Below are 55996 nucleotides of genomic sequence, written 5' to 3'. Positions count from 1 at the left end.
CGCCGACCGACCGTTCCAGGGCCTTGATCTGGTGTGAGAGCGCGGGCTGGGAGACATGCAGGACCTCGGCCGCGCGCGTGAAGGACGCCTCGTCGACGACCGCCAGGAAGTACTCCATCTGGCGCAGACTCATGACCGGCCTCGTCTCATGAACGTCTTGCATCGGTTCTACAAGAATATTGCCTTGGACTTATGGCAAGGGGCGGACGGAGGCTGGGGGCATGGCCGACACACGGGACTTGAGCACTGCGGATGTCATCGTCATCGGCGGCGGTACCGGCGGGTACAGCACCGCCCTGCGCGCCGCCGCCCTCGGTCTCGATGTCGTACTCGTCGAGCGGGACAAGGTCGGCGGGACCTGTCTGCACCGCGGCTGCATCCCCAGCAAGGCGATGCTGCACGCCGCCGAGCTCGTCGACGGCATCGCCGAGGCGCGCGAGCGCTGGGGGGTGAAGGCGAGCCTGGACGCCGTCGACTGGACGGCGCTGGTCGCCACGCGTGACGACATCGTGGCCCGCAACCACCGGGGCGTGGAGGCGCATCTCGCGCAGGCCGGCGTACGGGTCGTGCGGGGCAGCGCCCGGCTTGCGGGGCCGCGCACGGTACAGGTGCAGGGCCCGGACGGTGAACTCGCGCTGGGTGTGGGGGACTTCGCCGCACGCCGGGGGATCGTCCTGGCCACCGGCTCTCGGCCGCGCACGCTCCCGGGGCTCGAGCCGGACGGCCGGCGCGTGGTGACGAGCGACGACGCGCTCTTCGCGCCGGGTCTGCCGGCGTCCGTCCTGGTGCTCGGCGGTGGCGCGATCGGCGTCGAGTACGCCTCGTTCCACCGCTCGATGGGAGCGGAGGTCACGCTCGTGGAGGCCGCCGACCGGCTCGTGCCGCTCGAGGACGTGGACGTGAGCCGTCACCTGACGCGTGGTCTGCAGAAGCGCGGCATCGACGTGCAGACGGGTGCCCGGCTGCTGGACGCGGAGCTGCTGGAGGACGGCGTACGCGCGCGTGTGCGCACGGCCCGCGGCGAGACCCGTGGCGTCGAGGTGGAGCGGCTCCTGGTGGCGGTCGGCCGGGCCCCGGTGACCGACGGTCTCGACCTGGCCGCCGCGGGCCTCACGACGGACGCGCGTGGCTTCGTCGAACCGGCCGACTGGGGCCGGCTGGAGACGCCGGTGGGCGGCGTTCACGTGGTCGGTGACCTGCTGCCGCCGCCGTCACTCGGCCTGGCGCACGCCTCGTTCGCGGAGGGCCTGCTGGTGGCCGAGACACTGGCCGGCGTGGCGTCCGTGCCGGTCGAGTACGCGGCCGTGCCCCGGGTGACCTACTCGTCGCCGCAGACCGCGGCCGTGGGCCTGAGCGAGGCGGAGGCACGCGCGCGTGGGTACGAGGTGGACGTCAACACCATGCCCCTGACGGCGGTCGCGAAGGGCATGGTGCACGGGCAGGGCGGGATGGTGAAGGTCGTCGCCGAGGCGGGCGGCGGGCAGGTGCTCGGTGTGCACCTGGTGGGCCCGCACGTGTCCGAGATGATCGCGGAGAGCCAGTTGGTCGTCGGCTGGGACGCGTACCCCTCGGACGTGGCCCGTCACATCCACCCGCACCCGACGCTGTCGGAGGCGGTCGGCGAGACCTTCCTGACCCTGGCCGGCCGCGGGCTGCACCAGCAGTGAGCGCCGGTGTCCGCGCCCCCCTTCGGCAGCAGCGCGCCGTGTCGTCGGCGGTGAATGCACCTGGGCGCCCCCTGGAGCCTCCCCCCAGGCGTTATTGACACTTCACCTTGAGCATGGGGTACTGCGGATTGCGAAGCCGGGCGGACGTGACGGGGGTGAGTCTCCTGCCGCAGCTGCGCTACCCCACCCTGACTCAACTCATCGCGTCCGCAGGCGCGTTGGTCGCTCACAGACCCGGCCTGTGCACCCTGAGGCAGGTCGGCGCATCCCGGGCGGGCAGACCCCTGCACCTGCTGTCCGTGGGCCATGCCCGGCGTGCCGTGCTCGTCGTCGCGGGGGCCCACGCCAACGAGCCGACCGGCGGCTCCACCCTGCTCGCGCTCGCCGAACGGGTGGTGTCCGAGCGGCAGTTGCGTGCGGACACCTCCTGGCACTTCCTGCTGTGCGCCGACCCCGACGGGGCGAGCCTGCACCGCACCCCGGCGCCGCGCAGCCTCTTCGACTACCACCTGGGGTTCTTCCGGCCGGCGGCCGAGGAGCAGCCGGAGTGGTCGCCGTCGGTGCTGCCGCCGCACCGGCTGCCGCCCGAGACCCGCGCCCTGACCCGGGTCATCGACGAGCTGCGCCCCTACCTCCAGGCGACCCTGCACGGGACCGACCTGGGCGGCAGCTGGGTCCAGCTGACCAAGGACATCCCGGGTCTCGCCGAGCCCTTCGCCAAGTCCGCGGCCGAGCTGCACATCCCGGTGGAGACGGGCGCCTCGGACGCCGCGGGCTGGGCCGCGTCCGGCCCCGGGGTGCATGTGATGCCCTCCCCCGGTGCGGGCGCCGCGTATCCGAGCATGCCGGACGACGCACGCCACAGCACCTGGTACGCCACCCACCGCCACGGCGGTCTGACGGCGGTGGTCGAGGTGCCGATGTGGGCCAGCGACCTGGTGGACGACCCGGCTCCGCATCCCGCTCCGGCCGCGGCGATGCGCCGGCTGGCGCGCCGGCTGCTGCGGGACGCGCTGGAGGTGGAGCGGGTGCTCGCCGAGGCGCTGCCGCGTCTTGAGGGCCTCGACGGTCCGCTGCTGCGGGCCGCCAAGTGGGCGCTGGAGCTGGTCCCTGGCCTGGCCGCGGACTGGGCGCACACACCGCCCGCCGACAACACGATGGCGTACGTCGGCAGTGTGGACGCGTTCGGCCGCCGCCTGCCGCTGCGGGCGGCGGCCATGCTGCTGCGCGTGCTGCAGGAGGCGGACGACCGGGCGGCACCGGGCCTGGAACGGCTGGTGGCGACCTGGAGCGACTCCTTCGCGGAGCGCTTCCGCGCCCGCTGGGTGCCTTTGGAGCACCAGGTCGAGCACCAGTCCCGGACGGTCCTCCTGGCGGCGCTGCACGCGCGCGACCGGGCGGCCTGACGGGGACCGGCACGCGCGCGGCAGGCCCGCGGCGGTGCCGCCGTCAGGCGTCCAGCGCGAACACCGATCCGGTGCGGCCGGCCATGACGCAGGCGCTGGAGAAGGTCTGGGTGTACTCGACCCGCCGGCCGCTCCACTCCCCGCGCGCGTGGACGGTCACCGGCGCGTAGATCATCGGGCAGAAGATGTTCTTCTTCGACGGGATGCGGGCGATGTCGCCGTCCGCCGCCGCCAGCTCCGAACACGCGTCGGCCGCTCGCGCGTGCCCCTGGGGCGGGTCGCACAGCAGCAGGGTGTCGCGTGTGTGCGGGGACCGGGCGTCGCCCTTGGTGACCGTGAGGTAGAGCCAGTCGGTCGGCGGGAAACCCGGGGACGCCGCCTGGGCCGGGGCCGCGCCGCCGGCGAGGAGGGCGGCCGCCAGCAGCGAGCCCCGTACCGCTTTCACTGTGGTGCTGATCGTCATTCCCGATGCATCGGCACGGCGGCCTGGGAACCCCACCCCGACTCACCCGAACGGGAGCACGCGGGCGCCTCCCGCAGGGCGAGCTCGAACGCCGCGAGCACCACGCGCGACTGGTACTCCACCTGGCGCGCGACCGGGATCCAGCGTGCCCCCATGCCCTCGCGGTAGTCGGCGCACCAGTCGTCGATGAGACGGTCCAGGTCCGGCAGCACACCGGCCGGGTCGCGGCCGGCGCGGGTCACGAGCTGGTGCAGCAGCCCCGCCGTGCGCAGCGCCAGCCTTCGTCCGGCGATGCGCAGGGCGACGAGGTGGGCGGTGCTGAGCGGCGGGAGGGGGCGGGCCCCGTCGGCGACGTCGGGGTCCCATGCGTCGGCGAGCCCGGGGCAGACCAGTAAATAGTCGTCCACCGGGGCGAGCAGGCGGGCCGCGTCCGGCATACCTGCGAGATGGGGCCGCAGCCGCGCGAGGAGCACCTCCAGGAGCCGGGTGTCGTGGCGCAGGGTGTGGCTGACGGTGCGCAGCACGGCGGCCGCGTCGGCGGGCGGAGCGCCGTCCTCGACGGCCGCCACGCCCCACATGGGCGCCTCGACGACGGCGGTGACCGTGCCGTGCCGGTAGGGGTGGAACCAGGTGGACTCGACGGCCGCCTCGGTGATGGCCGCGGCCAGGTCCCCGATGCGGGGAGGTGGGATGCGGTAGACGGCGGGCCCGAGGTTCGGCCAGTACAGGGTGTCGTAGGGACCGAGCTCGCGCGGGATGCCGAGGCGTGCGGCGGTGCGCGCGACGCGTCCCGCGAGGCCCGGCAGGTCGTGGGTGAGCTCCACGAAGCCGCCGCCCACGTCGACGCCGTGCAGCGAGCACTGCAGGAAGGGCCGCAGTTCGTCCTGGAGGTCGAGCAGGGTGCGGGTCTCCGGCAGGGCGGCGCCCGCCGCGCCGTCGGGCAGCCATTCGGGCTGTTCCAGGAAGCCGGGCCGGAAGAAGTTACGGAAGTACCGGCCCAGGGTGTACGGGCCCGCCAGCCAGCCCTCGTTGCGGCGCAGGCCGTCGGGGTCGAGGCTCAGCAGCAGGTTCCAGGTGGCGTCGGCGCCCTCCGTGAATCTGGGGTCGGCGAGCGCCCGTTCGGCCAGGCGCAGCACGGTGGCACCGCCGACGGGTTCGTTGGCGTGGGGTCCTGCCACGACGAGGGCCTGACGACTGCCGTGACCGACGGAAAGCAGCCACACGGGGGTGCCCGCGCGCGAGGTGCCGACGCGGCGCAGACGGGCGTCGCCCGGACGGCGGGATACGAGTGCTGCCGCCCGCGCGCCGAGCTCGTCGACGGTCGGGTAGCGGAGGAGGGGCGGCAGGGCACACCTCCACAATGTGGCGCCGTCGGTTCACCTGATGTGCATGGCGTACGCACAGTCAGTCACGACTTGAGGGTTACGTCAACACCATGGAGGGGAAAGCGATTTGCGCCATCACCCCACGTCAACGGGGTGTCATGCTCAGGCCAAAGCTAAGGCGTGACTCAGTCGCGCCTCAGTCGACGGCGAGCCGGAACGCCATCCGCCCGAAGCCCACCTGATCGCCCTCGCGGACGACGGCGGCCCCGATGACCCGCCGGCCGTTCACCGTCGTGCCGTTGGTCGAGCCGAGGTCGCGCAGCACCCACATGCCGCCCTGGCGGCTGAGTTCCGCGTGCACCCGGGACACGGTTTCATGCGTGAGGCGCAGTCCGTTGGCCGGATCCCGGCCGATGCGCAGCGGGTGGCCGCCCGCCGGGTGGGGCAGCAGCAGCTTGGGGAGGCGCTCGGCCTGCCAGGCCCTGCGCAGCCGTACGGTGAAGCCGGAGACCGCCTCCACCGTGCCGAACACCAGGCGCGCGACGCGGCTTTCCTGGGGGAGGTCGGCTGTGAGTGCGGCGAGTTCCTCCGAGCGGCGGGCGGTGAGGGCCAGCTCCATGCGGCGGATGAACGTGTCGTGCGAGAGCCGACCCATGGCGACGCCGTCACGCAGCACCTTCAGCGCCTTGTCGCGCTCCGCGTCGGACAGCCGCGCGGGGTACGTGTTGAACTCGAAAGACGACGTCACGTTGGTGATTGTCGGTCAGTGAACCCCGGGTGTCCAGAAAACCAGAAAACGGCCGCCACGCGCGCGCGTACCTGACGACACCCACCGTAAAAGGGGTGATTCAAAAGCGGATTGATCTCGTTTGAAGCACCATGGACGGGCTACATCACGGTGAGCAGACGAAGGGGAACCGTCCGTGCAGTTCGAGGTGTGGGCACCGCAGGCCGGCCGAGTGAGACTCCAGTGCGACGGCGCCACGCGCGCGTTGGAGCGTGATCCGGACCGGGAGGGCTGGTGGCGGACGGAGGCGGAGGCGCGGGACGGCTCGCGGTACGGGTTCGCGGTGGACGACGGCCCCGTGCTGCCCGACCCGCGTTCGCGCCGGCAGCCGGACGGCCCGGACGGGCTGAGCGCGGTCGTCGAGCACGACCGGTACGACTGGCGCACCGAGTGGGCCGGGCGCCCGCTGCCGGGCGCGGTCCTGTACGAGCTCCATGTGGGCACGTACACCCGTGAAGGCACCCTGGACGCGGCCGCAGAGCGGCTCGGGCATCTGGTCGAACTGGGCGTCACCCACGTCGAGTTGATGCCGCTGTGCCCCTTCCCGGGCCGGCACGGCTGGGGTTACGAGGGCGTCTCGCTGTGGGCCGTGCACGAGCCGTACGGCGGCCCCGAGGCGCTGAAACGGTTCGTCGACCGGGCTCACGCACTCGGCCTGGGCGTCGTCCTGGACGTCGTACACAATCATCTGGGCCCGTCGGGCAACTACCTGCCCGCGTTCGGGCCGTACTTCACGGACACGCACCACACGCCCTGGGGTTCCGCGGTCAACCTGGACGCCCCCGGCTCGGACGAGGTGCGGGCGTTCCTGCTGGGCAGCGCGCTGGCGTGGCTGCGCGACTACCGGATCGACGGACTGCGCCTGGACGCGGTGCACGCGCTGGCGGACACGCGCGCGTGCCACTTCCTCGAGGAGCTGTCGACGGCCGTGGACACCCTCGCGGCCGACCTGGGCCGGCCGCTGTTCCTGATCGCCGAGTCCGACCTCAACGACCCGCGGCTCATCACGCCCCGGACACAGGGCGGGCTCGGGCTGCAGGCGCAGTGGAACGACGACTTCCATCACGCCCTCCACACCGCGCTGACCGGCGAGTCCCAGGGCTACTACGCGGATTTCGCCCGCGCTCCGCTCGCCGCGGTGGCCCGGACCCTGACCCGCGGCTACTTCCACGACGGCACGTACTCCAGCTTCCGCGGCCGGCACCACGGGCGCCCCCTCGACAGCACGCGGGTGGCCGGGCACCGGCTGCTGGGCTACAGCCAGACCCACGACCAGGTGGGCAACCGCGCCCAGGGCGACCGTCTTTCGGCGCTCCTCTCCCCCGGTCTGCTCGCCTGCGCGGCCGCCCTCACGCTCACCGCGCCCTTCACCCCGATGCTGTTCATGGGCGAGGAGTGGGCGGCCGGTACGCCGTGGCAGTTCTTCACCGACCACACCGATCCGGAGCTCGCGGAGGCCGTACGGCGGGGCAGGCGGCGGGAGTTCGCGGCGCACGGCTGGGCCGAGGAGGACGTCCCGGATCCGCAGGACCCGGCGACCCGCGACCGCTCCTGTCTCGACTGGGCGGAGCTCGCGGACGAGTCCCACGCGCGCGTGCTGGACTGGTACCGCAGGCTCATCGCCCTGCGGCACGAGCAGGCCGATCTGACCGATCCCGACCTCGCGGACACCAAGGTGGCGTACGACGAGCAGGAGCGCTGGCTGGCCTTCCGCCGCGGGGACGTCCGCGTCGCCGTGAACCTCGCCAAGGAGCCGGCGGCGATCCCCCTGGGCCCCCGCCACGCGGAGGTACTCGCCGCATGGGAGCCCGTCGAGCCGCCGGGTGCGGACGGGGTGCTGCATGTCCCCGGGGAGTCGGCCGTGGTGCTGCTGCAGGCGTGACGGGCTGCCGGGCGCTCCGCGGGCTGTGCCGCGCTCGGCCGTCTGTCGTCCGCGGGTCCGTCGTGGCCACCGCACCGGACTTCGCCGGGGTCGCCTAGACCTCCTCGTCCGCGTCCTCGTCCCGGAACTCCGTCACCCTCTCCAGGAGGATCGCCTCCCAGGCGCGTCGGAGCTGGAGCCTGAGGAGGGGCAGGGGGCCGGTGTCCTGGCCCTGGAGGTGTCCGGCGAGGCGTACGACGGTGTCGCAGCGGGCCAGCCAGAGGCCGCGGAGGCAGGGGCGGGCGGCGTAGCCGGCGAGTGTGGCGGCGCGGACGGCGGCGGGTGAGCCGACCGCGATCGCGAGGCCGGCGATGTCCTCGGCGGGGTCGCCGACGGCCGCGTCGGTCCAGTCGAGGATGCCGCGCACCCGGCCGTCGGCGCTGACCACGAGGTGCTCGCCCTTGAGGTCGTGGTGGACGAGAACGGCGGTGCCGGGCTGCGCGGCGAGCTGGACGGCGGCCTGCGGGGTGAGCTGGTTCAGGCGGGCGGGATCGAACTCGTCGGCCGCGGCGAGGCGTTCGGCGGCGCGCCCGGCGGCCCGGCGCAGCGCCTCCAGGGAGCGCGGGGCGGTGCGCGGGACGCCGAGCGTCTCGGCCTGCCGTGCGGGCACCTCGCGCAGCCCGGTGAGCAGCCCCGCGAGATCGGCCTCACCGACGGCGGACACGTCGTGCTGCTCCGCCGTCCCGCCGGGCACCTTGGTGTCGAGCGTGTACGTCAGCCCGGGCGCCCACTCGCCGTGCGCCACGCTGGTCGGGACGGCGACCGGCAGGTGCGGGCGTACGAGGTCGCGCAGGCGCAGTTCGCGGCGCTGGCGCAGGGCGGCCTCGCGGTCCGGGGCGAGCCGCAGCACATGGCGGGTGCCGACCCACCAGGTGGAGTGCTCGCCGCCCTCGGCGACGGGCCGCACCTCGGGTCCGCCGGCCCCCCTTGTCGTGCCGTCCTTGATCAGTGAACTGACCAGCCGGCGGACGGTGTCCGCGGTGGGTGTCGGTGCCTGGGTCATGGTCGCGCCGTTGTCACTCGAAGGTGTGCTGGGGCTCCTGGGGTCGTTCAGTCCACTATGACCATCTCGCGGTCGGTGTTGTTGAGGCGACGGCCGCCGTCCTCGGTGACCGTGACGATGTCCTCGATGCGCACGCCGAAGCGGCCGGGCAGATAGATCCCGGGCTCGACGGAGAAGCACATGCCGGGCACGAGCGGCTGCCATTCGCCCTCGATCATGTACGGCGGCTCGTGCGTGGTGACGCCGATGCCGTGCCCGGTGCGGTGGATGAAGTACTCGCCGTACCCGGCCTCCGCGATGACCTCGCGGGCGGCGCGGTCGACCTCCTGGCAGGCCACGCCGGGCCTGACCGCCCGGAAGCCCGCCTCCTGGGCCTCGCGCACCAGGTCGTGCACCCGGCGCTCCTCCTCGGTGGGCTCGCCGACGTGGACGGTGCGGGAGGTGTCGGAGCCGTAGCCGTTCTTGAGTCCGCCGAAGTCGAGGACGACCATGTCGCCGCGTTCGATGACGCGCTCGCCGACCTCGTGGTGCGGGTTGGCGCCGTTCGGGCCGGAGGCGACGATGGTGAAGTCGACCTGCGAGTGGCCGAACCGCCGCAGCAGGTCGGCGAGGTCCGCTCCGACGTCGGACTCCCTGCGGCCGGCGAAGGGAACCTTGCGGATCTCCTCGAACGCCGCGTCCGCGGCCGCTCCCGCGGCCGCCATCAGTTCCAGTTCCGCCGGGTCCTTGACGGCGCGGAGCATCGGAAGGGCGTCGGTGAGGGACGCGTAGTCGGTGCCGGGCAGCGCGCGCTGCAGTCCGAGGAGGTGCATCGCCCAGGCGTTGTCACTGATGCCGAAGCGGCCGGTGCCGGCCAGCAGGGCGGCGGTCGCGGCGTAGGGGTCCTTGCCGTCGGTCCAGTCGCGCAGGGCCAGGGCGGGGGCGCCGGCGGCCTGTGCGGCGTCCGGGGCCTCCAGGGTGGGGACGACCAGGACGGGGGTGCGTCCCTGGACGAGGACCAGCAGGGTGAGCCGTTCGGTGACCGCGGTGGGCGCATAGCCGGTCAGCCACACCAGGTCGGGCCCGGGTGCCACCAGCAGCCCGGCGAGACCAGCGTCGGCGGCGGCCCGCGCGGCGCGGTCCATCCGGTCCCGGTAGTCGTCGGCGGTGAAGGGCGCGCGCGTACTGCCGGTCATCCGGGCCTCCCTGGGCGGGTGAAGGGACCACAAGGGACTACGGGCAGCATCCTGCCCGTACCGCGGGGGCGGCGCGACCGGTCTGCGGGTCTTTCGGAGGCCGCGTCGGCCATGGCGTCGGCTCTCCAGGGCGAGGCGGACGCCGAGGAGCAGCAGCACGCCCCCGGAGACCTGCTCCAGGCGGCGGCGCACCCCGGCGCGGGACAGGACGGCCCGCACCCGGGCGAGGACCCACACGTACAGGCCGTAGCAGCCGGCCTCGCAGACCGCCCGGAGTGCGGCGAGTCCCGCCTCCCCCACCGCCTCAAGGTTCGCGAGGTTGAGCAGCAGCCCGCCGCGGCAGGCGGCCCAGCCGCTCTTCTCGGCGCCCTCCCGGCCGTCCGGGACCCGGTCGGTGCGCCGCGCCTGCCGCAGCGCCTGGATGCCGAGACCACCGGTCTCGTTGCCGAGCACGGTCAGGACGCCGGAGCGGCGGCTGCGCAGCGACTGCTCGGTGCTGGGGCCGGGTGAGGCGGCGATCAGGGTGCGAATGTCCTCCCACCATGGGTGGACGATCCGGGGCGGCGTACGGCCGGCTCGCCGCACTGCTGGAGCGGCGGCCGGAGATCGCGGGGCTGATCACCGGTCATGCGCACACACCTGCCGCGAGCGTGTCCGCCGGACGGTCGGTGATGGTGGGTCTTGGCGTGACGTGGACGCTGTGGCTGCCCCGGGAGGGCGACGGACGGCTCACCGCTCGCTTCCGGGGCGTCACGTGACGACGCCGGGCACCGCCGTCAACTGCTGGTAGCCGCCGCTGCGGTGACGGACCGTCAGCGTGATGCCGACGCCCGGGCGGGCCCGGGCGACGGCTCGTGCGAGGTCGGCGGCCGAGTCGATGCGGGTCCTGCCGAACGCGAGGAGTACGTCGCCCCGGACGAGGCCCGCCGCATAGCCCGGGCCGGGCACGTGGACGCCGACGACCAGGGCGCCCGCCCTGTACGCGTCCACGGCCTCCAGGCCGAGGGTCGCGGCGGCGGGCGCCGGGGACGCAGACGCCGGCGGGGACGACGGGCCGGGGTGCGCCCCGGCCGACGGGGTGCCCTGCGCCTGGCGTTGCAGGTCGGCGATTTTGCTCATGCCGATCACCGTGGCGCCGACCGTCCCGAGACCGACCCCGGACAGCACCAGGACCGTTCCGACGAGCAGGCCGAACAGTGCGGCCCTGAGCCTGCGGCCGCGCCGGCGCGCGGCGTGCGGGCGCCGGGCGGGGCGGGGCTCGGTGCCGCCGCCGGACTCCCCACCGGGCATCGGCTTGGGACGCAACGCAGTCTGTTCCATGGATCGCCTCCGGCTGGACCTCTACCCGGAGCCCCGGCGCCCGACGAGCCACGAACGAGTGAGACTGCGACGGCCCGCGGCACTCAGCCCGTGCGGCCCTCGCCGTGACCGCCGTGCGCGCCGCCGTGGTCGAACTTCATCGCCTCCTCGGGCATCACGACGAAGGGCCGCATCATGCCCATGTCCTCGTGCTCCAGAAGGTGGCAGTGGTACATGAACCGGCCGTACGCCCCGTCGAACCTGCCCATGACACGCAGTATCTGACCGCCCGGCACCCGGAAGACGTCCTTGTAGCCGCGTTCGTTGGGCGCCAGCGGAATCCGCGTGCCCGCGTCGAACGCGATCGGGGCCCGCGTGCCGCCCACCGACGGGTCGAAGCCCGAGACGTCGTACGCGTCCCGGCCCAGCAGCTGGAAGTCGGCCAGGTGGATGTGCATCGGGTGGACGATCGGCGCGAGGTTCAGGAAGCTCCACTGCTCGTAGGAGCCCTCGGCGATGGTGAATCCGAGGCCGTCGTTGAACGTCCGCGATGTGCGCCGGTACGTCTTCGTCGTGCCGTCCGGGCCCTTGAGCTGGATGATGCCGTCGGTGGGGACCTGGATGTCGCCGGGGTCGGTGACCTCGGCCATCTCCCAGATCTCCGGGTGTCCGCCGGCGCCCTTGGTGGCGGGCGGGGTGAGCACGATCAGACGGTGGCCGTGCGGGGTGTCGTGGGTGAGCCGGCGGAAGGAGCCGGAGAGCACCTCGGGCAGTTCGAAGGTGTCCGTGCAGCCGCCCTCGCCCACCCGGAACTCCAGGACCGCCGGGTAGCGCACGTCGTTCACCGGGTCGGGCACGCCCGGTGCCTGTCCGCGGCCCTTGTTGACCAGGCGCAGCTTCTTGCCCGCGAGGCCGCGGAAGTCGACGAGCAGGTCGAAGCGCTCGGCCGGTGCGGCGGTCAGCGTGGGCAGCGCGTCGTCGAAGTCGACCGGGACAGGGCGGGGCAGCAGTCCGCCGTCGCTGCCGATCTGGTGGACGACGCCCGGCACCGGGTTGTCGTCCTCGTCGACGAGGACGAGGCTGTAGATGCGCGCGTTGGACGCGTTGACGAGCCGGAAGCGGTACCAGGCGTCGTCGACCTCGGCGTACGGCCAGATGCGGCCGTTGACCGTCGTGTACGGGCCGGTGAACGGGATGGAGACCGGTTTGCCCGTCTCCGGGTTCTGCTGCTGGACGATCACCGTCTTGTGCAGCAGCCGCCCGTTGAGCCGGCCGTCCTCGTCCGTGTCGAGGTTCCGGTCGGCGAGCAGCAGCGGGATCTCCCTGTCCCCGGAGGGCAGCCCGAGCGCGTCCTCCTCGTCGTCACGGACGAGGTAGGTGCCGTACAGGCCCGTGTGCACGTTCCACCGGGTGATGTTCATGGCGTGGTCGTGGTACCACCACTGCACCGCCTGGTGCTCGTTCGGATACTCCGAGAGCTGGGCGTCGCCGTACCCGACAGCGTTGTCCGCCCAGCCGTCGTTGCCGCCGCCCGTCTGGGCTCCGTGCAGGTGTGTCACCGACCAGGCGGGCAGGGCGGCGACGTCCTTGTTCGGCTCGACGCCCTCCCGGCCGGGCTCGGTGGTGGGCGGCGGGGTGCCGGGGGCGCGGACCGGCACCTCCACCGAGGTGACCGGGTATTCGCTGCCCTTGGGAATGCGGTTGGTCCAGGCGATGCGGACACGCTGTCCGCGGCGCACCTCGACGGTCGGGCCCGGCACCTGCCCGTCGTACCCCCACATCAGGGTCGGCGGAAGCTGCGGGTGCAACCGGACCCAGGTCGGGCGCAGGGCGATCTCCGTCTCCCGCAGGACGTCACCGGATCCGGGACGCACGACGGGCGGGACGGGTAACGGCGTGACGTACGGCGCCAGTTCGTCCGGAGCCGGCGCCGTCTCCCCCGTGCCGCCCTCGGTGATCCTCTCGATGATGTCGGTCAAGGCTCGAACACCCCCGTGTTCTGTGGTCTGTTCCCCTTGCCTCAGAAGACTCCCGACGCCTCGCCCAAGTTCCCTGAATGTCACGTTCCGCACGAAAAAGTTTATTGTGCGGTCATGACGGCAGGCCGGTCCGGAAGGAAGCCGTGGGTGCGGCGCGCCAGATGCTCCGGCTTGTAACGGTCCACGTTGCGGTGCCAGTTGAGGATGCCCGCCATCCAGTTCTGGAGGTCCTTCACATAGCCGTCCATCGCCGCGCGCCCCTCGTCGGAGAGGCCGAAGTCGTCGTAGACGACGGGTAGTTCGTGTGCGGCGACGTGTTCGAACTGCCGCATGCGCTGGGTCATCAGGTCGTGGACGACGGAGAGCGCGGTGGGGTAGTCGATGCCGAAGAAGTTCTGCACGACGAGGATCGCGTTGTGGATCTCGCCCTCGTACTCGATCTCCTTCTGGTACGAGAAGACGTCGTTGATGAGGCACCCGTAGTCGATGGCGGCGTTCTCCAGGGCGCGGACGGGGCCGCTGCGGTGGACCTCGGGCGGGACCGCGGGGCCGTGGCCCATCCGGCACATGCTCAGGGTGAGGTCGGAGCCGAAGGTGGCGCGGCGCATCTCCAGGTAGTCGACCGGGTCCGGGATGCGGTTCTGCAACTGGTTGGACAGCTCCCACACCCAGCTCTCGGTCATGACGTTCACCGAGTCCTTGAGGGTGCGCCGCTGCTCGGGGGTCATCTGCGCCGTGGTGCGCGCCCAGAGGTCGATGAGGCCGCGCTCCATGCCGTTGAGCGGGGCGGGGACCTCCTCGCCGTCGACGGGCATGCAGTCCGACAGGCGCCGGGTGGTCAGCCGGGCGGCGGCCAGGTCACGGCGGTGGCCGTGGACGAGCGGGTAGTAGTCGTCGCCGTACGTGCCCCAGGCGAGCCACTGCGAGCTGAGGTCGAGGGCCTCGGGTGTCGCATCGGGGTCGAGGCCCGCGGAGCACAGCGGGAGGTCGGCGGCGGCCAGTCTGTCCTCGTCCCAGACGCCCTCCTGGAGCATGCCCATGGCGTGCATCCAGCCGGTGAGGCGCTGCCGGGCTCCGTCCAGGTGGGGGCTGAGTTCGACCTCGAAGGGCATGTGGAAGTCGGGCAGCAGGGACGGGCCGACCTTCTGGTACGGCACATGCGTGTAGGCCCGCAGGCGCTCGGCGCCGGCCGCCGCGAGCAGGGCACCGACATCGGCGGCGGAGGTGCCGGGGCCGGTCAGGCCGTGCCACGGCTGCGTGGTCTGCGCGCGGGCGTTCATGTAGCGGCTGGAGCGCATGTGCCATTCGTGGCCGCCGGACTGCCAGTCCTGCAGGCCCTGCGCGTACTTGGCGACGGCGGCGACCTCGTGCGGGGTGAGGCCCTTGTCCAGGGCCAGTGCGGGCACTTCGGTGAGGGCGGTGTGCTCGAACTGGTGGAGGCGGGAGGTGAGGACGTCGTTGACGGTGTCGGCGGCCTCCTGGGTGGTGCAGCCGAAGAAGGTCTCCAGGACGAGCACGCCGTTGCTGTTCTCGCCCTCGTCCTCGACCTCGCGCTGGTAGGAGAACAGGTCGTTGCGCAGGTGGACGGCGTCGGAGAACGTCTCCATCAGCACCCTGAGCGGCCTCGACTCCGCCACGGAGGCCGGGACTTCGGCGGTCGCGTACTCCACGAGCCCCGCCGACCAGGGGGCGCCGCCCACCTTGCGGCGCATCTCGATGTACTCGACCGGGTTGGCGATCCGCCCCTCGTTGATGTTGGACAGCTCCCACAGGGACTCGTTGAGGAGGTGCTCGGTCGCCACGGCGAAGCGGCGGCGCCAGTCCACCGACATCGACGGCACGGTGCGTGCCCACAGGTCGGCGAGCCCGGCCTCGACCGGGTTCTGCGGCTCCGGTACGGGTGTGGCGAGGTCGAGGGGCATGAACAAGGGCAGCCGGTCCAGGTAGGCCTTGCCGCCGACGCGGTCCTGGCTGCGCTTGAAGGTCTCCAGGAAGTGGTCGTCGAAGAAGAAGACCCACACGTACCAGTCGGTGATCAGGGAGAGGGCGGGGCCGTCGCACTCGGGGTGGGTGTAGGCGCAGAGGAGTCCGTAGTCGTGCGCGTCGAGGTCGGACTGCTCCCAGATCCCGGACCCCTCCAGCATGCCCATCCCCCGTGCCCACTCGGTCGAATGGGCCCGCGCCTCGTCGACATGCGGGTTCAGCCGCGCGGGATACGGCATGTAGAAGTGCGGGAGTTCGAAGGGCTGCTGCGTCATGGCCGGGGCCCTACCCGTGCCTCTCCGGCGCCATCCGCCGGCCGGGACATGATCACACCATCGCGTGAATCGGGGGCGAACCGGGAACAGGCGGCGGTCCTAGGATCCCCGCACCGCCCGCCCCACCTCCGCCCGCAGCGCCACGAACTCGGGCAGGCCCCGGGTGGCGATCTGGTCGCGCTTCCCGGGGAGTTCGACGGGCAGGTCGAGGACGATGTGGGAGGCGGGGGCCGGGGAGAGGACGACGACGCGGTCGCCGACGTAGACGCTCTCGTCGATGTCGTGGGTGACGAACACGATGGTCGTGCCCTCGGTGCGGTGGACCTCCAGCAGAAGGTCCTCCAGGTCCTCGCGGGTCTGGGCGTCCAGGGAGCCGAAGGGTTCGTCCATGAGCAGCAGGGAGGGGCGGCAGACCAGGGCGCGGGCGATGGCGACCCGTTGCTGCATGCCGCCCGACAGCTGCCAGGGGTGACGGCGGCCGGCGCCGATTCCCGTCCGCAATCCCCGTAACGCCATGCGGCATGACTACCCGGTAATTGTCATGATCACCACATCAAGGCGGGTCAACCGGCCACTCTTTGGAGAAATACGAAGGCCTTGCCGAAGCCCCGCGGCGAACGCCACCGTGATCGCATGCATGAGACCCCACCGGTCCCGGACGTCTTCGATCCACGGCAGTACGCCGCCGGGGTGCCCCACGCCGCCTACCGCGCGCTCCGCGACCACCACCCCGTGGCCTGGCAGGACGAGCCCGAGGTGCTGGGCTGGCCCGCCGGGCCCGGCTTCTGGGCGGTGACCCGGCACGCGGACGTGGTACGCGTCCTCAAGGACTCGGCGACCTACTCCTCACACCTCGGCGCCACCCAGATCCGCGACCCCGACCCCGCCGACCTCCCCTTCATCCGGCGCATGATGCTCAATCAGGATCCGCCGGAGCACGGGCGGCTGAGGCGACTGGTCAGCCGCGCCTTCACCCCCGGGCGCATCGACCGCTTCAGGTCCGTCGCGCGGGAGCGGGCGCGCCGGCTGTTCGCACAGGCCCTCGAAACGGCCCGGGCGGCGAACGGCACCGTCGACCTCGTCACCGCCGTGACCGACGACTACGCCCTGCTCAACCTCGCCGACCTGCTCGGCGTCCCGGACGGCGACCGCGGCCTGCTGCTGCACTGGACGCAGCGGGTCATCGGCTACCAGGACCCGGACGAGGCCGGCACCCCCGTGCTCGACGCGGCGGGCGAACCGGTCAACCCCCGCTCCCCCGCGATGCTCCGGGACATGTTCGCCTACGCCCAGCAGCTCGCCGCGCACAAGCGCCGCCACCCCGCCGACGACGTGCTGACGACGCTCGCCCAGGACACGGAACTCGCCGACGCCGAACTGGAGATGTTCTTCTTCCTGCTCACCGTCGCGGGCAATGACACCGTCCGCGGCGCCGCCCCCGGCGGGCTGCTGACCCTGGCCGAGCACCCGGAGGCGTACGAGCTGCTGCGCGCGGGAAAGGCCGAACTGCCACTCGCTGTCGAGGAGTTGCTGCGCCGGCACCCGCCGGTCCTCACCTTCCGCCGCACCGCCGCCCGCGACACCGAGCTGGCGGGGCGGCGCATCCGTGCGGGCGACAAGGTGGTCGTCTTCCATGCCTCCGCGAACCACGACGAAAGGGTCTTCGAGGCGCCGGAGCTCCTCGACCTGTCCCGTACGCCGAACCCGCACGTCTCCTTCGGGGACGGTCCGCATGTCTGCCTGGGCGCGCACTTCGCCCGGTTGCAGCTGCGGGTGCTGTACGGGGAGGCGCTGCGCGCCCTGCCGGTCCTGCGCACGGCGGGGCCGGCCAAGCGGCTGACGTCCAACTTCATCAACGGAATCAAGTCGCTGCCGGTGCTGGTGGCCTGAGGTTCAAGGGCAGGCCCTCAGGCCCGCACCTGGATCAGCGCGTGAGTGCCTCCGGTCCGCCACCGCTGCCCCTCGGCCGCCACGAGCGCGGCCTCGGTGTCGGGGGCCAGGCCGGTGATCACGTCGGACTTCAGGGTGCGCAGGGCGGCGACCGGGCCGGGGAAGTGGGCTGTGACGTCCGCGAAGGATGTCGTCGGCGCCCACAGCCGATCGCCCACGAGACGACGGTAGTTGAGGTCGCCCTTCACGAGGGTCAGCGCGGCCGTGGCGAGCTCCGCGCGGAGGTCGCCCGGCATGTCGGCGTACGGCAGCGGTCCGGCGGAGAAGGGGTGGGCGCGCAGACCGAGGCGGCCGTCGGTCATCGCCGACCACAGGATGCGGCCGTACTCGGCGGCCGCGCCTCGCGCCCCGGTGAGCCTCCTGAGCGCGTCGAGCACATCGGCCGTCGTCGCGTCGGAGACGTAGTACGGGTACGGCTTGATGTGCAGGACGGCGCGCCCGATGCGCCCGCGTTCGAGGAGGTGGGCGATGAGGAGCAGGTCGGGGACGAGTTCGCGGCCCGCGTTGTCCGCGATGAGGCAGAGCGTGCCCGCGCCGGCCCGTGGGAGCAGCGACCACAGGGTCTCGCTGTCGTCGGCGACCAGGCCCGGGGCGGTGTCCGGGGTGCCGGCGGCGGTGGCGGAGAGGCGGAAACCGAGGTCGGCGCGGTTGCCCCAGAGGGAGCCGTGCAGCAGGGCGCGGTCCTGGTCGTCGGCGGACAGGGCGTCGAGGGCGGCCAGTTCCTCGTCCGTCTCCGGGGAGTCGAGTTCGGCCAGCTTGAAGGGCCGGAACGGGTCGATGCCCTGCCAGGGCCCGGCACCGAAGTAGCCGACGGCGTCGAGGAGTTGGCGGTAGAAGTAGCTCTCCGACCAGAGCCAGGGGATGTCGTACCAGGAACGGCCGGCGTACTCGGCCATGCCCCATGCCTCCCAGCGGGCCCGGTCGTGCGCGTCGGCGGGAAGCGGTTCGACGACACCCTTGGTGCAGCTCGCGAGGAGCGCGTCGAGAGCACGGTGCTGTGCGGGGCCGTAGGGGAAGGCCTCCCGTACCTGCCGAATGATCGCGGGGTGCCGCTCGGCGAGCACGCTGTGGGGGAACGACCCCGGCTCGCTGCCGAGGATCACGGGCGCGGACGGAGGGTGGGGCGACGAGGTGTCGGGCATGCGCCCCACGATAGGTCCGCCCCCGGGCAGGTCCTGGGATCCTCCGTCAGACGGTCCTGATCTCGCGCTCCAGCCGGGCGGCGAGACTCACATAGCGGGCGCGGCGGGTCACCGGGACCAGACCGCGGATCGTCAGGTGCCACATCTCGGCCAGTCTGCGGGGCTGGTGGGCGACGGGTTCGAGGGAGCGCCCCACCACGCGGGTGCCGACGAAGAAGCTGACGAGGGAGTGGGCGACGGCGTCGACGTCGATGTCCGGGTGGACGTCGGACTCCTTGACGGCGCCGAGGAGTTTGCGAGTGGCGATGTCCCGCCACTCGTTGAAGGGGTGCCGCAGTGGCGGCCGCACGGCCACTTCCCCGGTGGCGAGCCGGAGCCCGGCCCGGGGGATCGGACCCTCGACGGAGAGACGGGCTATGCCGAAGGTGATGCGCATCAGGGTTTCGAGCGAGGAGTAGCCCTTGGCGTCGAGGCCCTTCGCCACCTCGTGCGAGGCCTTGGACTGGAGCTCCATGATGGCGTGGGCGAGGTCCTCCTTGGCCGCGAAGTGGAAGTAGAGGGCACCCTTGGTGACTTGGGCGTGTTCCACGATGTCGCTCAGGCTGGTCGATTCGTAGCCGCGGCGGTCGAACAGGTCTGCTGCGGCCGTGATGATCGTCGCGCGGGTCTGCTCGGCGCGTAACTGCCTCGCCATCGACTGAACACTCCTGGGGCTGGAAACGGGCCGTGCTGTTTGTTTTTCTCACTCCCAGTAAACGATATCTCACCGTGCGGCGGTGCCGACGGTGCACTCGAACACCGTCGACTCGCCCTGGAATCCGCGCACCTCCAGACCCGTCCCGGTCTCGTCGGTCACCTCGATCCAGGTGGGTCTGTCCAGCTCAGCATACTGATGGAAGGTCGCGCGGAAGGACCCGCCCCCCGCCGGTCCGACGGCCCGGACGCGGGCCGCCTGCCGGGCCGCCTCCAGGAGCAGCATGCCGGGGACGTGATCGAGCGGATGGTCGAAGAAAACGGGATGCGCGGTATCTACTCGCAGTTGCCAGCGGCCGGGCCGGTCGGGCGGGGCCAGCACGACGTCCGCGGGCAGGGCCCGGTCCACGGCTGCGGCGGGCAGCGCGGGCGGGAGCGGCAGCGCGGTGACGGTGGCCGGAGTGCGGCCGCCCCGCAGCCGGCGGTAGACGGACTCGCTGGTCCAGCTGACGGCGATGTGCGCGGTGGCGACGCGCTCGCCGCCGAGACGTACGACGGTGTCGTAGCGGAGCGCGGTGGGGCGGCCCGCGCGGTGGCGGACGTCGGACACGGTGACGTCCAGGGCGGGTTCGGCGGGCGCGGCGGCGACGGCGAGGTGCTCGGGATGCGTGGTGAGGTGCAGCTCCTGGAGCACGAAGCAGTGGTCGAAGGGGGCGTCGTACTCGGCGTGCGCGAGGAGTGCTCCGCACTGGCGCACGGTCTCCGCGACGAGCAGCGGCTCGTACGCCGACCGGTCCGGCGACACGTGTAATTGATGAGCTCGCGGCCACTGCGCGAACAGCGTGAACCGGTCGGGACCGGAGCGCTCCCAGTCGGTGAGAAACGTTTCCGCCACGGCGGCGCGGTGGACGAGCTGACGAGGCACGGTGGCCGTCAAAGCCGGTCGGGGCATGGTCGTTCGGGGCATGTCCCTCCCTCGTCCCCCCGGAAACGGATCACAGACCAGACGGTGAGGTGGCCGTGCCGGCGACCGCCAGAGTACGAGGCGACCGGTTGGTTTTCAATGTGATCCGGGTGGCACCGAGGGTGCATACGGCGCAGGTGAACGGTCAAGGTGCAAGCGGCTGTTCGCTCCGGAACCGCGCCCGGGCGTCGTGCGCTGAACGCGCCGGGCCGGTTTCCCGTACTTCACGGGAGCACATCGTTCCGCGCCTGGCCGAGGAGACGTTCCGGATGCCCCGGATGACCGCACACCGCACCGCCCTGACGGCCGCCTTCGTGACCCCGTTCCTGCTGCCCCTGTGGGCGGCGGGCACCGCGCAGGCGCATGGCGCGCCCACGGATCCGGTCAGCAGGGCCTACGCCTGCTCACCCGACGGCGGCAGCAACGCGCGGTCGGCGGCGTGCAAGGCGGCGGTTGCCGCGAACGGCGCCCCGTTCACGTTCTGGGACAACCTGCGGGTCGCGGACGTGGGCGGCAGGGACCGCCAGGTCATCCCCGACGGAAAGCTGTGCAGCGGCGGGCTGCCCGCCTACAAGGGCCTCGACCTCGCCCGCTCCGACTGGCCGTCGACGACCCTGAAGCCGGGCGCGACCCTGACGATGAAATACGCCTCGACGATCCCGCACACCGGCACGTTCAAGCTCTACCTCACCAAGCCCGGCTACGACCCGAAGAAGCCGCTGACCTGGGCCGAGCTGCCGGACCGGCCGTTCGCCTCGGTCAAGGACCCGGCCCTGACGAACGGCGCGTACCGCATCACCGCGAAGCTGCCGTCCGACCGGACCGGGCACCACGTGCTCTACACCATCTGGCAGAACAGCAGCACGACGGACACGTACTACTCGTGCTCGGACGTGCAGTTCGGGACGGCCGGGAGCGGCAGGAGCGGCGGTACGCCGGCATCGGCGTCCGCATCCGCGGCCGGCGGCCGGAAGAGCGCGAGCAGCAGCCCCACGGCCACGCCCGAACCCCCTACGACTCCTTCCCGTACGGCAGAGGCCGCGACTCCACGGCAGGGGTCCATCGAACCCGACAGCACGCCGGTGGCCTCGACCTCCACCGCGGGCTCGGGCCCGTCGGCGCCCATGCTGGCGGGCGGCGCCGCTGCGGTGCTGGTGCTCACCGGCGGCGCCGCCCTGGCGCTGCGTCTGCGTCGACGCTGAACTACGCCTGGCCGGGCGTCAGTTGACGTAGACGGTGGCGCCGTTGTCGGTCACCGCGGCGTACTTGGCGGTGAAGTAGCCGCTGCTGAAGCAGAGCGACGAACCGGACACCTTGGTGAACTGCTGGTTGGTGAAGTTGATGCTGGCGTCGCTGTTGCTCGTCGTGCCGGTCAGGCTGGGGGCCTGGTAGACACAGGTGATGGAGCCCAGCAGGGTCTTCAGCTTGACCGTGGTCTGGATGGTGGAGCCGCTCGCGGGAGTCACGGTCAGCGTGCCGTCGGAGGCCACGGTGGTGGTGTACGGCAGGTTGTCGACCGTGATGCTGGTGACGCCCGTCACGCCGAGGACATTGCTGGTGCAGCTGCTGCTGTCGAAGGTCTGCGCGCCGACGGACTCGGTGGCCGTGCCCGGCGCGGCGGGGTTGTCCGTGACCGTGGCGGTGAACGTCGAGGACGTGCAGCTCACGCCGCTGGTGCCGGTCGCGCTGGAGTAGAGCGTGGCCTTGGTGCCGCCGGCCAGCGGCGCGGAGAGGACGTCGCCGACCGCGACGGCGGTGCCGCCGGTCGAGCCGGTGGTGAGGACGGGGGTGTCGGCCGCCGAGGCCGGGACGGCCGCGGGGATCGAGAGGGCGGCGACGGTTCCGACGAGGGTGAGCAGGGTGCGAGTGCGCATGCGGACGTACCTCTTTCTGGTGCGGGGTTTGAGGGGTGGGGGGCTTGCGATGTGGCGCGAGGAAGGTGGGGGGACGCCGGTCGACGTCCGCCGATGCCGGACCGTGACGCCTTCTCCGTACGGCACGGTCCGGCAACGGCGTCCGGCCGGTGACCGGCCGCAGACCCTGGGGGTGGGCCGGCGGTCGGGCCGGGCGGAAGCGACGGCCTGGAGCGGACCAGGGGGGAAGTGCCCTTACCGGGCCGTCGGGGGGATCTCGGGCCGTGAAGGGCCCGTGCGGACAGGAGGGGTCCGGGAGACGCGGACGGTGCCGCGTGGCTGGATCCGGCGCCACGGATCCGGGGGAAGCCAGGGGCAGTTGTAGACCTGAGTGTCAGTCAACGTCAAGGTGGGACAAGGTAGTTGACGATCGTTCAAGGGTTTGGCGGAACAGGCGGAAACCTGCCGAGCCACAGGTGGGGCACAACCAACACTCTTTTTTCACAACTCCCTTGACCCTTGAAAGTAACCACGGGTAACTTCCTCGCTGGCTACTGCGGAGTACGAGAAAGCCCTTCCACCCGCCGGGAGTTTGGGAGGAGGCGTGCGTCTGCAGCCGCTGTCCGCGCCAGGACAACGCGCCGATGATGCCCAACCCGCACTGACTATGCACATGGGAGCAGACATGGCCTCGTCCGCCGAACTCACCACAGGGAACCCAGAAAGCGGTTCCTCTCCCGACCCCGCGAGAGGCGGGCGGGTCCGGCTGCGCCGCGCCGCGGTGATGGCGGTCCCGGCCGTCGCGGTTGCGGCCGGTCTCGCGATCATGACCGCCGAGGGGGCGCTGGGGGTCTCGTTCTCGATCTCCGGAATGCCCTTCACGGTGACCGCCAAGTCGCTCGACGGCACCGGCTTCGAGCAGTTCGGTGGGCTCGACAGCATGATCGACAACAGCCCGAACGCGGGCGACACCGGCGGTCAGGTCCTGATCGTCACCTCCGCCATCAAGAGCGCGACACTGGACAGCCTGTGCCAGAGCGTCGACCTGGGCGGCACCAACCTGCTGATCAAGGCGGGCAGTGGCTCGTCGAAGGTGCAGGCGACCGACCTGACCACGGACTCGACCCAGCTGACCGGCGACGCCGCCTTCAAGAACATCGAGATCGGCAACGACGCGAGCACGCTCAACAAGGCCGGCGTCAAGGGACCGGCGGGCGTCTTCAGTCAGCAGGCCGACACGGTGCACATCGACAACCTGCGGCAGACCAACTATGCGACCACGGCCGGGGTGTTCAAGCTGCCGGGCCTGAAACTCAGCTTCAGCGACTCGGGTTGCTGATGTCGGACCGTCCGAATCAAGGCGCGCGGCCCGCTTTTCCTGAGTGGCGGGCCCGCCGTCCGTTCTGGGGCGGGCTGCTGCTCGCCCTGGGCGGGGCGGAGATCCTGCTCACCGAGAAGGCCTCGCTGAAGGTCATGATGCACGCCGCCACGCAGAACCTGGCCGGCTACCTCCTGCCCACCGTGATGCTGTTGTGCGGGCTGCTGACCCTCTTCAACCCCACGCAGCGCCTGTTCTACTCGATCATCGGCGTCCTGGCCTCCCTGGGCACCTGGCTCACCTCGAACCTGGGCGGCTTCTTCATCGGTCTGCTCCTCGGTGCCGTCGGCAGTTGCCTCACCTTCGGCTGGCTGCCGGATCAGGAGCCGCGGGTGAGCCGGCGTCGGCGCAGGAAGGAAGCGCGGGCCGCGGAAGCCGCACGAACGGTGCACGAGGCCGTGCAGCTGTAGTCACGCCGGGCCGGGACCGGCACTCGCCCAGGGGTCGCCCCGCACCCACGGCGAGTGCGGCCCCGGCCGGCGTGATGGTGGATACGGCCATGGCTGTCACTGCGGCTGCGGAACGTGACTGAAGAATGTGTGCATGCTGGACGACCTGGACCGTGCCCTGATCCATGCGCTGCACATCGACGGCCGCGCGCCGTTCAGCCGGATCGCCGCCGTGCTCGGCGTCTCCGCGCAGACGGTCGCGCGGCGGTACCGGCGGCTGCGTGCGGAGGCCTCGCTGCGGGTGGTGGGGTTGTCGGACCCGCACCGGGCGGGGCAGACGCAGTGGCTGGTCCGGCTCACCGTGGTGGCGAGTTCCGCGCGGGATCTGGCGTATGCGCTGGTGCGACGTCAGGACACGTCGTGGGTGAAGCTCGCCTCCGGCGGCACCGAGATCGTGACGGTCATCCACGCGCCGACGGACTCGGAGGGGGCGGGCAACTCGCTGCTCCTGCACGACATTCCACGCACCGGCGCCATCACCGCGGTGTCCGCACACTGCCTGCTGCACACCTATCTGGGCGGGCCGACGAACTGGCGCCGGAGCGCGAGCGCGCTGGACGAGCGGCAGCAGCGCGCCCTGCGCGAGTATGAGGCGCCGGACACGTCCTACGTTCCGGTACCTCGCCAACTTGCCGACGGGGACGCCGAGTTGCTGCTCGCCCTGCAGAAGGACGGGCGGGCCACGCACGCCGAGCTGGCACAGGCGACCGGCTGGTCCCCGGTGACCGTGGCGCGGCGGCTCGCGGATCTGCGGGCAGGCGGCACGGTCTTCTTCGACGTCGAGGTCGATGCCGGCCACTTCGGTGTCCACACGCGGGCGCTGCTGTGGATGGCGGTGCGGCCGGCCCATCTGGACCGCGTGGCGACAACGCTGGCGGGCCACGACGAACTGGCCTTCGTCGCGGCCACCACGGGCCCCACCAACCTGGTCGCGCAGGCCCTCTGCCGCGACCCCGCCGACCTGCACCGCTATCTGGTCCACCGTCTCGGCTCCCTGGACGCGATCCACACCCTGGAAACCAGCCCGGTCCTCCAGAACCTCAAGGCAGCAAGCCCGATCCTCACACCCCTGCCGAGCCCCCGCCCCCGGGGGCTCCGCCCCCAACCCCCCGTTCGGCCCTGAAGGGGCCTCGTCCTCAAACGCCGGACGGGCCGAAAAGCCGAAGCCCCGGCCGGCAAACCCGGCCCCTTCGGCGTTTGAGGAACGGGGTGGGCGGAGGCCCGCCACTGGGGCCGAGGGGCTGTCAGCGCCCCGTCCCGGCATCCGCAGGCGCGCTCGCGTCGACCATCATCCGGCTCGTCCCGAAGCTCACCGCCAGCAACCCCGCCGCCACCCAGACCGCCGACTGCACCGCCCGCAGCCCCGCCGCCGCGTCGCCGGGGCCCGCACCGCCCAGATACACACTGCCCAGCACCGCGACCCCGAGCGTCGCCCCCAACTGCTGCACGGCATTGAGCAGCCCCGCGGCCGAGCCGATCTCCTGCGGGCGCAGCGGCTTCAGGGCGAGGGTGAAGAAGGCGGGGGTGAACAGGCCCACGCCGACCCCCACGACCCCCAGCGCGAACAGCAGCGGCGTGGGGTAGGAGCCCGCGTCCGCCACCCTGTACACCGCGATCGCCGACAGGGCCCCCGACAACAGCACCCCCAGACCGAGCGACATCACACGCTGCCCGTACCGTCCGACCAGACGCGCCCCCGCGATCCAGGACGCGACGGCCAGCCCCACCGACCACGGCGCCAGTGTCAGCCCCGCCTTCAACACCCCGACGCCCGCGCCCAGTTGGAGCTGGAGCACGACGACCGTCAGCAGACCGTTGGTGACCGCGAAGAAGCACGTCGACGTCACGAGGGCGGCCGGGAACCCGCGGTGCGCGAACAGGCTCGGTTCCACCAGCGGGGTGCGCCCGGTCACGGCCGCCCTGCGCTGGTGCACCGCGAACATCGTCATCAGGCACAGCCCGGCCGCCACGAGCCCCCAGCTCCACCCCGACATCGTGGCCGGGTCCGTGCCGATCAGCGGGTGGACGACCAGCCCGATCCCCGCCATGGCCAGCAGCGTGCCCGTCAGGTCGAGGGTGGGCCGCCGCGGGGCGCGGTTCTCCAGCAGCCTGGGCGAGAGCGCGAGCACGAGCAGCGAGAGCGGGACGTTCACCAGGAACGCCGCGCGCCACGAGGAGCCGAACAGGTCGGCGTGGGTGAGCACACCGCCGAGCACCGGTCCGCACACCGCCGCCAGACCCATCACGGGGCCGATGCTGCCGAGGGCCTTGGCCACCTCGGGCCCCGTGAACATGGCCTTGATCAGTCCGATGGTCTGGGGAATGATCACGGCCGCCGCCCCGCCCTGCAGCACCCGGAACGCGATCAGCAGCCCCACCGAGGGCGCCACGGCGCACGCGGCGGACGCCAGCATGAAGCCCGTGACCCCGAGCACGAACAGCCGTTTGCGGCCGGCGATGTCACCCAGCCGGCCACCGGTGATCAGCAGCACCGCGAAGGGCAGGGTGTAGGCGGTCGTGAACCACTGGATGTCGGAGACCGAGCCGCCCAGCTCGGCGTGGATGGCCGGCGCGGCGACCTGCACGATCGTCGCGTCCAGCAGGTTCATCGCCTCACCGAGCAGCAGTGCGGCGAGCGCCGGCCACCGCCACCGGTACGCCGTGGGAGCCGGCGTCAGCACGCGTTCAGCAGTCATCGGGGGGGGGTTCCTCTCCACCGTCGTAGGACCTCGGCCGGCACCCCGTCGAGCAGGGCGTCCGACCGGCCACGGCCCAGCGTGGAGGCGGGCGAAGAAGGGCCTCCAGCCACAGGCTCCGGGGTGGGGATTTCTTCCGTCGAAGCGGTACGCGGTGTGGATTTCCCACACTCCCGGCCCCGCCCCTCGCGGGCGTGCGACAGTTCCTCGACATCGGCACCGGCATTCCGACCTCGCCCAACATCCATGAGATCGCCCAGTCGGCGGTGCCGCCTTCCGCGACACCCTGGACCCGGACGAGCTCGGCCCAGTCGCCCGTGAGTACGCGGCCCGCGGCATGCCGACACGGCTGCGCACCTTCGCGGAGGCGTGGTGTCCGGACGGGACGGACGGCGAACCGGTCCGCGACGAGGACATCGCCAGGTATGGGGCGGTGGCCCGCAAGCCGTGACGAGCCCTCCCTCTGTCCGCGGGCCGTGGACACCCCCCTGCCAGCCGGAACGCATCATCACGATGCGGCAGCAACAACTCACTCAATGTTGCTGATCACTTGACTACCGGCGGTCACACACGATTGGCTCCGGCCAGCGAGAGTCATCCGGACGGTGTACGGCGTGTCGGACGCCGTTCGGGGACTCCTCTCGCCGTTCCGCTTGCTCGGCCGCACAGCGAGGTGCCGTACCCTCATGAACACTCCTCCCCCACCGCCCGCATCCCACAGATCCGCGCGCGTCGCCGCCCTGGCCGTGGCCGTGTGCCTGCTGGCGGCCGGCTGTTCCGCGGCCGGCGCCACGTCCGACTCCAAGGACGGCGTCGGCAGGGCGGGCACCGCCCGACTCAAGGTCGCCATGGTCACGCACGCCTCGCCGGGCGACACCTTCTGGAACCTGGTGAAGAAGGGCGCCGAGGACGCGGCGGCGAAGGACGACATCGACCTGACCTACGCCAATGACTCCGATGCGGCGGGGCAGGCCGAACTGGTGCGGGACGCGGTCCGCCAGAAGGTCGACGGCATCGCGGTGACGCTCGCCAAGCCGCAGGCCATGAAGGGCCCGATAGCGGCGGCCAAGGCGGCGGACACACCTGTGGTCGGCCTCAACTCCGGCATCGACTCCTGGCAGTCCGAGGGGGTGCTGGAGTTCTTCGGGCAGGACGAGAGCCTCGCCGGGCGGGCCGTCGGCGACAAGCTGGACGCCCTCAACGCCCAGCACGCCCTGTGCGTGATCCACGAGCGCGGCAACGTCGCCCTGGAGGCCCGCTGTGCCGGCGTGAAGAAGACCTTCGACGGCAGGACCGAGATGCTCTACGTCGAGGGCACCGACGCGCACGCGACCGCCGCCGCGATCACCGCCAGGCTGCGGCAGGACCCGACGATCGACGAAGTGATCGCCAACGGCGCCCAGTTCGCGCTCACCGCGGTGAAGTCGGTGGAGCAGTCGGGCAGCAGGGCCCGCGTCGCCACCTTCGACCTCAACCGGGACCTGGTGAAGGCGGTCCAGAGCGGTGACGTGCAGTTCGCGGTGGATCAACAGCCGTATCTGCAGGGCTACCTCGCGGTGGACGCCCTCTGGCTGTACAGGACCAACGGCAACATCAGCGGGGGCGGAGTGTCACCCGTGCTCACCGGTCCCGCCTTCGTGACCAAGGCGAACGTGGCCTCGGTCGCCAGGTACGCGGCGCGCGGCACACGCTGAGCCGGACGCCGGGCAACACTTCGTACAGCAATGTCGCGAAAGATTCGAGGACCTGTGGCACGTGCGGTCACTTGTACGGATAGCATCCTGTGCACCCCTTCTCTCCCCGCTCACGGCCACCCCCGTGTTTCCCCCTCCGTCCCCCTCCGCTCCGCTGACCGCCTAGGACGACGATGTCTCCACGGACAGGTGCCCGGCGCCGTCTCGGCTCCATACGTCTCTCCCTGATCCTGCTGGCCCTGGTGCCCGGCGTCACCCTCGCCGCGATGTGGGCCCTGACGACCACGCAGATGTTTGACGAGGGGCTGCGGCTGCGGGGGCAGACCGAACTGAGCCGGTCGACCGGGGCCATGGGCACGGAAGCGACGCTCACGCTGCAGCGGGAGCGCAGCCTGTCGGCGGCCTGGGTGGCCGGCGACCCGCGCGGCTCCCGCTCGGCGCTGGTCGCCCAGCGCAAGAAGACGGACAGGGCGGTCGCACGGCTGGTCGGACAGGCCGAGGCGATCAAGAAGGCGCCCGCGCGCATCTCGGACCGGCTGTACTCGGTCGTCGGCTCGGTGGGCAGCCTCGAGTACTACCGGGGCCAGGTCGACAACCCGACCGACATCACGGCCGCGCAGGCGCTGGACCAGTACAGCTCGATCATCGACGACCAGATACACGCCTTCCAGGCGCTCTCCCAGGTCGACGACGGCGACCTCACCTCGCAGGCCGGCCCGCTCGTCGCGCTGGAGCACGCGGCGGAGCTGACCTCCCAGGAGGACACCCAGCTCACCCTGGCCTGGCCGAGCGGGCACCTGCCCGAGAAGACCTGGGACACGTTCGCACAGCTCGTGAACACCCGGCGGTGGCTCGTCCAGGACCAGATCGTCCCCTCGCTGACGGGCAGCACCAAGACCGAGACCGAGCGGATCCTGCAGAGCCCCGAATGGCAGACCATTCAGAACATCGAGGACCAGGTGCTCGCGGCCCGGTCGTCCGCCGTCGGCGGGAAGGTCCCGCTGCCCGCCGCGCAGAAGCAGTGGGCGGCCGCGTTCAGCAAGGTCGGTGACGAGTACACGAGGCTGATCGAGCACCAGACGTCCGGGCTGCTCGACCGGAGCGCCGAGAAATCCGACAGCCTGCTGCTCACCGCCGCCTCGCTGAGCGCGGGCGGTCTGATCGCGCTGCTGCTGTGCGTGGGCATGTCCTGGCGGATCACCCGGTCCCTGTCCCGGCGGCTGCGCGGCCTCAGGGAGGCCACCCTGAGCCTGGCCGAGGAACGGCTGCCGGACGTCGTGGCCCGCCTCGACCGGGGCGAGAAGGTCGACGCGGATCTGGCGACCCCGCCGCTGGACTACGGCCGGGACGAACTGGGCGAGGTGGCACGGGCGTTCAACAAGGCGCAGCGCACGGCGGTGCACACAGCGATCGAACTCGCCGACACCCGGCGCGGCTTCCAGAAGGTCATCCTCGGCATCGCCCGGCAGAGCCAGAACCTGGTCAATCTGCAGCTGACCAAGCTGGACGCGCTGGAGCGCAGCCACTCCGACCCGGACGTCCTCAAGGGCCTGTACGAACTGGACTCCACCGCCAGCCAGCTGCGCCGCTACGAGGAGAACCTGGTCATCATCAGCGGCGAGCAGCCGCGGCGCAGCTGGCGGGAGCCGGTCGCGCTGATCGACATCCTGCGCAGCGCCGTCGGCGAGGTCGCCGAGTACCAGCGGGTCGAGGTGCACACCGACGAGGACGTGCACATCGCGCCGCCCGCGGTGGCCGACGTGATCCATCTGCTGGCCGAGCTGATCGACAACGCGACCGCGTACTCGCCCGCTCCGGCGCCGGTCGACGTGCGGGCCGCGATGGTGGCCAAGGGTCTGGCGGTGGAGGTGGAGGACCGCGGCCTCGGTCTGTCGGAGGAGGACTACGCCTCCTTCAACGCGCAGTTGGCGGTTCAGCCGCAGTTCGACGTGGTGGGCCTGGCCGACGACCTGCGGCTCGGCATGTTCGTGATCGCCCGCCTCGCCACCCGGCACGGCATCGCGGTCACGCTGCGCCCCTCGCCGTACGGGGGAACGACGGCGATCGTGCTGCTCCCGCACGAGATCGTCGTACGGGAGCCGGTGCCGGCCCCCGCCGAGGACGCTCCCGCCGCAAAGGAGCCGGCCGCCGCGGAGGAGTCCGCTCAGCCCGTACGGGAGCCCCGCCCCGCAGCCCCGGCGCGCACCGCCCTCGCCGCGGCCGTGCCCGCCGTCCGGCGCGACAGCCCCGCCCCGCTGCCCCGCCGTGTCCCTCAGACCAGCCTGGCCGCCGAGCTGCGCGAGGAGCCCGCCGGCGGCGAACACAACGGTCACGCGGAGGAGTTCACGGCTGAGCGGGCCGCCTCCTCGCTCGCCGGCTTCCAGCGCGGCACGCTCCAGGCACGTGACGACGACACAGAGACGCAGTACGACCAGGGCCAGGAGGAAGCGCCCGTCACTCGGGAACCGGGTGCGCACCTCCCTGCCGAAGGAACCAACGTCCCCTCGACTCCGCCCGCCGACCGCTGACGAAGGAACACCGCCATGACACGCCCCATCCCAGCCACCCATACCCAGCTCGACCAGCTGCTGACCGGACTCGTGGAGCGGGTCGCCGAGGTGAACCACGCCGTGGTGCTCTCCGAGGACGGGCTGGTCGTCAGCAAGTCCACCGGGTTCCTGCGCGACGACGCCGAGCGCCTTGCGGCGACCGCGTCCGGTCTGATGAGCCTGAGCAAGGGCGTCAGCATGGACTTCCGTGGCGGTCCGGTGCGGCAGGCGCTGATCGAGATGGCGCACAGCTATCTGATACTGACCTCGGCCGGCCCGGGCGCCCATCTCGTCGTCCTCACCAGTCAGGGCGCGGACGTCGGCGTGGTGGCGTACCAGATGAACATGCTGGTGAAGAAGATCGGCGAGCATCTGAGCGCGGCACCGAGGGCGGGTCTCGGCCCGACCGCCGAGTCCGGCGCGTGAGGTGAGCGGAGGCGACACGGACGGCCGTCTGGTACGGCTGTTCGCGCTCACCGGAGGACGGACGCGGCCCAGCCGTGCCGACTTCACGCTCATCACGACGGTGACCGCGGTGGACCCGCCGCCGACCTGGGCCACCCGACCGCAGCCCGAGCACCAGCGCATCCTGCGCCGCTGCGCCGAGCCGATCGCCGTCGCGGAACTCGCCGCCCTGCTCGATCTGCCGGTGAGCGTGGTCGTGATCATGCTCTGCGATCTGCTGGAGAGCGGCCGTATCACCGTCCGCCCCCCGCACCCCGTCTCCTGCAAACCGGAAGACCTGGACCTGCTGCAGAAAGTGAGGGATGGCCTTGGCCGGCTCTGACCTCGTCACCCGGGCGGCACCCGACACGGTGAAGATCCTGATCGCCGGTGGCTTCGGCGTCGGCAAGACCACCATGGTCGGCTCGGTCAGCGAGATCGCCCCGCTGCGCACCGAGGAACCCCTCACCGCCGCCGGCCTCGGCGTGGACGACCTGGACGGCATCGAGGAGAAGCGGGCCACCACCGTGGCCCTGGACTTCGGCCGCATCAGCATCGGCGGCGACCTCGTCCTCTACCTCTTCGGCACGCCCGGCCAGCAGCGCTTCTGGTTCATGTGGAACGACCTGGCCCTGGGCGCCCTGGGCGCGGTCGTCCTCATCGACGTCCGCCGCCCGGAGACCAGCTTCGCCGCCATCGACTTCTTCGAACGCCGGGGCATCCCCTTCGTGGTGGGCGTGAACGGCTTCTACGGCGACCACCCGTACCCGCCCGAGGAGATCCGCGAGGCGCTCGCCCTCCCGGACCACGTCCAGGTGCTGCTGTGCGACGCACGCGAGCGGGAGTCGTCCCGGGACGTACTCATCGCCCTGATCGACCAGTTGATCGCGACGGCGGTCCACACAGGCGGCACACGGCCGACGGAAAACTGAACGGCGAGAACCAGCTGCTGAGCGGGCCCGCGCAGACGAAACGGGCGCCCCCGGGGTGGGGACGCCCGCGTCGGATCCGTCCGGGGTCAGCCCAGGCCGGCCGACTTCAGCCAGGCCTTGGCGACATCCAGCGGGTCCTTGTTCTCCAGCTGGACCTGGGTGTCCAGTTCGAGCAGGGACTTGGTGTCCAGCTTGACCGAGACCGCGTTGAGCGCGGCGACGCCCTTCGAGGACAGACCGCTCTTGTAGACGAGCGGCTGCACGTTCTCGAAGCCGAAGAGGTTCTTCGGGTCCTGGAGGACCACGAACTTCTCCTTGGTGATGTTCGGGTCCGTGGTGAAGATGTCCGCGACCTGCACGGTGTTCTTCTTCAGCGCCGCCAGGGTCAGCGGGCCGCCCGCGTCGAGCGCCTTGAAGCCCTCGAACTCCAGGCCGTACACGGACTTCAGACCGACCAGGCCCTGCTGCCGGGTCTGGAACTCCGGCGAGGCGCCGATGGTCAGGCCCTTCGCGATGCCCTTGAGGTCCGCGATGCTGGACTCGGAGGTCAGCTTGTACTTGTCGGCGGTGGCCTTGTTGACCGTGACCGAGTCCTTGTCCTGCGCGGCGGCGGGGTCGAGGAGCGTCAGCTTGGAGTCCAGCTTGGCCTCGATCGCGGCGGTGGTCGCCTCGATCGTCTTCGGCGCGGCCTTGGGGTCGAGGTAGGCCAGCAGCGCGCCGTTGTACTCCGGCAGCACGGTGACGGAGCCGTTCTTCAGCAGCCCGTACGTCGTCTCGCGGCTGCCGATGTTCGGCTTGTAGGTGACCTTGACACCCTTGGCCTTGAGGGCCTCGCCGTAGATGTCGGCGAGCAGGATGCTCTCGGGGAAGTTGTTCGAGCCGACGACGACGGTCTTGCCGTCCGACCCCCCGTCCTGGAGCGGATCGGAGGACTTGTTGCCGTCTGAGGAGCCACATCCCGCCAGCAGGGCCGTGGTCGCGGCAAGCGCGACGGCCGCCGCGGGGTAGCTCCTGATGGACCTGCTGCGTGGGGCGTTGGAAGTCACGATTCCCGTTCCGGACCTTGGGGATTGATGAGAAGCAAGCTCTGGAACTGATCCAATCCAGCCTGTTCTTACTCAGTCAAGAGCAGCCGGGTCACCAATTGGCGTCGATGCGTGATCAGTTGTGAATTCTGTGTAAACAGACAGGTATGGAGCCGGGGGCTCTTTGTAATGGATTCTTGACTAAGAGCAACGTGCTTGATCGTTCAATGAGACGATAGTCTCCACGCAGTTGGCGATCAGAATCGGTCAGTCCGCACGGTCGCGCGCGTTGAGACCCCGCATGAAGATGAAGGAGGCCCGGTGGCCGGCATACGGGGCTTCGCCGACCGATGGTCGTTCCGGCGCAAGCTCAACCTCCTGGTCGGTATCCCCCTGGCGGTCGTGGCCGCCCTGCTCTCCTATCTGATTTCCGGCCAGGTGGGCCAGGCGCGGGACGCGGCGTCCGCGGCGGACCTCGTGCGCAACAGCGAGCAGGTGGCGTCGCTGGTCAACGACCTGGAGAGCGAGCACCAGCTGGCGATCCTGCTGTCCGTGCGCTACGAGGCCGGCGGCCGCGGCGCCCAGACCACGCTCACCGCCTACCGCAAGGCGCAGGACGCGGTCGACAGGCAGATCGCCGAGGTGCGCCGGGCCTTCGGCGACGGGCTGCCGGACAGCGAGGCGCAGGCGCTCAAGGAGGTCGAGGGCCTCACCAGCCTGCGCGGCACGGTCGAGCAGAGCTATCTGCCCGCGAGCAACATCGACCCCGCCTACGACAATGCCGCCAGGACCGTGATCGACGGTCTGGGCCTCGACCGCAACGCGGAGCTCGCGGCCACCTTCACCGGCAACCTCCTCGACTCGCTGCTGCGCGCCGACGCCGCGCACGGCTCCTTCGAGACCGGCGTGTTCTCCGCGACGACCGGTGACACGAACGCGCAGATCGAGTTCACGACCGCGGTCGGCGCGTACCAGCTCTACACCAACCAGGCCGAACGGTTCTCCCGGTTCGCCACCGAGCAGCAGGCCGACGAGCTCGGCGCCATCGAGCACACCGCCACCCAGCGGGACATCGCCCAGGCGTACGCCGAGCTTCAGGTCGCGCCCAGCACCCTGCAGGCCACCACGCCGGCGGAGATCAAGGCCGCGTTCCAGGACGCCCTGAGCGACTATCCCGCCTACCCGGAGCAGGCCGCCGCCCGGCTGAAGATCACCTCGTCCCTCATCGACCAGATCGCCGACGGCGCGGACCACGCCTCCACCAAGGCCTGGTGGCGCGCGGGGCTGCTACTGGCCGGGGCCCTGCTCGGCTTCGTCCTGTGGCTCGCCTTCTCGGTGCTGGTGCGTCGCTCGGTGGTCCGGCCGGTGCAGGCCCTCACCGGCGCCGCGCGGGAGGTCGCCGAGGTGGCGGGCAGGGAACTGGCCCGGGTGGCCGACGACGACGCCGAGGACGACAGCCCGCCGAAGCTGCGCGAGATGCCGGTGACCGCGGACGACGAGATCGGTGAGCTGGCCGAGGTGATCAACCGGGTGCAGACGACCGCGATCGCGCTGCTGGAACGACAGGTGCTCAGCCGGCGCAACGTCGCCGAGATGTTCGGCAACGTCGGGCGCCGCGTCAGCAACCTGACGACCCGTCAGCTCGCCCTGATCGACGCGGTGGAGCGGGGCGAGACCGATCCGGCCCTCCTGGAACGTCTCTACTCCATCGACCACATCGCCGTCCGTCTGCGCCGCAACGCGGACAGCCTGATGCTGCTGGCCGGCATCCGCGAGACCGTCCTCGACTCCGGTCCCACCGCCCTCACCAACGTCGTACGCGCCGCGCTCGGGCAGATCGAGGGCTTCCAGCAGGTACGGCTGCACGCGCGCACCGAGGTCATGGTGGAGCCCGACATCATCGGCGACCTGACGCTGATGGTGGCCGAACTCCTGGAGAACGCCGTGTCGTTCTCGCCCGCGGGCAGCCCGGTCGAGGTGTACGTGCGGGACACCTCCGGCGAGGAGGCAGCCCTCTCGGGCGGTGCCTCCATCGTCATCTCCGACCACGGCCTCGGCATGAGCGCCGAGCGGCTCGCCGAGGAGAACGCCCGGCTGATCCGCCGCGAGCGCCTCGACGTGGTGCCGACGAAGGTGCTCGGCCTGTTCGTGGTCGGCACCCTGGCGCGCCGCTGGGATGTCAGCGTCCTGCTGTCCCGCACCCCGGGCGGCGGCCTGACGGCGGAGGTGACGGTCCCGTCGTCGCTGCTGCTGACGATGAGCCCGGTGGAGGCCGCGTCCGGCAGCTCCGCGGGGGGCCGAGGACACGTGACGGCAGGGTCGGCGCAGGCTCTGGGCGAGGTTACGTCGGGGTCGGCAGAGGCACGGGGCGGCGTCACGACCGGGTCGGCGGGGCGGACGGCCGCTGAACGGCCGCTGTCCGGTGCCATGTCCGGCCCGCGCCGGTCCGCTGCCGCCGAAACCGCCGGAACGCCGGCCGACGCCACGCGCCCCGGCGGGCCGCTCCCGCGCCGGGTGCCCCGCCGGGAGACGGACCCTGCCGAGACTCCGTACTCGACCGCCACGGCCTCGGGCGAGGCATCCACCGCACCTGCACCAGACCCGGCCTCGAACCCGGCACCGGCCACGCCCGCCCTGAACACGGCAGCGGACGTCACACCGCCCGCTCCCGCGCCGAACACGGCAGACGAGGCGCCCGCAGTCGCGCCGGGCGGGACCGCGGACGCGGCACCGATCGCAGCCGCCACGGGAGCGGCACTGGACGCCGCATGGAGCGCACCCTCGGGCACGGCACCAGCCGCACCCGCCGCGGGGACCACACCTGACGCCGCATGGAGCGCACCCGCCATGGGCCCCACCACGGATGCAGCACCGAGCGCACCCGCGCCGGGCACGGGCACGGCACCCACCGCACCCACCGCGGGAGCGGCACTGGACGCCACACGTACCGCACCCTCGGGCACGGCACCCTCGGGCACCGCACCAGCCGCACCCTCCGCGGGGGCCACCCCGGACGCCACGCGTGCCGTGTCGGTCGCGGGCACGACCCCGGATGTGGGGGCGAGCGCGCCCGTGTCGGGCACTGCGGCGGGCGTCGGGGCCGGTTCTTCCTCCCCGTCCGGCTCCGGGCAGGTTCCCCGGGCCCGTGTCGAGGCGTTCGGCGACGTGAGTCACTCGCGGTCCGATGACGTAACACCCGGCGGTTCTTGGGGCATTGGCCCGGAGGTATCGTCTTCCCAGGTCACTCCGGGCGCGACAGCGCCGTCCGCCCCCGGCGGGACCGGCCGGACGCCCCCGGGCGACGGCTCCTCGCGGCCCCTGCGTCGCCGTGTCCGCGGCGCCACTCTCCGTACGACCGTCGACGCCGCCGCCCAGCAGGCGGCACGGCAGGCCCCTCGGCTCGCCGACGCCGACGCCGTGCGGGACGCGCTCGACGAGTTCGAGGCGGCCGTGGAGCGCGCGCACCGCGACAGCGCCGCCGGCAGCCGGCCCGCGACCACCCACCCGCACGACCAGAAGCACCTCCCGGAAGGAGCCGAGCAGTGAGTACGCCGACTGGCGCCACGCCCGCCGAACTGCAGGCCGCCGCAGCCGACTTCACCTGGCTGCTCAACCGTTTCGCGACGGAGACCGCGGGCGTCGTCGACGCCATCGCGGTCTCGTCCGACGGGCTGCTCATCGCCGTCTCCGAGCTGCGCGAACCCGCTGACTCGGAGCGGCTGGCCGCGATCGTCTCCGGCATCACCAGCCTGGCCGCCGGCGCGTCCGGCAACTACGGCCTGGGCGCCCTCAACAAGGTCATCATCGACCTGGAGGGCGGCCATGTCCTGGTCTCCGCGATCGGCAGCGGTGCCGTGCTCGGCGTCGTCACCGACAAGGAGGCCAAGCTGGGCAACATCGCCTACGAGATGACCCTGTTCGCCAACCGGGCCGGCAGCGCCCTCAACCCGCAGCTCGTGCTCCAGCTCAAGAACAGCGTCGGCTCCGCGTCGGCACGCTGACCCGTCGCCACCCGGGCCCGGGCTCCAAGGGCCCGGCCGAGCAGGAAGACTTCACCCATGGCGGACGGCTCCCCACCTCCGGGCCAGGACCCGGTCGGTCCGGCCCCCGCCGTACGGCCGTTCCTGGTCACCGCCGGCCGGGTGGCGCCGACGGCGTCCAGCAGGCCGATGCCGGTCGAGACCCAGGTGGTGGCCACCGCCGAGGGCCTCGCCGTCCTGGACGGGCTCTCCTTCGAGCAGCACGACATCGTCGCCGCCTGCCGGCTGCCGCAGTCCGTGGCGGAACTGGCGGCCCGGCTGCGGCTGCACCTCAACGTCGTGCGGGTCCTCGCCGAGGACCTGCGCGCGGCCGGGCATCTGACGGTGTACGTGCCCGACGTCGACGTCACCCACGACGCATCCGTCCTGCGCAGGGTGATCGATGGCCTGCGCGCCATCCCGAACTCCCGAGGGGTACTGCGTGACACCGACTGAACCGGCCACCCTCGCCCCGGCCGACCAGGGGGCCGCCGTACGACCGCCGCTGCCGGTCAAGATGGTGATCGCGGGCGGTTTCGGCGTGGGCAAGACCACCGCCGTGGGTGCGATCTCCGAGATCGAGCCGCTGACCACCGAGGCGGCCATCACGGAGGTCGCGGCGGGCGTGGACGACCTCAGCCACACCCCGGCGAAGACCACGACCACGGTGGCGATGGACTTCGGGTGCATCACCATCGACCCGACGCTGAAGCTGTATCTGTTCGGCACGCCCGGCCAGGAGCGGTTCGGGTTCATGTGGGACGACATCGTGGAGGGCGCGGTCGGCGGCCTGGTCATCGTGGACACCCGCCGCCTCGACGACTGCTACGCCGCCGTCGACTACTTCGAGCACCGCCGGATCCCGTTCGCGGTCGCCGTCAACGCCTTCGACGGGAAGGTCGAGCACGGGCTGGACGAGGTCCGCTGGGCGCTGGATGTCTCCGACGGTGTGCCGGTCGTCGTGTTCGACGCCCGCGAGCGGGGCTCGGTGCGCGACGCGCTGCTCGTCGTACTGGAGCTGGCGCTGGCGCGCACGGAGGGCTGACGGGCAAGCCCGGGAACGCCGGTTCCCGGGCCCCGCACGTCAGTTGCCGCGCCGCACTCCCGGTGACACGGTCAGCCGCGCCACCAGGCCGAAGAACCCGAGCGTCAGCAGCGCCAGGGCGGCCACCAGGGTCGCGCCGCCCACCACCTTCTGGTAGTTGAGCTGGTACAGACCGTCCACGATGTACCGGCCGAGGCCGCCGAGCGACACGTACGCGGCGATCGTCGCCGTGGAAACGATCTGGATGGCCGCCGAGCGCAGCCCGCTGAGGATCAACGGGAGCGCGACCGGGAGTTCGACCTGGAACAGGATGCGTGACTCCGACATGCCCATGCCCCGGGCGGCGTCGACCGGGGACGGGTCGACGGAGCGCATCGCCTCGTAGGTGGTGACGAGGATCGGGGGGACGGCGAGGACGACCAGCGGGATCATCACCGGGGTCAGGCCGAGTCCCAGCAGCACGAACATCAGCACCAGCAGGCCGAAGCTGGGCAGGGCGCGCCCCGCGGTGGCGACCAGGGCGAGGGCGTTGCCTCCACGACCGGTGTGGCCGGTGAGCAGGCCGATCGGCAGGCCGATGGCGGCCGCGATGGCCAGCGCGATCAGCGTGTACTGGACGTGCTCGCGCAGCCGGGTGGGGATGCCGTCATAGCCGTGCCAGTGGGAGCCGTCACTGAAGAAGGCGTTGATGAAGTGAAGAACGTTCATCGGGCGGCGTCCTCCAGGGCGACCGTGAGAGGTTCGGGCTCGTCCACGGGACGTGGCTTGCGACTGCCGCGCGGCATCCACGGCGTCACCAGAATGCGTACGACGACCAGCACCGCGTCGGCGAGGACGGCGAGGACGGCCGTACCGATGACGGACAGCCAGATCAGTCGGGGCTGGTTGTAGATCTGGCCGTCGTGGAGCAGGTTGCCGAGCGCGCCCTGGTTTCCGATCAGCATGCCGACGGAGACGAGGGAGATGCTGGAGACCGTCGCGATCCGCAGGCCCGCGATGATCGCGGGCGCCGCGATCGGCAACTGGACCTGGAAGTAGCGGCGTACGGGCCCCAGGCCCATCGCCGTGGCCGCGTCGAGGGTCTCCTGCGGCACGGAACGGACGCCGTCCACGATCGCCGGGACGAACACCACCAGGCTGTAGACGCCCAGCGGGATCATCACCGTCGTCTCGGTCTGGCCGGTGTAGTCGATGAGGACGACGAAGAAGGCGAGCGAGGGAATCGCGTACAGGATCGTCGTCACCCACAGCACGGGCGGGTACAGCCAGCGCAGCCGGACGCAGAGCTGGGCGATGGGCAGGGCCACCACCAGGCCGGCCACGACCGGGATCAGTGCCTCGCGCAGATGCAGCCCGACCAGACCCCAGTACGTGTTCTGCAGGTCGCTCGGGATGTCGAAGAAGCCGCCGCTCATCCGACGACCTTCTCCGTACGGCCTTCCGCGTGGGCGGTGCGGATCGCCTCGCCGATGGTCTGCTGCGAGACGACGCCTGCGACCCGGCCGTCGGCGCCCACCGCCACGGCCCACCCGGTGGGCGAGAGCACGGCGCAGTCGAGCGCGGCGCGCAGCGAGTCCTTGCCGTGTTCGAAGGGGCGCCCGTGGGCAAGGAGCCGGGCGGGGTCGACGTCCCCCGCGGTCAGGGCGCCCGGCTCGCTCCAGCCGAGCGGCTTGCCGTCCACATCGGTGACCAGCAGGTACGGCGCTCCGTTCGCGCTGTGCTCGGCGATCTGCTCGGCGGTGGCGTCGACGGCGACGATCGGGGTGGTGAGCAGGTCGAGTCCGGCGGAGGAGAAGAACGACAGCCGCCGGATGCCGCGGTCCGCGCCGAGGAAGTCCTCGACGAACGCGTCCGCGGGGTTCGACAGCAGCTCGGCGGGCGGCGCGAACTGGGCGAGATGACCGCCGGTGCGCATCACGGCGACCATCGTGCCGATCTTGACGGCCTCGTCGATGTCGTGGGTGACGAAGACGATGGTCTTGCCCAACTCCTCCTGCAGTCGGAGCAGTTCGTCCTGCAAGCCCTTGCGCACCACGGGGTCGACGGCCGAGAACGGCTCGTCCATCAGCAGCACCGGCGGATCCGCGGCCAGCGCCCGCGCCACGCCGACGCGCTGCTGCTGGCCTCCGGACAGCTGGTAGGGGTACCGCTTGGCGAGCGCGCCGTCCAGTCCGACCCGCTCCATCAGCTCCCGGGCCCGCGCCCGCGCCTTGTCCTTGCTCCAGCCGAGCAGCCGGGGCACGGTGGCGATGTTGTCGACGATGGTGCGGTGCTGGAAGAGACCGGCGTTCTGGATGACGTAGCCCATGGACCGCCGCAGGGTGTTGACCGGCTGCTGCGTGATGTCCTTGCCGTCGAGGGTGATCGTGCCCTCGCTGGGCTCGATCATCCGGTTGATCATGCGCAGGGTCGTCGTCTTGCCGCAGCCCGACGGTCCGACGAAAACGGTGATCGAGCGGTCGGGGATCTCAAGCGAGAGATTGTCGACCGCGACCGTACCGTCGGGGTAGCGCTTGGTGACTGAATCTATGCGTATCAAGACGCCGTACACCCTTCGATCTGGGCCGTTGCAGGCAGAGTCTAGACCTGTTGTGTTTCGGGCTTCCTTCAGGAGTTTGGCCGGATCCGGTCCCGCCTCGGCGTCCGTCCTCACCCGACTGTGCCCGGGCTGTGAATCCGCTCAATGAGGGGCCTGCCGGCCCGGGTCCTCGGCTACGGCACCTGGCGGTTGATGCCGCCGACGGTGGCCGTCGGCACGGGCTCGATGGCCCATGCCCGTTTCCCTCCGTCCGGCCCGCTCAAACCGCCGTGAAGGCGCCCTGGATCCGGCATCCCGCACGCTCTGCGGCATGAACCCGACGACCGCGTCGACCATGAGCGTCATGTTCTCCTCGCCGGTGATCAGGTTGTCGACAGCGGAGAACTGACCGGTGACGCCGATCGCGGCCCGAACGGACTGCGGTGCGGCGGAGACGCCGTGGCCGGCTCGTCCGGCCACAGCCCGTCGACCAGCCGCCCGGCACCGCACCCGGCCCGCAACTCCCCCGCGGGCAGCGCGTGCAGACCCCGCAGCCGGGGCGAGGTGATCTCGCGCCGCCGGTGGGAGACGGACGACAGCGGCGTCAACTCGACGGTCACCGCGGCAGGTTAATCAGGGCGGGAGCCGGAGGTCAGGCAGCCGCGGGAGACTCCCGTACGGCCGGAAACCCCTCCGTCCGCAGCACCTGCCCCCCGGCGTCCACGGCGAACACCTCGCAGCCCGGCAGCGAGGCGGCCCACTCGATGCCTTGCACGCCCAGAGCGAACGCCGCCGTCGCGACCGAGTCCGCCTCCGTCAGGGTGGCCGCCACGACCGTCAGGCTGAGCAGCCCGGTCGCCGGGAGGCCCGTACGGCCGTCGATGATGTGGTCGCCGCGTTCGTAGCGCGCGGAGGTGGCGACGGCCCCGTCGGTGAGCTCGAGGACGGTGCACAGTTTGTCGGCGTGTTCGGGGTGGCGTACGCCGACCCGCCAGGGACCGCCGGCGGCGACCACGTCACCGCCGGCGTTCAGGACGAACCTCTGCGCGCCGGCCGCCTTCAGCAGCTCCGCCGCCCGCTGCACCGACCAGCCCTTGACCACCGCACAGGGGTCGAGCCCGCGGCCGGGCAGCCGTACGTCGAAGGCTCCGCCCGTCGCGATCCGGTAGTGCTCGCACAGGCCGAGGACCTCGACGAGGTCGGCGCTGAGCTCGTCGGGGGCGAGTTCGCCGCGGCCGTGGCGGGACACCTCGCTGTCGGGCCTGAAGGGGCTGAACCGGGTGTCGACCTCGCGCAGCCAGGCGAAGACCGCCTCGGCGGCCGACTCCGGAACGTCCTCGTCGTCGACCCGGAGCGAGACGGGGAAGCCCATGACGTGTTCGACGCGGTGCATCCGGATCAGCCCTTCGCGTCGATCGCGGCCTGGAGGGACTCCTTGTAGCCGTCGCTCGTGATGGTGGCGCCGGACACCGTGTCGATGTCCGCGCTCTGCGCCTTCAGCGTCTCCGCGACCAGCTTGGGCACCGCCGCGGTCGTCTGCGGGTGATTCGGCTGCTGCAGCATCTTCACTGCGGTGATCTTCTCGCCGGAGAAGGTCACCTGGACCTGCACGGGGCCCTTGTCGGTGTCCACCGTCGAACCCGAAACGGTCTGCGCGGCGGAGGCGGAGGACGAGGGGGACGCGGACGTCTTCGCGCTCGCACCCTTCGCGTCGATCGCGGCCTGGAGGGACTTCTTGTAGGCCTCGCTGGTGATGGTCGCGCCGGACACCGTGTCGATGTCCGCGCTCTGCGCCTTCAGCGTCTCCGCCACCAGCTTCGGCACCGCCGCCGCCGTCTGCGGATGGTTCGGCTGCTGCAGCATCTTCACTGCGGTGATCTTGTCGCCGGCGAAGGTCACCTGGACCTGCACCGGGCCCTTCTCCGTCCGGATCGTCGTGCCCTTGACGACCGTGCCGGACGAGGAGCCGGCGGAGGACGATGCCGACGGCGTCGACGCGGGCTGGGCGGTGGAGGTCGCAGCGCCGACCGACGGCTCGTAGCGCCAGACCGGGACCAGGCCCGCGATGCTCAGGACGACGACGGGGATGGCTCGCTTCACGATGTCTTTCCCGTCCTTCTCAGCCGGCCAGGCTGAAGCGCTCGAAGTGGATCTGCTGCTTGGGCACGCCCAGTTCGCCCAGGCTGCGCAGCACCGCGTTCATCATCGGCGGCGGCCCGCACAGGAAGACGTCCCGGTCGCCGATGTCCGGCACCAGCCGCGCCAGCTCGCTCGGCGCCAGCTTGTCGGGGACCGGCGGTCCGGTGACCAGGTGCAGTTCGGCGCCCTTGGCCACCGCCAGCTCGCGCAGCTCGTCGTAGAGGACGGCGTCGCGGTCCGAGGCCACGCGGTAGATGACGACCGCGTGGCCCTCGACGTCCTCCAGGATGGCCCGGATGGGGGTGACCCCGACGCCGCCCGCGATCAGCAGGGACGCGGGCTTCGTGCGGTGCAGCGTGGTGAAGGCGCCGTAGGGGCCCTCGGCGAACACACGCGTGCCGACCTTCACATGCCGCAGGGCGGCGCTGCCGTCGCCCGCCGCCTTGGCGGTGAGGCGCAGGGTGCGGCCGTCGGGGGCGGCGGAGAGGGAGAAGGGGTTCGCCTGCCACCAGCGGTCACGGGTCAGGAACCGCCACAGGAAGAACTGGCCGGCCTGTGCGGGCATCCGGTCCAGGTCGCGCCCGGTCATGTAGATCGAGACGACGTTGTCGGACTCGTGGACGACCGCGGAGACCCGCAGCTGATGCCGCAGGTTCCGCCACAACGGCAGGACCAGGCGGCCGAGGACCACCGCGCCGAGGGAGACGCCCCACACGCCGTACCAGTACGTCTTCGCGGCGGACGACGCGGTGAACGTCGTACCGACCGCGACCTGGTGCGTGAACGCGAGTACCACGGCGACATACGTGTAGAGGTGGATGAAGTGCCAGGTCTCGTAGGCGAGGCGGCGGCGGGCGTAGCGGGCCGAGACGGCGCCGACCACGAGGATGATGCCGAGCGCGACGAGGGCGCGCAGCACGCCCTGCGTCGTCTCGGCGAGGTCGACGAGCTCGCTGATGGGGCCCACGCCCGCGCCGTCGGCGTAGCCGAAGCTGATGAAGACGGCGTGCGCGAGCAGCGTCCACAGCAGGGCGAAGCCGGTCCAGCGGTGCCAGGAGGTCAGCCGGTCCATGCCGATCCGGCGGTCCAGCCAGGGCAGCCGGGCCACCAGCACCAGCTGGAAGGCCATGACGAGGGCGCCGTAGAGGCCGGTGAGGCGGCCGATGACGATCAGGGCGTTGGAGGCGAAGCCCGCCTGGGCGAAGAAGTAGGCGACCACGGCCGCGTTCGCGGCGAGCACGGCGTACAGGCCCGTGCGGGCCACCACCCTGGGGCGTATCGCCGTGGGGGGCGCAGGGGGTGATTGGACGGTCGTCACGGGTCGGCAGCTCCTCGATCGGGTCCTGGGTGACCGAGCTTGGCTGGCGGGAGCTGTCGATAACCTGTCGTACAACTTACAAGTACTTATCGATGTGCCGGCTGTGTGCCCGACCACATGGCCCGGCCGGGCGCGTACCGCACTATGAGCGGGTGGAAAAAGTACGCCTCCTGGTCGTGGACGACGACCCGCCCATCGCCGATCTCGTCGCGACCGTGGCCCGTTACGAGGGCTGGGACGCGGTCACCGCGAACTCCGGTGAGGAGGCGCTCAGGCTGGCCGGCGAGTTCCACCCGGACATCGTGGTGCTCGACCTGATGCTGCCCGACGTGGACGGCTTCGGTGTCCTGGACCGGCTGCGCGGTTCGGGCACGATGGTGCCCGTGGTGTTCCTGACCGCGCGGGACGGCGTCGCCGACCGGGTGGCCGGCCTGACCCGGGGCGGCGACGACTACCTGGTCAAGCCGTTCGCGGTGGAGGAGCTGATGGCCCGGCTGCGGACGGTGCTGCGGCGCAGCGCCGGGCCCGGCTTCCAGCGGTCCGTCCTCAGGGTCGCGGACCTGACGATGGACGAGGACACCCGCGAGGTGCGGCGCGGTGACAAGCTGCTCACGCTCACTCCGACCGAGTACGAGGTGCTGCGCTTCCTGATGCGCAAGTCGCCGACCGTGATGACCAAGGCGCAGATCCTCGACCATGTGTGGGAGTACGGCTTCGGGGGCCGCTCGAACGTCGTCGAGCTGGTCGTCAGCCGGCTGCGCCGCAAGCTGGACGACACGGGCGAGCCGCTGATCCAGACGGTGCGGGGCTTCGGGTATGTGATCCGGCAGGCGGCCGGGTGATCCGCCGGCTGCCCTCGTACCGGAGGCTGCGGCTCGGCACCCGGCTGGCGCTCGGGCTCGGAGTGCTGGCACTGGTGGTGTTCGCCGTCGTCGGCACGGCCCTGACGACCTATATGCGGGACTATCTGTCGCACCAGCTCGACGACCAACTGGGGCTCGCCCAGGTCGCCCAGTCCAAGAACGTCGCGGAGACCGGCACTCTCCAGGGCAAGAAGTACTGGGGGTGGTACTACGCCGTGTACGACGTCTCGGGCGGCAAGGCGGTGCTCCGCAAGCCGGAGGAGCCCGGCGACCTGCCCCGGGACATCGCCCCCCTCACCTCCCTGGCCAGGGCTCAGTCCGCCTCGGACAGCGAAGTGGTGCGCACCGCGAACCTCACGGGTGATGGCGCCTACCGGCTGCGCGCCTGCGAGGTCAAGCCCGGTGTGGTCCTGATCAGCGGCGCGCCGATGGCCGACATCGACGACACGGTACGGCGGCTGATCACGGTCCAGGTCATCGCCTTCGGGCTTGCCCTGCTGGCGCTGGTGGTGTTCGGCCGGCGCCTGCTGCGCCGGGGTCTGACCCCGCTCAGCGACATGGCGCACACCGCCCACGGCATCACCTCGCACGACCTGACGGAGTCGGCGGCCCGGCTGCCGCTGCGCGCCGACAAGCGGGGCGGCGGCCCGGAGGTCGAGGAGCTGCGCACCGCCTTCAACACCATGCTGGAGCACATCGACGACTCGCTGGCGGTGCGCGCGGAGGCCGAGCAGCGGCTGCGCCGTTTCGTCGCGGACGCCTCGCACGAGCTGCGCACACCGCTGATGTCCGTACGGGGCTACGCGGACCTCTTCCAGTACGCCGCCGCCAACGCCCCCGAGGAGCGCGACAAACACCTGGCCCGGCTGCGCGCCGAGGCGGCCCGGATGGGCGTCCTGCTGGACGATCTGCTGCTGCTCGCCCGCCTGGACGCGGCGGAGGTGGAAGCGCCGCTGCGGATGCAGGACACGGACCTGGTGGAGCTGGTGGACGAGGCGGCCGCCGCCTTCCGGGCGACCCGTCCGCAGCGCCCCCTGAAGGTGACGTCCGGCCCGCCCTCGCTGAAACTCCGTCTGGACCCGCACCGCATCCGCCAGGTCCTCGACAACCTGCTCACCAACGCGGCCGTGCACACGCCTGCCGGTACGCCGGTGTCGATGGCGGTCGAGGTGGCCGGGGACAGCGCCGTCGTACGGGTCGAGGACGCCGGCCCCGGGATTCCGGCCGCCGACCAGGAACGGGTCTTCGACCGCTTCTACCGCGTCGACAAGGCCCGCAGCCGCGACCGGGGCGGCAGCGGGCTCGGCCTGTCGGTCGCCAGTGGCCTGGTCCGCGCCCACGGCGGCACGATCGAGCTGCGCAGTCGGCCGGGGTCGACGGTGTTCACGGTCGCGCTGCCGGTGCGGGCCCGGCCGGGGGCTCCCGGAGGTCTTACGGACCCGTGACGTCCCGGGCGCGGCCCACGTGTCCCGCCAGGTCGCGGCCCTAGCGTGGCCGTATGCGAGTACTGGTCACCGGCGGTGCCGGGTTCATCGGGTCCCAGGTCGTGCGGGCACTGGAGGCGCACGGGCACGAACCCGTCGTGTACGACGTCCGGGCCGATCCCGCCTCGGACGTACGCAACCCCACAGCCGTCCGCCACGCCCTCACCGGGGTCGACGCCGTGTGCCACCAGGCGGCGATGGTCGGCCTGGGCACCGGCTTCGCGGACGCGGCCGACTATGTCTCCCACAACGACCTCGGCACCGCCGTTCTGCTCTCCGCCATGGCCGAGGCGGGCGTACGGCGGCTTGTGCTGGCCGGGTCGATGGTGGTGTACGGCGAGGGGCGCTACGCCTGCGCGCGGCACGGGGTGGTACGGCCGGGCCCGCGCACGGTGGCCGACCTGGACGCCGGCCGCTTCGAACCGCCGTGCCCGGTGTGCGGTGCGGCGCTGTCCCCCGGACTGGTCGGCGAGGACGCCCCGGTCGACCCGCGCAATGTGTACGCGACGACCAAGCTCACCCAGGAACACCTGGCGGCGTCGTGGGCACGTGCCACGGGCGGCTCGGCGGTGTCGCTGCGCTACCACAACGTGTACGGGCCGGGGATGCCCCGCGACACCCCGTACGCGGGCGTCGCCTCCTTCTTCCGCTCGGCGCTGGCCCGCGGTGAGTCCCCCAGGGTCTTCGAGGACGGCCGTCAGCGGCGGGACTTCGTGCAGGTGCGGGACGTGGCTGCGGCCAACGTGGCGGCGCTGGAAGCGGGTTCGGGCGAGGGGGCGCTGACCGCGTACAACACCGGCAGCGGCGAGGTGCACACCGTCGGCGAGATGGCTCGTGCGCTGGCCGCGGCGTACGGCGGCCCGGAGCCGGTCGTCACCGGGGAGTACCGGCTCGGCGACGTACGGCACATCACCGCGGACTCGGCGCGGCTGCGGGCCGAGCTGGGCTGGAAGGCCGAGGTGGGCTTCGAGGAGGGCATGCGGGAGTTCGCGCGGGCCGGAATGCGCGAGGCATAGGCCCCCGACGGACCGGTGGTGCTGCCCGCATTCACGAAGCGGCAGCGGGCAGCACCACCGCACACGGCAGCTGCCGGGGATGCGGGAGTTCACGCGGACGCACTGAGCGTGTCCACGCCGGGACGACGCCGTTGTCGTCGATCATGGCGCTGTCCGTCACAAATCAGTTGAAAGGACCGCAGAATGCTCCGGCGTACTCTCCAGCCCACCCGCACCCGCGTCGCCGCGCTGCTCGGCGCACCGGTGGTCGGCGTGTTCCTCCTCGCCCCGGCGGCCTTCGCGGACACGCCGCCGCCCGGCAAGAAGGTCGACAGCGCCACCGTCATCGACAGGGCCTGCAAGCACGCGAACGAGGACTCCGAGGACGCCGCGAACGGGACCTGCGAGAAGCTCGTGGCGCCGCTCCTCTCGCATGCCATCGGCCCCGGGAGCGGTCTCACCTGCCGGGAGATCTCCGCGACCGACATCGAGTGCCGGCCCGAGAGGTGACCCTTCAGGCCTCCGCGAGCGGCAGGGTCACCTCGAAGCGGCAGCCGCCCGGGATGTTGCGGACGGTCGCCCGGCCCTGGTGCGCCTCCACGATGCCGCGCACGATGGCGAGGCCCAGGCCCGCCCCGGCAGGGGGGGTCCGGGCATGCGTGCCCCGCCATCCGGTGTCGAAGACACGGGGCAGGTCCTCCTCCGGGATGCCGCCGCAGGCGTCCGTCACGGACACGACCACGCCGTCCGGCGAGCGCTCCGCGGCGATCGCCACCGTGCCGTCGGCCGGAGTCCGCCGAATGGCGTTGACCAGCAGATTGCCCAGCACCCGGCTCATCTCCCTGCCGTCCACCTCCACCGGCAGCGGCTCGACCCGGCCGCCGACCAGCCGCACACCGTGCTCGCGGGCCAGGGGGTCGGCGCCCGCGAGCGCGTCGCCGACGAGGTCGTAGAGGGACATCCGGCTGGGGCTGAGCGCCAGCGTGCCCGCGTGGATGCGGGAGAGTTCGAAGAGGTCGCCGACCATGTCGTTGAGGCGCTCGACCTCGGTGCGGATCTGCTTGAGGTAACGGTCGGGGTCGGCGGCGACGCCGTCCTCCAGCGCCTCCGACATGGCGCGCAGCCCGGCGAGGGGGGTGCGCAGGTCGTGGGAGATCCAGGCGACCAGTTCGCGCCGGGAGGACTCCAGGGCTCGTTCACGTTCCCGGGACTCCGCGAGTTTGGCGCTGGTGGCCTCCAACTCGCGGCTGAGGGCGGCGAGTTCGGCGGTGGCGGGACCGACGGGCGAGGTGAAGTCGCCGCCGTCGCCGAAGGAACGGGCGGCCAGGGTGAGGGCACGGCTGCGGGCGGCGACCCAGCGGCCCAGCAGCAGGGCGGTGGCCAGGGAGACCACGGCGGCCATCGCGACAACGGTCGTGACGACCTTCAGGTCGTGCCCGGACAGGAACATCGCCTGCGCGACCGCGAGGGTGCCCGCGAGCATCGCGGTGACGGCGACGGCGGCGACCACACCGAGGTGCAGGGCGAGTGAGCGGCGCCGGATCAGCAGCAGCACACAGGCGCCGAGCAGTCCGGCCGCGGCGGCGCCGAGGAAGGCGAACAGGGCGATGAGGAGGTTGGCGTGCATGCTCACGCCTCCGCTCGGGAGACGCCTTCGGTGACGTCTTCGGAGCCGTCGAAGCGGTAGCCGACGCCCCACACGGTCTGGATCAGCCGGGGCCTGCCCGGGTCGTCCTCGACCTTGCCGCGCAGCCGCCGCACATGGACGGTGACGGTCGACAGGTCGCCGAAGTCCCAGCCCCACACCTCCCGCATCAGGTCCTCGCGGCTGTAGACCCGGCCGGGGTGCCGCAGGAAGAAGGCCAGGAGATCGAACTCCCGGATGGTGAGGGCCAGTTCGGACCCGTGCTTGAGGGCACGGCGGGACGCCGGGTCGACGGACAGCCCGGCCGCCCGCAGCAGCCCCGACGGCTGGGAGGGGCGGGTGCGGCGCAGCACGGACTCGACGCGCAGGACCAGCTCGCGGGGGCTGAACGGCTTGGTGACGTAGTCGTCGGCGCCGACCTCCAGGCCGAGGATGCGGTCGTCCTCGTCGCCGCGCGCGGTGAGCATGATGACCGGCACCGGTCCGTGCCCCCGCATCCGCCGGCACACCTCCAGGCCGTCCATGCCGGGCAGCATCAGGTCGAGGACGACGAGGTCGGGCCAGTGGGCGGCGGCGCGGGCGAGCGCGTCGGGCCCGTCGCCGGCCCGGTCCACGACATATCCGGCGCGGTCGAGATAGCCGGTGACGATCTCGGCGACGGTGGGATCGTCGTCGACGACGAGTACCCGGGCGCCGCCCTGTCCGTACTGCTGCTGCTCCATGGAGCCAGCCTCGCACCGCACGCGCGCGTAAGCCGCCATCCGCCCCCTGACGTCCTTGTTTCGTAAGGAGCCGAAGCCCGATTTGCCCGATTCCCGTTCGTAGGGTGAGTGCCGTGACGCCCCCTTCCGACAAAGACGTATCCGACGTACGAGAACCGGGCGCGACGTCCGTGGACGTCGTACTCCCCTGCCTCGACGAGGCCGAGGCGCTGCCGTGGGTGCTGGAGCGCATCCCGCCCGGCTGGCGCGCGCTCGTCGTGGACAACGGCTCCACCGACGGCTCGGCGGACCTCGCCCGCGCGCTCGGCGCGCGTGTGGTGCCCGAGGCGCGGCGCGGCTTCGGCGCCGCCTGCCACGCGGGCCTGACGGCGGCCACGGCGGACATCGTCTGCTTCTGCGACTGCGACGCCTCGCTGGACCCGGCCGACCTGGTGCCGTTCGTGGAGCGGATCCGGGCCGGGGAGGCCGACCTGGTGCTGGGCCGGCGCCGGCCGCGGACCCGCGGCGCCTGGCCGTTGCACGCCCGCGCGGGCAACCTCGCCCTCGCCCGTCTCCTCCGCCGCCGCACCGGCCTGCGCCTGCGCGACCTGGGCCCGCTGCGGGCCGTCCGCCGCGAGCCGCTGCTGTCCCTGGCCCTCACGGACCGCCGCAGCGGCTACCCCTTGCAGATGGTCGTCCGTGCCGCCGACGCGGGCTGGCGGATCGCCGAGTACGACGTCCCCTACCGCCCGCGTGCGGGTGTCTCCAAGGTGACCGGCACCTGGCGTGGCACCTGGCAGGCGGTGCGGGACATGAGCCGGGTCCTGGCCGAACCGCCGGTCCGGGAAGGAGCCCGCCCGTGACCACCACCCTGCTGGTCATCGCCAAGGAGCCGCGGCCCGGGCGGGTCAAGACCCGCCTGACACCGCCGTTCACACCCGAGGAGGCCGCCGAGCTGGCGGAGGCGTCCCTCGCGGACACCCTGGACACGGTCGCCCGGACCCCCGCCCACCGCCGGGTCCTGGTCCTGGAGGGCGAGCCGGGCCCCTGGCTCCCGCCCGGTTTCGAGGTCGTACGGCAGTGCCCGGGCGGCCTCGACGAACGCCTGGCCGCCGCCTTCGCGCACTGCGACGGCCCGGCCCTGCTCATCGGCATGGACACCCCGCAGGTGACACCGGAGCTGCTGACCGTCGACTTCACCGACGGCGACGCGTACTTCGGCCCCGCGGAGGACGGCGGCTTCTGGGCCCTGGGCCTGGCCGACCCGGACCCGGCGCTCCTCCTCGGCGTCCCGATGTCGACCCCCGACACGGGCGCCGCCCAGCGCGCCCGGCTGGCAGGACTGCGCGTACGGGACCTGCCGCGCCTCCGGGACGTCGACACGGCCTACGACGCCGAACTGGTCGCCGAGGCGGCACCGGGCGGCCGGTTCGCCACCGCGCTGGAGCGGCTCACGGAGGCCGGCCGATGAGCGGCACGACGGAACTGGCGGCACGGATCGGACGACAGGCGGGAGCTCCGCCGGACCACGGCACCTGGTCCTCAGACCCCTACACACACGCCCTGCGCACCGGCCGGGGCCCCCTGTTCCTGCGCCGCACCGACGGCTGGCTCCTCCAGCTGGAGGTGGAGCGCTGGTGCGCGGAGGCCGACGCGGCCGACCTGGAGGTGCTACGCCGCTGCGAGGGCCCGGTACTGGACGTGGGCTGCGGTCCCGGCCGCCTGATCGAGGCCCTGAACAGGCAGAACGAAGCCCGCTACGGCTCGGCACCGTCCCTGAGGGGCGCGGGGCCGCATCGATCAGCGGCTGTGCCGCGGGGCGCGACCAGCCACGACGGCGCAGCAGACGACAGACGGCCTCTCCCGGCACTGGGCATCGACGTCAGCGAAGCCGCCGTCACCCACACCGTCGCCCGCGGGGGCAACGCCCTGCACCGCTCCGTCTTCGAACCGCTCCCCGCCGAAGGCCGCTGGGGCACCGCCCTCCTGATCGACGGCAACATCGGCATCGGCGGCGACCCGCGGGCTCTGCTCGCCAGGATGGCCCAACTCCTCACCCCGGGCGGTCTGTTGATCGTGGAGACGGTCCCGGACCCGGACGTCGACGAACGGGTCCGCGTCCACGTCACCGACGCCCGAGGCGCCGCCGGGCCCCCCTTCCCGTGGGCCCGGCTCGGCACAGCCGCCCTGCTGCGGCACGCGACCCGCTGGCGCGCCGTCGATCAGTGGACGGCCGGCGGCCGCTGTTTCGTCGCCCTGCGCAGCCGCAGCAGGAACAGCACCGCCGAACCGCCGAAGAGCACGGCCGTCAGCAGCAGCCAGCGGGACAGGAAGCGGTCCGCGGACAGGCCGGTGGCGGACGCGTAGCGTGCCGTCACCTGCCCGCCGATCAGCGGGAACCAGACCAGCAGAAGCAGCAGCGACAGCGCGGCCGGCACCCGGACGTACCCCACCCACCTGCGCCGCGGGCCCGCCGCCTTCACGAGGGCGCGGTCCGCCGCCGCGTACAGCGGCAGCAGCACCAGGTCGTGCAGCAGCGCCGCGCCCACGAACCACAGGGCGACCCCGAACCAGTCCCCCGCGAGCAGTTGCACCCCCGCATAGGCGGCGAGCGCGAACGAGCAGGCCAGCAGCAGGATCTGGAGCGGGCTGCCGAGCGGCAGCGCGAACCGGGGGCGCCTCATCACAGGTCTCCGAACGTCATCCGCGCCACCCACTTGGTGTTGAGCACACCGGGCGCCGCGGGCACGATGACCCGTGCCGGATGGCCGTGGTCGGGGGTGAGCTCCTCGCCGTTGACGAACAGGGCGAGCAGGGAACGCGGGTCGGCGACCTGGTTGGCACGCAGGGCGGCCCGCCGGAACGCGCCGTGCCGTTGCAGCGACTCCACGAAGACGTCCGGCGGATCGCCGTCGTACCCGACGAGGGCCGCCAGGTCCCGCAGCCGCACACCCCGCCACCACTGGTCGGAGGTCGACCAGCCCTCGACGCAGGCGATGGGCAACGCCGAGCTGTGCAGCGGGAGTCGAAGCAGATCGGCGCGGCTGAGCCGGACGGTGCCGGTGCGCCCGCCGACGGTCAGCCGCCACGCGTCCTCGCTCCGCTCCGCCGCGCTGATGCCGGCGTACGCGGCGGTCTTGTTGATCTGGAAGCCGCCCGGCCCGCTGCCGGGTTCGGCGCCCCCGTGCGGGGCGAGAACGGCGGACCACCGCAGCCCGTCGAAGTCCTGCCCGACCGTCGTGCCGAACAGCAGCAGCGAGCCGCCGCCGACCAGCCCGAGGGCGCCGCGCCGGGAGACGGTCGGCGGATCGGGGTCCGGAGACACCAACTCGCGTTCTTCCTCAGCCACTTGAGGCGGCTGTCGCATACCCCGCAGGTTGCGCAGGGCCGCCGGAGTCTTCAGCACCGCGTGGGCGACGAACGCGGCGAAGAACACCCACGCCCCGTAGAAGTGCAGCGGGTAGAAGGAGCCCGGGAAGACGTAGTCGAGCTGGACGTTCAGCACGCCGGTGACGAACTCGAAGAGGCCGCCGCCGACCAGCAGCAGCAATGAGATCCGCTCCAGCGCGTGCGCGACGGAGCGCGCGGGCGGCAGCGTGAACAGCTTCGGCACCACCGACCACAGCTTGGCCAGCAGCACGGGGATCAGGGTGATCCCGAGGGTGACGTGCACGCCCTGGGTGAGCCGGTACAGCCAGTGCGGATCGGTCGGCCAGGAGAAGAGATAGAAGCCGAGGATCCCCTTGTCCGGGGTCTTGTCGTTCACCCCCGCCAGGTCCGGGTTGTAGGCGGCGTACGACAGCAGTCCCGTCACGAACAGCACGGTGATGCCGCCGAGCAGGACGATGCCGAGCACCGAGGTGAACCACGGGCCGCGCAAGGGGCTGCGCCAGAAGGAGGGCGAGAAGGGAGTCCGTCTCATGCCCCGACCGTAGGTCCGGCGCACCCCCGAAACGGGTCCGCGAACCATGACGAAACTCTGACGTCCGTGCATGTCAGCCGTCCGGTCGAGGTCCCGCGGCCTAGCGTGTGCGCCGTGAACCGCGACCTCCGCCGAGACCTCTACGCCGCCGCGGCCGCCGCACTGCTCGTCGTGACGGCCGCGGTCGTCGGCACCGGAATCGAGCATCGCAACGGCTCACTCCGCGTCGGCCGGCCCCCGCTCCTTGCGACCTGGGACCCGCACATCGGCCCCGGCACCCCGGCGGCGATCGCCGTCGCGGCGGCCGTGGTGGCGTACGGCCCCACGCTCGCCACCCGCCTGCCCTGGCGCCCCCTGCTGCTCGCGACCTGGGGGACGGCACTGGCGTGGACGTGGTCCCTCGCCCTGATCGACGGCTGGTACCGCGGCATCGCCCAACAGCTGACGACCCGCTACGAATACCTCCAGGTCATCGACCGCTTCCACGACATCCCCGCCACCCTGCGGGACTTCACCCACCACATCATCGGCGGCCTCCCCGGCAGCTGGCCCGCGCACGTGGCCGGCCATCCCCCGGGAGCCACCGTCACCTTCGTCCTCCTCGACCACCTCGGGCTGCGCGGCGGCGGCTGGGCGGGCGCCTTCGTCATCACGGTCGGTACGACCGCGGCGGCCGCGGTCCTGATCGCCGTACGGGCACTGACCGACGACCACCTCGCCCGGCGCGCGGCCCCCTTCCTCGCCCTGGCCCCGGCGGCGGTGTGGGTGGGAACCTCCGCGGACGGCTACTTCACGGCGGTGGCCGCCTGGGCGACCGCGCTGCTGGCCCTGGCGGTGACGGGCCACCACCCGCGCCGGACGGGCCTCGCCTCGGGCCTCCTCTTCGGTCTGACCGCCTACCTCTCCTACGGCCTCACCCTCTTCGCCCTGATCGCCGCCACGGTCCTCCTCCTCGGCACCCTCCCCCACTCTCGGCTCCGCTCGAGCGGGGGGACCCCCATGCCCCGCCCCCTCCCCTTCCTCCTCACCGGACTGGCCGTGGTCCCGGCCGTGTTCACGGCGCTGGGCTTCAACTGGTGGGAGGCGTACGGCCTGCTGGTCACCCGCTACTACCAGGGCGCGGGCGGCGTCCGCCCCTACGGCTACTGGGTGTGGGCCAACCTGGCCTGCACGGTCTTCCTCGTCGGCCCGGCCGGCGCCGCGGGCCTGCGCCGCACGGCCACCACCCTCACCCACCGCACCCAGGCCCCCGCCTTCCGCCTCGCCGTCCTGGTGACCGCCACCCTCCTCGCCCTCCTGATCGCCGACGCCTCCGGCATGAGCAAGGCGGAGACGGAACGCATCTGGCTCCCCTTCGCGATGTGGCTCCTGCCGAGCTGCGCCTTCCTGACGGGCCCACGCGGCTGGCTGGCGGCACAGGGCGTCCTGGCGCTACTCGTGAACCACCTGCTGCTGACGGGCTGGTGATCAGCGCCCCGACAGGGGCGCGGGGCTGTATCGATTTGCGGCTCCGCCGCGTGGGCGCGACCAGCCCCCACCGGGCCCGCGGACTCATGACCGCGCACCCAGCGGAGCACACCTCACGGCAGTGCCTGCTCCGTCCAGATCACCTTGCCGTAAGGCGTATACCGAGTCCCCCACCGCTCGGTGAGCTGAGCAACCAGGAACAACCCCCGCCCGCCCTCATCCTCGGTGAGAGCCCGCCGCAGCCGCGGCGACGTACTGCTCCCGTCGGACACCTCGCAGACCAACGCCCGGTCGCGCAGAAGACGGAGCTGCACCGGCCCGGTGGCATGACGGATGGCGTTGGTGACGAGTTCGCTCGCGACCAGCTCGGTGGTGAAGGCGAGTTCCTCCAGACCCCAGGCGGCCAGTTGGCCGGTGACCGCCGTGCGGGCACGCGAGACGACCGCCGGGTCACTGGGCAGCACCCACTCGGCGACCCGTTCCCGGCCGAGGACGTGGGTCCGGGCGACCAGCAGCGCCACGTCGTCGCTCGGCCGGTCCGGCAGCAGCGCGTCGAGGACCGCCTCGCAGGTGTCCTCCGGTGACCTGCCGGGAACGGCCAGGACACTACTCAGCCGGGCCAGGCCGGAGTCCATGTCACGCAGCCGGTCCTCGACCAACCCGTCGGTGTAGAGCACGAGTTGACTGCCCTCGGGGAGTTCCAGCTCGACGGTCTCGAAGGGCATGCCGCCGAGGCCCAGGGGCTGGCCGGGCGGCAGGTCGACGAACTCGACCGTGCCGTCCGGGGCGACGACCGCGGGCAGGGGGTGCCCGGCGCGGGTGAGGGTG

The 55996-nt window shown here is 72.0% G+C and carries 51 protein-coding genes and 4 pseudogenes (2 of these 55 running past the window's edge); 28 read left to right on the top strand and 27 right to left on the bottom strand.

Translation table 11 applies throughout. The features are described from left to right. A protein-coding gene (locus tag ACWC1K_RS07035; protein WP_450829218.1) for a LysR family transcriptional regulator crosses the window boundary here: on the bottom strand, positions 1–133 show its beginning. Its footprint begins 782 nt before the window's first position; the window shows 133 of its 915 coding nt (coding positions 1–133); its start codon is at positions 131–133; its stop codon lies beyond the left edge, outside the window. Between the two features lie 88 nt (positions 134–221). Between ACWC1K_RS07035 and lpdA the strand changes: the two genes are divergently transcribed. Next, positions 222–1667 carry a dihydrolipoyl dehydrogenase gene (lpdA, locus tag ACWC1K_RS07030; RefSeq protein WP_450829217.1) on the top strand — a complete coding sequence of 482 codons (1446 nt, stop codon included), beginning with the start codon at positions 222–224 and terminating at the stop codon, positions 1665–1667. Positions 1668–1822: 155 nt separating this feature from the next. After that, on the top strand, positions 1823–3073 hold the full coding sequence (locus tag ACWC1K_RS07025) for a M14 family zinc carboxypeptidase (protein WP_450829216.1): 1251 nt from the start codon (positions 1823–1825) through the stop codon (positions 3071–3073). Between the two features lie 43 nt (positions 3074–3116). Here the strand turns inward: ACWC1K_RS07025 and ACWC1K_RS07020 are convergent, their stop codons facing one another. The 3 genes from ACWC1K_RS07020 to ACWC1K_RS07010 form a co-directional block, all read right to left on the bottom strand. Then, positions 3117–3536 (bottom strand): SSI family serine proteinase inhibitor, encoded by a 420-nt coding sequence (locus tag ACWC1K_RS07020; RefSeq protein WP_351467508.1) that lies wholly within the window; start codon positions 3534–3536, stop codon positions 3117–3119. Next, complete coding sequence (locus tag ACWC1K_RS07015) at positions 3533–4897, bottom strand: M14 family zinc carboxypeptidase (RefSeq protein ID WP_450829215.1); 1365 nt, start codon at positions 4895–4897, stop codon at positions 3533–3535. Before ACWC1K_RS07015 ends, ACWC1K_RS07020 begins: the two co-directional genes overlap by 4 nt. 160 nt (positions 4898–5057) lie before the next feature. Beyond that, positions 5058–5609 (bottom strand): FHA domain-containing protein, encoded by a 552-nt coding sequence (locus tag ACWC1K_RS07010; protein ID WP_450829214.1) that lies wholly within the window; start codon positions 5607–5609, stop codon positions 5058–5060. Between the two features lie 175 nt (positions 5610–5784). Here ACWC1K_RS07010 and treZ point away from each other — a divergent pair, with 175 nt between their 5' ends. After that, entirely contained in the window at positions 5785–7530 is a 1746-nt protein-coding gene (treZ, locus tag ACWC1K_RS07005; RefSeq protein ID WP_450829213.1) for a malto-oligosyltrehalose trehalohydrolase, read from the top strand. A 94-nt stretch (positions 7531–7624) separates the two neighbouring features. Here treZ and ACWC1K_RS07000 read toward each other — a convergent pair whose 3' ends face one another. Next, positions 7625–8572, bottom strand: a complete 948-nt coding sequence (locus ACWC1K_RS07000) for an aminoglycoside phosphotransferase family protein (RefSeq protein ID WP_450829212.1) — start codon at positions 8570–8572, stop codon at positions 7625–7627. Between the two features lie 47 nt (positions 8573–8619). After that, entirely contained in the window at positions 8620–9747 is a 1128-nt protein-coding gene (locus ACWC1K_RS06995) for a M24 family metallopeptidase (RefSeq protein ID WP_450829340.1), read from the bottom strand. A gap of 572 nt (positions 9748–10319) precedes the next feature. Here ACWC1K_RS06995 and ACWC1K_RS06990 point away from each other — a divergent pair. Next, a pseudogene (locus ACWC1K_RS06990) lies at positions 10320–10505 on the top strand (phosphodiesterase); the annotation flags it as partial. Here ACWC1K_RS06990 and ACWC1K_RS06985 read toward each other — a convergent pair. From ACWC1K_RS06985 to ACWC1K_RS06970, 4 genes and pseudogenes are all read right to left on the bottom strand, one after another. Continuing rightward, positions 10498–11067, bottom strand: a complete 570-nt coding sequence (locus tag ACWC1K_RS06985; RefSeq protein WP_450829211.1) for a PDZ domain-containing protein — start codon at positions 11065–11067, stop codon at positions 10498–10500. The pseudogene ACWC1K_RS06990 and the gene ACWC1K_RS06985 overlap by 8 nt on opposite strands. Positions 11068–11150: 83 nt before the next feature. After that, on the bottom strand, positions 11151–13025 hold the full coding sequence (gene phsA / locus ACWC1K_RS06980) for an O-aminophenol oxidase PhsA (protein WP_450829210.1): 1875 nt from the start codon (positions 13023–13025) through the stop codon (positions 11151–11153). A 101-nt stretch (positions 13026–13126) separates the two neighbouring features. Continuing rightward, complete coding sequence (gene cyc2 / locus ACWC1K_RS06975) at positions 13127–15283, bottom strand: germacradienol/geosmin synthase Cyc2 (RefSeq protein WP_450829209.1); 2157 nt, start codon at positions 15281–15283, stop codon at positions 13127–13129. Positions 15284–15382: 99 nt separating this feature from the next. After that, positions 15383–15781, bottom strand: a pseudogene (locus ACWC1K_RS06970) (ATP-binding cassette domain-containing protein); the annotation flags it as partial. Positions 15782–15916: 135 nt separating this feature from the next. Between ACWC1K_RS06970 and ACWC1K_RS06965 the strand changes: the two are divergent. Further along, a complete protein-coding gene (locus ACWC1K_RS06965) occupies positions 15917–17173 on the top strand; it encodes a cytochrome P450 (RefSeq protein WP_450829208.1) in 1257 nt (418 codons plus the stop codon). 17 nt (positions 17174–17190) lie between these two features. On the opposite strand, the gene ACWC1K_RS06960 is transcribed toward ACWC1K_RS06965, so the two are convergent. The 3 genes from ACWC1K_RS06960 to ACWC1K_RS06950 form a co-directional block, all read right to left on the bottom strand. Then, on the bottom strand, positions 17191–18375 hold the full coding sequence (locus ACWC1K_RS06960; protein ID WP_450829207.1) for a damage-control phosphatase ARMT1 family protein: 1185 nt from the start codon (positions 18373–18375) through the stop codon (positions 17191–17193). A 46-nt stretch (positions 18376–18421) separates the two neighbouring features. After that, positions 18422–19069: a ScbR family autoregulator-binding transcription factor gene (locus ACWC1K_RS06955; protein WP_450829206.1), complete on the bottom strand. Its 648-nt coding sequence runs from the start codon at positions 19067–19069 to the stop codon at positions 18422–18424. Positions 19070–19138: 69 nt separating this feature from the next. Next, entirely contained in the window at positions 19139–20035 is an 897-nt protein-coding gene (locus ACWC1K_RS06950; protein WP_450829205.1) for a ScbA/BarX family gamma-butyrolactone biosynthesis protein, read from the bottom strand. A gap of 266 nt (positions 20036–20301) precedes the next feature. Between ACWC1K_RS06950 and ACWC1K_RS06945 the strand changes: the two genes are divergently transcribed. After that, positions 20302–21234 (top strand): lytic polysaccharide monooxygenase auxiliary activity family 9 protein, encoded by a 933-nt coding sequence (locus ACWC1K_RS06945; protein ID WP_450829204.1) that lies wholly within the window; start codon positions 20302–20304, stop codon positions 21232–21234. A gap of 18 nt (positions 21235–21252) precedes the next feature. On the opposite strand, the gene ACWC1K_RS06940 is transcribed toward ACWC1K_RS06945, so the two are convergent. After that, a complete protein-coding gene (locus ACWC1K_RS06940; protein WP_450829203.1) occupies positions 21253–21906 on the bottom strand; it encodes a Tat pathway signal sequence domain protein in 654 nt (217 codons plus the stop codon). Positions 21907–22570: 664 nt separating this feature from the next. Here ACWC1K_RS06940 and ACWC1K_RS06935 point away from each other — a divergent pair. From ACWC1K_RS06935 to ACWC1K_RS06925, 3 genes are all read left to right on the top strand, one after another. Then, a complete protein-coding gene (locus ACWC1K_RS06935; protein ID WP_450829202.1) occupies positions 22571–23224 on the top strand; it encodes a DUF6230 family protein in 654 nt (217 codons plus the stop codon). Next, positions 23224–23673, top strand: coding sequence for a DUF6114 domain-containing protein (locus ACWC1K_RS06930; protein WP_450829201.1), 450 nt, complete (start codon positions 23224–23226; stop codon positions 23671–23673). The genes ACWC1K_RS06935 and ACWC1K_RS06930 overlap by 1 nt, the downstream gene beginning before the upstream one ends. Before the next feature lie 133 nt (positions 23674–23806). Next, a complete protein-coding gene (locus ACWC1K_RS06925; protein ID WP_450829200.1) occupies positions 23807–24835 on the top strand; it encodes an Lrp/AsnC family transcriptional regulator in 1029 nt (342 codons plus the stop codon). Positions 24836–24956: 121 nt separating this feature from the next. Here ACWC1K_RS06925 and ACWC1K_RS06920 read toward each other — a convergent pair whose 3' ends face one another. Then, positions 24957–26408: an MFS transporter gene (locus tag ACWC1K_RS06920; RefSeq protein ID WP_450829199.1), complete on the bottom strand. Its 1452-nt coding sequence runs from the start codon at positions 26406–26408 to the stop codon at positions 24957–24959. Between the two features lie 188 nt (positions 26409–26596). Here ACWC1K_RS06920 and ACWC1K_RS06915 point away from each other — a divergent pair. The 6 genes and pseudogenes from ACWC1K_RS06915 to ACWC1K_RS06890 all read left to right on the top strand — a co-directional run. Continuing rightward, positions 26597–26859: pseudogene (locus ACWC1K_RS06915) on the top strand (SAM-dependent methyltransferase); the annotation flags it as partial. A 235-nt stretch (positions 26860–27094) separates the two neighbouring features. Continuing rightward, complete coding sequence (locus ACWC1K_RS06910; protein WP_450829198.1) at positions 27095–28102, top strand: substrate-binding domain-containing protein; 1008 nt, start codon at positions 27095–27097, stop codon at positions 28100–28102. 173 nt (positions 28103–28275) lie between these two features. Then, a complete protein-coding gene (locus ACWC1K_RS06905; protein ID WP_450829197.1) occupies positions 28276–30630 on the top strand; it encodes a nitrate- and nitrite sensing domain-containing protein in 2355 nt (784 codons plus the stop codon). A 15-nt stretch (positions 30631–30645) separates the two neighbouring features. Continuing rightward, positions 30646–31077: a roadblock/LC7 domain-containing protein gene (locus tag ACWC1K_RS06900; protein WP_030940055.1), complete on the top strand. Its 432-nt coding sequence runs from the start codon at positions 30646–30648 to the stop codon at positions 31075–31077. 1 nt (position 31078) lies between these two features. Next, entirely contained in the window at positions 31079–31438 is a 360-nt protein-coding gene (locus ACWC1K_RS06895) for a DUF742 domain-containing protein (RefSeq protein ID WP_450829196.1), read from the top strand. Next, complete coding sequence (locus ACWC1K_RS06890) at positions 31425–32027, top strand: GTP-binding protein (protein WP_450829195.1); 603 nt, start codon at positions 31425–31427, stop codon at positions 32025–32027. Before ACWC1K_RS06895 ends, ACWC1K_RS06890 begins: the two co-directional genes overlap by 14 nt. Positions 32028–32113: 86 nt before the next feature. Here ACWC1K_RS06890 and ACWC1K_RS06885 read toward each other — a convergent pair whose 3' ends face one another. Continuing rightward, the gene (locus tag ACWC1K_RS06885; RefSeq protein WP_450829194.1) at positions 32114–33073 is read right to left on the bottom strand and encodes an ABC transporter substrate-binding protein; all 960 of its coding nucleotides are present in this window, start codon (positions 33071–33073) and stop codon (positions 32114–32116) included. A 300-nt stretch (positions 33074–33373) separates the two neighbouring features. On the opposite strand from ACWC1K_RS06885, the gene ACWC1K_RS06880 reads away from it, so the two are divergent. From ACWC1K_RS06880 to ACWC1K_RS06865, 4 genes are read left to right on the top strand one after another with little or no spacing between them, the layout of a single operon-like run. Beyond that, a complete protein-coding gene (locus tag ACWC1K_RS06880) occupies positions 33374–36598 on the top strand; it encodes an ATP-binding protein (protein ID WP_450829193.1) in 3225 nt (1074 codons plus the stop codon). Then, complete coding sequence (locus tag ACWC1K_RS06875) at positions 36595–37053, top strand: roadblock/LC7 domain-containing protein (protein WP_351467573.1); 459 nt, start codon at positions 36595–36597, stop codon at positions 37051–37053. The genes ACWC1K_RS06880 and ACWC1K_RS06875 overlap by 4 nt, the downstream gene beginning before the upstream one ends. Positions 37054–37110: 57 nt before the next feature. Continuing rightward, on the top strand, positions 37111–37527 hold the full coding sequence (locus tag ACWC1K_RS06870; RefSeq protein WP_450829192.1) for a DUF742 domain-containing protein: 417 nt from the start codon (positions 37111–37113) through the stop codon (positions 37525–37527). Beyond that, positions 37514–38116, top strand: a complete 603-nt coding sequence (locus ACWC1K_RS06865) for a GTP-binding protein (RefSeq protein WP_450829191.1) — start codon at positions 37514–37516, stop codon at positions 38114–38116. Before ACWC1K_RS06870 ends, ACWC1K_RS06865 begins: the two co-directional genes overlap by 14 nt. Before the next feature lie 39 nt (positions 38117–38155). Here ACWC1K_RS06865 and ACWC1K_RS06860 read toward each other — a convergent pair whose 3' ends face one another. The 3 genes from ACWC1K_RS06860 to ACWC1K_RS06850 are packed head-to-tail and all read right to left on the bottom strand — an operon-like array spanning position 38156 to position 40655. Then, positions 38156–38824 (bottom strand): ABC transporter permease, encoded by a 669-nt coding sequence (locus ACWC1K_RS06860; RefSeq protein ID WP_450829190.1) that lies wholly within the window; start codon positions 38822–38824, stop codon positions 38156–38158. Next, positions 38821–39531 carry an ABC transporter permease gene (locus ACWC1K_RS06855; protein ID WP_450829189.1) on the bottom strand — a complete coding sequence of 237 codons (711 nt, stop codon included), beginning with the start codon at positions 39529–39531 and terminating at the stop codon, positions 38821–38823. The genes ACWC1K_RS06860 and ACWC1K_RS06855 overlap by 4 nt, the downstream gene beginning before the upstream one ends. Continuing rightward, a complete protein-coding gene (locus ACWC1K_RS06850) occupies positions 39528–40655 on the bottom strand; it encodes an ABC transporter ATP-binding protein (protein WP_450829188.1) in 1128 nt (375 codons plus the stop codon). The genes ACWC1K_RS06855 and ACWC1K_RS06850 overlap by 4 nt, the downstream gene beginning before the upstream one ends. Before the next feature lie 144 nt (positions 40656–40799). Between ACWC1K_RS06850 and ACWC1K_RS06845 the strand changes: the two genes are divergently transcribed. Further along, positions 40800–40928, top strand: a complete 129-nt coding sequence (locus ACWC1K_RS06845) for a hypothetical protein (protein WP_450829348.1) — start codon at positions 40800–40802, stop codon at positions 40926–40928. Between the two features lie 54 nt (positions 40929–40982). On the opposite strand, the pseudogene ACWC1K_RS06840 reads toward ACWC1K_RS06845, so the two are convergent. The 4 genes and pseudogenes from ACWC1K_RS06840 to ACWC1K_RS06825 all read right to left on the bottom strand — a co-directional run. After that, positions 40983–41102, bottom strand: a pseudogene (locus tag ACWC1K_RS06840) (ABC transporter); the annotation flags it as partial. A 184-nt stretch (positions 41103–41286) separates the two neighbouring features. After that, on the bottom strand, positions 41287–42027 hold the full coding sequence (locus tag ACWC1K_RS06835; protein WP_450829187.1) for an FAD:protein FMN transferase: 741 nt from the start codon (positions 42025–42027) through the stop codon (positions 41287–41289). Between the two features lie 5 nt (positions 42028–42032). Beyond that, the gene (locus ACWC1K_RS06830) at positions 42033–42734 is read right to left on the bottom strand and encodes an FMN-binding protein (RefSeq protein ID WP_450829186.1); all 702 of its coding nucleotides are present in this window, start codon (positions 42732–42734) and stop codon (positions 42033–42035) included. 19 nt (positions 42735–42753) lie between these two features. Beyond that, complete coding sequence (locus ACWC1K_RS06825; RefSeq protein ID WP_450829185.1) at positions 42754–44091, bottom strand: ferredoxin reductase family protein; 1338 nt, start codon at positions 44089–44091, stop codon at positions 42754–42756. Positions 44092–44243: 152 nt separating this feature from the next. Between ACWC1K_RS06825 and ACWC1K_RS06820 the strand changes: the two genes are divergently transcribed. The 4 genes from ACWC1K_RS06820 to ACWC1K_RS06805 all read left to right on the top strand — a co-directional run bounded on the left by ACWC1K_RS06820 (position 44244) and on the right by ACWC1K_RS06805 (position 47943). Further along, complete coding sequence (locus ACWC1K_RS06820) at positions 44244–44933, top strand: response regulator transcription factor (RefSeq protein WP_365832802.1); 690 nt, start codon at positions 44244–44246, stop codon at positions 44931–44933. Beyond that, entirely contained in the window at positions 44930–46399 is a 1470-nt protein-coding gene (locus tag ACWC1K_RS06815; RefSeq protein WP_450829184.1) for a sensor histidine kinase, read from the top strand. The genes ACWC1K_RS06820 and ACWC1K_RS06815 overlap by 4 nt, the downstream gene beginning before the upstream one ends. 53 nt (positions 46400–46452) lie before the next feature. Continuing rightward, entirely contained in the window at positions 46453–47454 is a 1002-nt protein-coding gene (locus ACWC1K_RS06810) for an NAD-dependent epimerase/dehydratase family protein (protein WP_450829183.1), read from the top strand. 183 nt (positions 47455–47637) lie between these two features. Then, positions 47638–47943, top strand: coding sequence for a hypothetical protein (locus tag ACWC1K_RS06805; RefSeq protein WP_450829182.1), 306 nt, complete (start codon positions 47638–47640; stop codon positions 47941–47943). Positions 47944–47947: 4 nt separating this feature from the next. Here the strand turns inward: ACWC1K_RS06805 and ACWC1K_RS06800 are convergent, their stop codons facing one another. Both ACWC1K_RS06800 and ACWC1K_RS06795 read right to left on the bottom strand, forming a co-directional pair. Then, the gene (locus ACWC1K_RS06800; protein WP_450829181.1) at positions 47948–49060 is read right to left on the bottom strand and encodes a sensor histidine kinase; all 1113 of its coding nucleotides are present in this window, start codon (positions 49058–49060) and stop codon (positions 47948–47950) included. Positions 49061–49062: 2 nt separating this feature from the next. After that, a complete protein-coding gene (locus ACWC1K_RS06795; protein WP_450829180.1) occupies positions 49063–49800 on the bottom strand; it encodes a response regulator transcription factor in 738 nt (245 codons plus the stop codon). A 113-nt stretch (positions 49801–49913) separates the two neighbouring features. On the opposite strand from ACWC1K_RS06795, the gene ACWC1K_RS06790 reads away from it, so the two are divergent. From ACWC1K_RS06790 to ACWC1K_RS06780, 3 genes are read left to right on the top strand one after another with little or no spacing between them, the layout of a single operon-like run. Continuing rightward, a complete protein-coding gene (locus ACWC1K_RS06790; protein ID WP_450829179.1) occupies positions 49914–50642 on the top strand; it encodes a glycosyltransferase family 2 protein in 729 nt (242 codons plus the stop codon). Next, positions 50639–51250, top strand: coding sequence for a TIGR04282 family arsenosugar biosynthesis glycosyltransferase (locus tag ACWC1K_RS06785; protein WP_450829178.1), 612 nt, complete (start codon positions 50639–50641; stop codon positions 51248–51250). Before ACWC1K_RS06790 ends, ACWC1K_RS06785 begins: the two co-directional genes overlap by 4 nt. Then, entirely contained in the window at positions 51247–52146 is a 900-nt protein-coding gene (locus ACWC1K_RS06780; protein ID WP_450829177.1) for a methyltransferase domain-containing protein, read from the top strand. The genes ACWC1K_RS06785 and ACWC1K_RS06780 overlap by 4 nt, the downstream gene beginning before the upstream one ends. A 316-nt stretch (positions 52147–52462) precedes the next feature. Here ACWC1K_RS06780 and ACWC1K_RS06775 read toward each other — a convergent pair whose 3' ends face one another. Then, entirely contained in the window at positions 52463–53701 is a 1239-nt protein-coding gene (locus ACWC1K_RS06775) for a molybdopterin-dependent oxidoreductase (protein WP_450829176.1), read from the bottom strand. A gap of 114 nt (positions 53702–53815) precedes the next feature. On the opposite strand from ACWC1K_RS06775, the gene ACWC1K_RS06770 reads away from it, so the two are divergent. Beyond that, positions 53816–55168 (top strand): hypothetical protein, encoded by a 1353-nt coding sequence (locus tag ACWC1K_RS06770; protein ID WP_450829175.1) that lies wholly within the window; start codon positions 53816–53818, stop codon positions 55166–55168. A gap of 113 nt (positions 55169–55281) precedes the next feature. Here the strand turns inward: ACWC1K_RS06770 and ACWC1K_RS06765 are convergent, their stop codons facing one another. Then, positions 55282–55996 carry the 3' portion of a SpoIIE family protein phosphatase gene (locus tag ACWC1K_RS06765; protein ID WP_450829174.1) on the bottom strand. Its footprint extends 2147 nt past the window's final position, so only the last 715 of its 2862 coding nucleotides appear in the window; its start codon lies beyond the right edge, outside the window; the stop codon is at positions 55282–55284.

This window comes from Streptomyces sp. NPDC001492 (genome assembly GCF_053597275.1).
The sequence above is the reverse complement of the archived record's forward strand: the minus strand, read 5'-3'. Positions and strand labels throughout refer to the sequence as shown.

What these genes read in the sequence shown, in the direction of transcription:
- lpdA (WP_450829217.1), top strand. Translation starts at nt 222, where the DNA reads ATGGCCGACACACGGGACTTGAGCACTGCGGATGTCATCGTCATCGGC.
- ACWC1K_RS07020 (WP_351467508.1), bottom strand. Translation starts at nt 3,536, where the DNA reads ATGACGATCAGCACCACAGTGAAAGCGGTACGGGGCTCGCTGCTGGCG.
- ACWC1K_RS07000 (WP_450829212.1), bottom strand. Translation starts at nt 8,572, where the DNA reads ATGACCCAGGCACCGACACCCACCGCGGACACCGTCCGCCGGCTGGTC.
- ACWC1K_RS06995 (WP_450829340.1), bottom strand. Translation starts at nt 9,747, where the DNA reads ATGACCGGCAGTACGCGCGCGCCCTTCACCGCCGACGACTACCGGGAC.
- ACWC1K_RS06985 (WP_450829211.1), bottom strand. Translation starts at nt 11,067, where the DNA reads ATGGAACAGACTGCGTTGCGTCCCAAGCCGATGCCCGGTGGGGAGTCC.
- cyc2 (WP_450829209.1), bottom strand. Translation starts at nt 15,283, where the DNA reads ATGACGCAGCAGCCCTTCGAACTCCCGCACTTCTACATGCCGTATCCC.
- ACWC1K_RS06965 (WP_450829208.1), top strand. Translation starts at nt 15,917, where the DNA reads ATGCATGAGACCCCACCGGTCCCGGACGTCTTCGATCCACGGCAGTAC.
- ACWC1K_RS06960 (WP_450829207.1), bottom strand. Translation starts at nt 18,375, where the DNA reads ATGCCCGACACCTCGTCGCCCCACCCTCCGTCCGCGCCCGTGATCCTC.
- ACWC1K_RS06955 (WP_450829206.1), bottom strand. Translation starts at nt 19,069, where the DNA reads ATGGCGAGGCAGTTACGCGCCGAGCAGACCCGCGCGACGATCATCACG.
- ACWC1K_RS06950 (WP_450829205.1), bottom strand. Translation starts at nt 20,035, where the DNA reads ATGCCCCGAACGACCATGCCCCGACCGGCTTTGACGGCCACCGTGCCT.
- ACWC1K_RS06945 (WP_450829204.1), top strand. Translation starts at nt 20,302, where the DNA reads ATGCCCCGGATGACCGCACACCGCACCGCCCTGACGGCCGCCTTCGTG.
- ACWC1K_RS06940 (WP_450829203.1), bottom strand. Translation starts at nt 21,906, where the DNA reads ATGCGCACTCGCACCCTGCTCACCCTCGTCGGAACCGTCGCCGCCCTC.
- ACWC1K_RS06935 (WP_450829202.1), top strand. Translation starts at nt 22,571, where the DNA reads ATGGCCTCGTCCGCCGAACTCACCACAGGGAACCCAGAAAGCGGTTCC.
- ACWC1K_RS06930 (WP_450829201.1), top strand. Translation starts at nt 23,224, where the DNA reads ATGTCGGACCGTCCGAATCAAGGCGCGCGGCCCGCTTTTCCTGAGTGG.
- ACWC1K_RS06925 (WP_450829200.1), top strand. Translation starts at nt 23,807, where the DNA reads ATGCTGGACGACCTGGACCGTGCCCTGATCCATGCGCTGCACATCGAC.
- ACWC1K_RS06920 (WP_450829199.1), bottom strand. Translation starts at nt 26,408, where the DNA reads ATGACTGCTGAACGCGTGCTGACGCCGGCTCCCACGGCGTACCGGTGG.
- ACWC1K_RS06910 (WP_450829198.1), top strand. Translation starts at nt 27,095, where the DNA reads ATGAACACTCCTCCCCCACCGCCCGCATCCCACAGATCCGCGCGCGTC.
- ACWC1K_RS06905 (WP_450829197.1), top strand. Translation starts at nt 28,276, where the DNA reads ATGTCTCCACGGACAGGTGCCCGGCGCCGTCTCGGCTCCATACGTCTC.
- ACWC1K_RS06900 (WP_030940055.1), top strand. Translation starts at nt 30,646, where the DNA reads ATGACACGCCCCATCCCAGCCACCCATACCCAGCTCGACCAGCTGCTG.
- ACWC1K_RS06870 (WP_450829192.1), top strand. Translation starts at nt 37,111, where the DNA reads ATGGCGGACGGCTCCCCACCTCCGGGCCAGGACCCGGTCGGTCCGGCC.
- ACWC1K_RS06860 (WP_450829190.1), bottom strand. Translation starts at nt 38,824, where the DNA reads ATGAACGTTCTTCACTTCATCAACGCCTTCTTCAGTGACGGCTCCCAC.
- ACWC1K_RS06855 (WP_450829189.1), bottom strand. Translation starts at nt 39,531, where the DNA reads ATGAGCGGCGGCTTCTTCGACATCCCGAGCGACCTGCAGAACACGTAC.
- ACWC1K_RS06845 (WP_450829348.1), top strand. Translation starts at nt 40,800, where the DNA reads ATGAGGGGCCTGCCGGCCCGGGTCCTCGGCTACGGCACCTGGCGGTTG.
- ACWC1K_RS06835 (WP_450829187.1), bottom strand. Translation starts at nt 42,027, where the DNA reads ATGCACCGCGTCGAACACGTCATGGGCTTCCCCGTCTCGCTCCGGGTC.
- ACWC1K_RS06810 (WP_450829183.1), top strand. Translation starts at nt 46,453, where the DNA reads ATGCGAGTACTGGTCACCGGCGGTGCCGGGTTCATCGGGTCCCAGGTC.
- ACWC1K_RS06805 (WP_450829182.1), top strand. Translation starts at nt 47,638, where the DNA reads ATGCTCCGGCGTACTCTCCAGCCCACCCGCACCCGCGTCGCCGCGCTG.
- ACWC1K_RS06800 (WP_450829181.1), bottom strand. Translation starts at nt 49,060, where the DNA reads ATGCACGCCAACCTCCTCATCGCCCTGTTCGCCTTCCTCGGCGCCGCC.
- ACWC1K_RS06795 (WP_450829180.1), bottom strand. Translation starts at nt 49,800, where the DNA reads ATGGAGCAGCAGCAGTACGGACAGGGCGGCGCCCGGGTACTCGTCGTC.
- ACWC1K_RS06780 (WP_450829177.1), top strand. Translation starts at nt 51,247, where the DNA reads ATGAGCGGCACGACGGAACTGGCGGCACGGATCGGACGACAGGCGGGA.
- ACWC1K_RS06775 (WP_450829176.1), bottom strand. Translation starts at nt 53,701, where the DNA reads ATGAGACGGACTCCCTTCTCGCCCTCCTTCTGGCGCAGCCCCTTGCGC.